At 71.3% G+C, this 57,671-nt stretch carries 48 protein-coding genes (1 of these 48 running past the window's edge); 14 read left to right on the top strand and 34 right to left on the bottom strand.

The annotated features are described in order from the left end of the window. Positions 1 to 220 precede the first annotated feature (220 nt). The 4 genes from ACFT32_RS05200 (at position 221) to ACFT32_RS05215 (ending at position 3,540) form a co-directional block, all read left to right on the top strand. Complete coding sequence (locus ACFT32_RS05200) at positions 221 to 766, top strand: sigma-70 family RNA polymerase sigma factor (RefSeq protein ID WP_382485996.1); 546 nt, start codon at positions 221 to 223, stop codon at positions 764 to 766. Between the two features lie 153 nt (positions 767 to 919). Then, on the top strand, positions 920 to 1,432 hold the full coding sequence (locus ACFT32_RS05205) for a hypothetical protein (RefSeq protein WP_382485998.1): 513 nt from the start codon (positions 920 to 922) through the stop codon (positions 1,430 to 1,432). A gap of 150 nt (positions 1,433 to 1,582) precedes the next feature. Continuing rightward, positions 1,583 to 2,242 carry a zf-HC2 domain-containing protein gene (locus tag ACFT32_RS05210; protein WP_382485999.1) on the top strand — a complete coding sequence of 220 codons (660 nt, stop codon included), beginning with the start codon at positions 1,583 to 1,585 and terminating at the stop codon, positions 2,240 to 2,242. A gap of 116 nt (positions 2,243 to 2,358) precedes the next feature. Next, positions 2,359 to 3,540, top strand: a complete 1,182-nt coding sequence (locus tag ACFT32_RS05215) for a PP2C family protein-serine/threonine phosphatase (protein ID WP_382486001.1) — start codon at positions 2,359 to 2,361, stop codon at positions 3,538 to 3,540. 7 nt (positions 3,541 to 3,547) lie between these two features. Here ACFT32_RS05215 and ACFT32_RS05220 read toward each other — a convergent pair whose 3' ends face one another. The 3 genes from ACFT32_RS05220 to ACFT32_RS05230 form a co-directional block, all read right to left on the bottom strand. Beyond that, a complete protein-coding gene (locus ACFT32_RS05220; RefSeq protein ID WP_382486003.1) occupies positions 3,548 to 4,411 on the bottom strand; it encodes an Fpg/Nei family DNA glycosylase in 864 nt (287 codons plus the stop codon). A 22-nt stretch (positions 4,412 to 4,433) separates the two neighbouring features. Next, positions 4,434 to 6,524, bottom strand: coding sequence for a SpoIIE family protein phosphatase (locus tag ACFT32_RS05225; protein WP_382486005.1), 2,091 nt, complete (start codon positions 6,522 to 6,524; stop codon positions 4,434 to 4,436). A 76-nt stretch (positions 6,525 to 6,600) separates the two neighbouring features. Beyond that, positions 6,601 to 7,722, bottom strand: a complete 1,122-nt coding sequence (locus tag ACFT32_RS05230; RefSeq protein ID WP_382486007.1) for a DUF6777 domain-containing protein — start codon at positions 7,720 to 7,722, stop codon at positions 6,601 to 6,603. 132 nt (positions 7,723 to 7,854) lie between these two features. Between ACFT32_RS05230 and ACFT32_RS05235 the strand changes: the two genes are divergently transcribed. Continuing rightward, complete coding sequence (locus tag ACFT32_RS05235) at positions 7,855 to 9,276, top strand: lipase maturation factor family protein (RefSeq protein ID WP_382486009.1); 1,422 nt, start codon at positions 7,855 to 7,857, stop codon at positions 9,274 to 9,276. Here the strand turns inward: ACFT32_RS05235 and ACFT32_RS05240 are convergent. The 8 genes from ACFT32_RS05240 to ACFT32_RS05275 are packed head-to-tail and all read right to left on the bottom strand — an operon-like array spanning position 9,264 to position 17,133. Continuing rightward, positions 9,264 to 10,097, bottom strand: coding sequence for an amidohydrolase family protein (locus tag ACFT32_RS05240; protein WP_382486011.1), 834 nt, complete (start codon positions 10,095 to 10,097; stop codon positions 9,264 to 9,266). The two genes, ACFT32_RS05235 and ACFT32_RS05240, sit on opposite strands and share 13 nt — an antisense overlap. Continuing rightward, positions 10,094 to 10,408, bottom strand: a complete 315-nt coding sequence (locus tag ACFT32_RS05245) for an L-rhamnose mutarotase (protein WP_382486013.1) — start codon at positions 10,406 to 10,408, stop codon at positions 10,094 to 10,096. The genes ACFT32_RS05240 and ACFT32_RS05245 overlap by 4 nt, the downstream gene beginning before the upstream one ends. Next, positions 10,405 to 11,427: an aldo/keto reductase gene (locus tag ACFT32_RS05250; protein WP_382486014.1), complete on the bottom strand. Its 1,023-nt coding sequence runs from the start codon at positions 11,425 to 11,427 to the stop codon at positions 10,405 to 10,407. The genes ACFT32_RS05245 and ACFT32_RS05250 overlap by 4 nt, the downstream gene beginning before the upstream one ends. Then, a complete protein-coding gene (locus tag ACFT32_RS05255) occupies positions 11,424 to 12,179 on the bottom strand; it encodes an SDR family NAD(P)-dependent oxidoreductase (RefSeq protein WP_382486016.1) in 756 nt (251 codons plus the stop codon). The genes ACFT32_RS05250 and ACFT32_RS05255 overlap by 4 nt, the downstream gene beginning before the upstream one ends. Continuing rightward, positions 12,176 to 13,519: an L-fuconate dehydratase gene (locus ACFT32_RS05260; protein ID WP_382486018.1), complete on the bottom strand. Its 1,344-nt coding sequence runs from the start codon at positions 13,517 to 13,519 to the stop codon at positions 12,176 to 12,178. The genes ACFT32_RS05255 and ACFT32_RS05260 overlap by 4 nt, the downstream gene beginning before the upstream one ends. A gap of 32 nt (positions 13,520 to 13,551) precedes the next feature. After that, on the bottom strand, positions 13,552 to 14,580 hold the full coding sequence (locus tag ACFT32_RS05265) for an ABC transporter permease (protein WP_382486020.1): 1,029 nt from the start codon (positions 14,578 to 14,580) through the stop codon (positions 13,552 to 13,554). Beyond that, positions 14,573 to 16,063, bottom strand: coding sequence for a sugar ABC transporter ATP-binding protein (locus ACFT32_RS05270; protein WP_382486022.1), 1,491 nt, complete (start codon positions 16,061 to 16,063; stop codon positions 14,573 to 14,575). Before ACFT32_RS05270 ends, ACFT32_RS05265 begins: the two co-directional genes overlap by 8 nt. Continuing rightward, positions 16,060 to 17,133: a sugar ABC transporter substrate-binding protein gene (locus tag ACFT32_RS05275; protein ID WP_382486026.1), complete on the bottom strand. Its 1,074-nt coding sequence runs from the start codon at positions 17,131 to 17,133 to the stop codon at positions 16,060 to 16,062. Before ACFT32_RS05275 ends, ACFT32_RS05270 begins: the two co-directional genes overlap by 4 nt. A 166-nt stretch (positions 17,134 to 17,299) precedes the next feature. On the opposite strand from ACFT32_RS05275, the gene ACFT32_RS05280 reads away from it, so the two are divergent. Beyond that, positions 17,300 to 18,004, top strand: a complete 705-nt coding sequence (locus ACFT32_RS05280) for a FadR/GntR family transcriptional regulator (RefSeq protein ID WP_382486028.1) — start codon at positions 17,300 to 17,302, stop codon at positions 18,002 to 18,004. 44 nt (positions 18,005 to 18,048) lie between these two features. Here ACFT32_RS05280 and ACFT32_RS05285 read toward each other — a convergent pair whose 3' ends face one another. From ACFT32_RS05285 to ACFT32_RS05315, 7 genes are all read right to left on the bottom strand, one after another. Then, entirely contained in the window at positions 18,049 to 18,522 is a 474-nt protein-coding gene (locus ACFT32_RS05285; RefSeq protein ID WP_382486030.1) for a carboxymuconolactone decarboxylase family protein, read from the bottom strand. A 92-nt stretch (positions 18,523 to 18,614) separates the two neighbouring features. Beyond that, entirely contained in the window at positions 18,615 to 21,629 is a 3,015-nt protein-coding gene (locus ACFT32_RS05290) for an alpha-mannosidase (RefSeq protein WP_382486032.1), read from the bottom strand. 24 nt (positions 21,630 to 21,653) lie between these two features. Next, a complete protein-coding gene (locus ACFT32_RS05295; protein ID WP_382486034.1) occupies positions 21,654 to 23,666 on the bottom strand; it encodes an endo-beta-N-acetylglucosaminidase in 2,013 nt (670 codons plus the stop codon). After that, on the bottom strand, positions 23,663 to 24,907 hold the full coding sequence (locus ACFT32_RS05300) for a glycosyl hydrolase (protein WP_382487046.1): 1,245 nt from the start codon (positions 24,905 to 24,907) through the stop codon (positions 23,663 to 23,665). The genes ACFT32_RS05295 and ACFT32_RS05300 overlap by 4 nt, the downstream gene beginning before the upstream one ends. A gap of 38 nt (positions 24,908 to 24,945) precedes the next feature. Then, positions 24,946 to 25,851 carry a carbohydrate ABC transporter permease gene (locus ACFT32_RS05305; protein WP_382486036.1) on the bottom strand — a complete coding sequence of 302 codons (906 nt, stop codon included), beginning with the start codon at positions 25,849 to 25,851 and terminating at the stop codon, positions 24,946 to 24,948. Further along, positions 25,848 to 26,741, bottom strand: a complete 894-nt coding sequence (locus tag ACFT32_RS05310; protein ID WP_382486038.1) for a carbohydrate ABC transporter permease — start codon at positions 26,739 to 26,741, stop codon at positions 25,848 to 25,850. Before ACFT32_RS05310 ends, ACFT32_RS05305 begins: the two co-directional genes overlap by 4 nt. 5 nt (positions 26,742 to 26,746) lie before the next feature. Continuing rightward, on the bottom strand, positions 26,747 to 28,036 hold the full coding sequence (locus tag ACFT32_RS05315) for an ABC transporter substrate-binding protein (RefSeq protein ID WP_382486040.1): 1,290 nt from the start codon (positions 28,034 to 28,036) through the stop codon (positions 26,747 to 26,749). A gap of 274 nt (positions 28,037 to 28,310) precedes the next feature. On the opposite strand from ACFT32_RS05315, the gene ACFT32_RS05320 reads away from it, so the two are divergent. Both ACFT32_RS05320 and ACFT32_RS05325 read left to right on the top strand, forming a co-directional pair. After that, positions 28,311 to 29,321 carry a LacI family DNA-binding transcriptional regulator gene (locus ACFT32_RS05320; protein WP_382487048.1) on the top strand — a complete coding sequence of 337 codons (1,011 nt, stop codon included), beginning with the start codon at positions 28,311 to 28,313 and terminating at the stop codon, positions 29,319 to 29,321. 528 nt (positions 29,322 to 29,849) lie between these two features. Beyond that, positions 29,850 to 30,881, top strand: a complete 1,032-nt coding sequence (locus tag ACFT32_RS05325) for an alpha/beta hydrolase family protein (protein WP_382486042.1) — start codon at positions 29,850 to 29,852, stop codon at positions 30,879 to 30,881. A 6-nt stretch (positions 30,882 to 30,887) separates the two neighbouring features. Here ACFT32_RS05325 and ACFT32_RS05330 read toward each other — a convergent pair whose 3' ends face one another. Continuing rightward, positions 30,888 to 32,426: an alpha-L-fucosidase gene (locus ACFT32_RS05330; RefSeq protein WP_382486044.1), complete on the bottom strand. Its 1,539-nt coding sequence runs from the start codon at positions 32,424 to 32,426 to the stop codon at positions 30,888 to 30,890. A 12-nt stretch (positions 32,427 to 32,438) separates the two neighbouring features. Continuing rightward, positions 32,439 to 34,292, bottom strand: a complete 1,854-nt coding sequence (locus tag ACFT32_RS05335) for a family 20 glycosylhydrolase (protein ID WP_382486046.1) — start codon at positions 34,290 to 34,292, stop codon at positions 32,439 to 32,441. A gap of 226 nt (positions 34,293 to 34,518) precedes the next feature. Here ACFT32_RS05335 and ACFT32_RS05340 point away from each other — a divergent pair, with 226 nt between their 5' ends. Next, entirely contained in the window at positions 34,519 to 35,862 is a 1,344-nt protein-coding gene (locus tag ACFT32_RS05340; RefSeq protein ID WP_382486048.1) for an amidase, read from the top strand. 206 nt (positions 35,863 to 36,068) lie between these two features. Beyond that, a complete protein-coding gene (locus tag ACFT32_RS05345; protein ID WP_382486050.1) occupies positions 36,069 to 36,491 on the top strand; it encodes a VOC family protein in 423 nt (140 codons plus the stop codon). A 35-nt stretch (positions 36,492 to 36,526) separates the two neighbouring features. Here ACFT32_RS05345 and ACFT32_RS05350 read toward each other — a convergent pair whose 3' ends face one another. Both ACFT32_RS05350 and ACFT32_RS05355 read right to left on the bottom strand, forming a co-directional pair. Continuing rightward, the gene (locus ACFT32_RS05350; protein WP_382486052.1) at positions 36,527 to 37,009 is read right to left on the bottom strand and encodes a GNAT family N-acetyltransferase; all 483 of its coding nucleotides are present in this window, start codon (positions 37,007 to 37,009) and stop codon (positions 36,527 to 36,529) included. A gap of 57 nt (positions 37,010 to 37,066) precedes the next feature. Beyond that, entirely contained in the window at positions 37,067 to 37,240 is a 174-nt protein-coding gene (locus ACFT32_RS05355; protein ID WP_184587767.1) for a hypothetical protein, read from the bottom strand. A 454-nt stretch (positions 37,241 to 37,694) separates the two neighbouring features. Here ACFT32_RS05355 and ACFT32_RS05360 point away from each other — a divergent pair, with 454 nt between their 5' ends. Next, positions 37,695 to 38,144 carry a hypothetical protein gene (locus tag ACFT32_RS05360; RefSeq protein WP_382486054.1) on the top strand — a complete coding sequence of 150 codons (450 nt, stop codon included), beginning with the start codon at positions 37,695 to 37,697 and terminating at the stop codon, positions 38,142 to 38,144. Positions 38,145 to 38,169: 25 nt separating this feature from the next. Further along, positions 38,170 to 38,994 carry an SDR family oxidoreductase gene (locus ACFT32_RS05365; RefSeq protein ID WP_382486056.1) on the top strand — a complete coding sequence of 275 codons (825 nt, stop codon included), beginning with the start codon at positions 38,170 to 38,172 and terminating at the stop codon, positions 38,992 to 38,994. On the opposite strand, the gene ACFT32_RS05370 is transcribed toward ACFT32_RS05365, so the two are convergent. From ACFT32_RS05370 to ACFT32_RS05395, 6 genes are all read right to left on the bottom strand, one after another. Then, positions 38,973 to 40,475 carry an SDR family NAD(P)-dependent oxidoreductase gene (locus ACFT32_RS05370; RefSeq protein WP_382486058.1) on the bottom strand — a complete coding sequence of 501 codons (1,503 nt, stop codon included), beginning with the start codon at positions 40,473 to 40,475 and terminating at the stop codon, positions 38,973 to 38,975. The genes ACFT32_RS05365 and ACFT32_RS05370 overlap by 22 nt on opposite strands. Before the next feature lie 105 nt (positions 40,476 to 40,580). Beyond that, entirely contained in the window at positions 40,581 to 41,924 is a 1,344-nt protein-coding gene (locus tag ACFT32_RS05375; protein WP_382486060.1) for a wax ester/triacylglycerol synthase family O-acyltransferase, read from the bottom strand. A gap of 144 nt (positions 41,925 to 42,068) precedes the next feature. Then, a complete protein-coding gene (locus ACFT32_RS05380) occupies positions 42,069 to 44,687 on the bottom strand; it encodes a PA14 domain-containing protein (protein WP_382486062.1) in 2,619 nt (872 codons plus the stop codon). Between the two features lie 102 nt (positions 44,688 to 44,789). Next, complete coding sequence (gene glgC, locus ACFT32_RS05385) at positions 44,790 to 46,010, bottom strand: glucose-1-phosphate adenylyltransferase (RefSeq protein ID WP_382486064.1); 1,221 nt, start codon at positions 46,008 to 46,010, stop codon at positions 44,790 to 44,792. Positions 46,011 to 46,061: 51 nt separating this feature from the next. After that, positions 46,062 to 47,213 carry a glycogen synthase gene (gene glgA, locus ACFT32_RS05390; RefSeq protein ID WP_382486066.1) on the bottom strand — a complete coding sequence of 384 codons (1,152 nt, stop codon included), beginning with the start codon at positions 47,211 to 47,213 and terminating at the stop codon, positions 46,062 to 46,064. A gap of 39 nt (positions 47,214 to 47,252) precedes the next feature. Beyond that, entirely contained in the window at positions 47,253 to 48,008 is a 756-nt protein-coding gene (locus ACFT32_RS05395; protein WP_382486068.1) for a (2Fe-2S)-binding protein, read from the bottom strand. A gap of 210 nt (positions 48,009 to 48,218) precedes the next feature. Between ACFT32_RS05395 and ACFT32_RS05400 the strand changes: the two genes are divergently transcribed. Further along, entirely contained in the window at positions 48,219 to 49,784 is a 1,566-nt protein-coding gene (locus ACFT32_RS05400; RefSeq protein WP_382486070.1) for a DMT family transporter, read from the top strand. On the opposite strand, the gene ACFT32_RS05405 is transcribed toward ACFT32_RS05400, so the two are convergent. Beyond that, positions 49,774 to 51,006: a transglycosylase family protein gene (locus ACFT32_RS05405; RefSeq protein WP_382486072.1), complete on the bottom strand. Its 1,233-nt coding sequence runs from the start codon at positions 51,004 to 51,006 to the stop codon at positions 49,774 to 49,776. The two genes, ACFT32_RS05400 and ACFT32_RS05405, sit on opposite strands and share 11 nt — an antisense overlap. A gap of 348 nt (positions 51,007 to 51,354) precedes the next feature. Between ACFT32_RS05405 and gndA the strand changes: the two genes are divergently transcribed. Then, positions 51,355 to 52,794, top strand: a complete 1,440-nt coding sequence (gene gndA / locus ACFT32_RS05410) for an NADP-dependent phosphogluconate dehydrogenase (RefSeq protein ID WP_382486074.1) — start codon at positions 51,355 to 51,357, stop codon at positions 52,792 to 52,794. Positions 52,795 to 53,247: 453 nt separating this feature from the next. On the opposite strand, the gene ACFT32_RS05415 is transcribed toward gndA, so the two are convergent. The 5 genes from ACFT32_RS05415 to ACFT32_RS05435 all read right to left on the bottom strand — a co-directional run. Further along, positions 53,248 to 53,592, bottom strand: a complete 345-nt coding sequence (locus ACFT32_RS05415) for a GNAT family N-acetyltransferase (protein WP_382486075.1) — start codon at positions 53,590 to 53,592, stop codon at positions 53,248 to 53,250. A 31-nt stretch (positions 53,593 to 53,623) separates the two neighbouring features. Then, positions 53,624 to 54,043: an aspartate 1-decarboxylase gene (panD, locus tag ACFT32_RS05420; RefSeq protein WP_382486077.1), complete on the bottom strand. Its 420-nt coding sequence runs from the start codon at positions 54,041 to 54,043 to the stop codon at positions 53,624 to 53,626. Positions 54,044 to 54,219: 176 nt separating this feature from the next. Beyond that, entirely contained in the window at positions 54,220 to 54,909 is a 690-nt protein-coding gene (locus tag ACFT32_RS05425; protein ID WP_382486079.1) for a hypothetical protein, read from the bottom strand. Next, on the bottom strand, positions 54,906 to 55,331 hold the full coding sequence (locus ACFT32_RS05430; RefSeq protein WP_382486081.1) for a hypothetical protein: 426 nt from the start codon (positions 55,329 to 55,331) through the stop codon (positions 54,906 to 54,908). Before ACFT32_RS05430 ends, ACFT32_RS05425 begins: the two co-directional genes overlap by 4 nt. Positions 55,332 to 55,337: 6 nt before the next feature. Next, positions 55,338 to 57,671, bottom strand: the 3' portion of a protein-coding gene (locus tag ACFT32_RS05435; RefSeq protein WP_382486083.1) for a glycoside hydrolase domain-containing protein. Its footprint extends 45 nt past the window's final position; only the last 2,334 of its 2,379 coding nucleotides appear in the window; the start codon falls outside the window, past its right edge — the gene reads right to left on this strand; it ends in the stop codon at positions 55,338 to 55,340.

The raw sequence follows: 57,671 nt of genomic DNA on the forward strand, positions 1-57,671 counted from the left end.
ATTCACCCCTTTGTGGGCGTTGTGGTCGTATTTACGCACCATCAGGAAAGAAGGCTCATGCCGTCCCACGCGGCTCCGACACGCTCATTAGCCCGTCCGGAACACACAGGTCCGGGCGCGGTGACCGTTCGTCGAACCGTTCGTCGACGCGATCGACCGTCCGCCGCACGGGCGGATACGTGCCCTGTCCCCCGGCTGCGCCCTGCTGTGGCATACGGCCATGACGGCCGGATCCACTCTCACGAACGGAACGACCGCCGAGCACGAGCTCGCCGCACTGCAGCGGGAGCACGGCCGGCCCCTCTTCGCGCTCCTGCTCCGGCTCTGCGACGGCGACCGGCAGCGCGCGGAAGACCTGGTGCAGGAGACGCTCGTACGCGCCTGGCAGCACCCCGAGGCCCTGCGCGCCGACGACTTCGAGTCCGTACGGCCCTGGCTGATGACCGTCGGGCGGCGGCTCGCGATCGACGCCCGGCGGGCCCGGCAGGCGCGTCCGGCCGAGGTCGGCGACGCGGTGCTGGAGCACGCGCGGGTCATCTCCGACCACGCCGAACGGGCTGCGGCGATGCTCGACGTCCGCCAGGCTGTGAAGACACTCACTCCGGAGCACCGTGAAGTCCTGGTGCTCGTGTACTTCCAGGGGGCGAGTGTGGCGGAAGCCGCGGCGACCCTCGGGATCCCGCCCGGTACGGTGAAGTCCCGCGCGTACTACGCGCTGCGCGCCCTGCGCCGGGTGCTTCCCGGATACGCCGCCGACCTGCGCTGAAACCAATGGGTGGGTCAAGCCTCCGTAAAGCGCCTTGCTGAACACCCCGGTTGAGTAATCGGCTGTTCTCATCCGTGTTCCGGAGAGGGCCGACAGCGCCCCCCGGGGCCCGGTGTCGGGCTACGCGCACGTACCGGAGGAAGGCAGGAAGGGATGCTGCACAGAGGTGAAGAGAGCACGGACGGCGCCGGCGGGGAACTGACCGTCCCCATGGCGTGGTTGTACGCCGAGTACATCGCCGACGAGCTGCTGCGGACCGGCGATCTGATGCCGCCGACGTCCTTCGAGTTCCGGGCGGGGCGGGACGCCCTGGCGCTGACCATCTTCCTCTCCGACACCGACGGGGAGCTGTCCGGCATCCGGGTCGTCACCCAGCTGGAGACGTGGCTGTCACTGACCGCGTACGACCAGCCGTGGCAGGAGTGGGTGCGCGAGCGGCTGGCCGAGCTGGCCCGCGCGGCCACGCGGGAGGGGCGGCCCGCCCCGGACCTGGACCTGGCGGACGAGGCCTGGCGCTGGCTGCAGGAGACGGAGCTGCTCGCGCCCGATCTGAACGCGGTGCCGGGCGGTGCGCCGGTGGTGGGGGAGGACGAGGGGCCGAAGGTCTGGACGCCCGCCTGGCAGCTGGGACTGCCGCTGGGACACCTCGCGATCCATCTTTTTTAGATTTCTGCGCCTGGGACCAATCCGCCGGACGGAGGGCTCCGAATCCATAGGTTGCGATTGTGTCACCGCCTTGAGTGATTCCGCTGCCTGGTCCGTACCGGTGGGAGCAAGGAGTAACCCCACCCGCACCCAACGGCACGAGGATTCGGCATGAGGTCCCTGGAACGGCATCGCGACGTCGGCGCCTACGCGCTCGGCGTGCTGGACGAGGCGGAGGCCTTCCGCTTCGAGGACCACCTCATGGAGTGCCCTCGGTGCGCTGCAGAGGTGACGGAATTCGGCGCCACGACACGGCAGTTGATGCTGTACCGGCGGGCGACACCACGGTTCGTGCACCCGATGGCGCAGCCGGGGCCGCGCATGCTGGACCGGCTGCTGGCCGAGGTGGCGACCAGGCGCCGGGCCGGTCGCAGACGCCTCCTGTTCGCCCTGGCCGCCTCGGTGGCGTTCGCGGTGTCCGTACCCGGCGTCGCGATGATGGCCCAGGGCAGCAGCGCGGACGAGGGGCCCCTGACGGTCGCGGCGACCGACGCGCGCTCCGGCGTCTGGGCCCAGGTCACCGTCGAGGACAAGGCCTCGGGCAGCCAGGTCGAGCTGAAGGTCAAGGACGCGGGCGGTCCGCGCTCCTGCCACCTGGTCATCGTCGGCCGCGACGGCACCGAGGAGACCGCGACCAGCTGGCACGGCCCCGGCCACGACACCCACCCCAACACGATGATGGCCAGCTCGTCCAAGCACCCGGACGAGACCGCCCGCTACGAGGTCCGCTCGGCGTCCGGGGAGGTCCTCGTGAAGCTTCAGCCGCGCTAGCGGGTGTCGTCCGTCCGCCCCTGCCGTCGGGCATCCCGCGTGCCCCGGTGTGAGACTGCTGGTTGGCGCACCCGGGAGACAGCCGGGTGTCCGCGGAGGCGACGAGGGGAGACGAGGTGGCGGCGTCACAGGACGGCGACGGCCGCTTGGAGGAGTACCTCGCCGATCCGGGGAACAGGGCGCTGGACCTGACCACCGCGGTGGCCCGCTGCACCGAGGCCCTGGGGCTCCAGGACTCCGCGGTGTACCTCGCCGACATCCAGCAGCGCAGGCTCGTGCCGCTCACCGACGTGGCCTCGCCCCTGCCCGTCGACGAATCACTCGCCGGCTGGACCTACCGCACCCAGTCCCTGCGCGTGGAGGAGTCCGAGTCGGGCGGCATGACGGCCTGGGTCCCCCTCGTGGACGGCGCGGAGCGCCTCGGGGTCCTCGCCGTGCACTCGGCCTCGCTGACCCCGGCCGTGCTGCGCCGCGGCAAGGCCCTCGCCACGCTCCTCGCCATGACGATCACGTCCACCCGGGCGTACCAGGACTCCTTCGTCCGGCGTACGCGCACCAGACCGATGCTGCTGCCCGCCGAGATGCTGCGGGCCTTCCTGCCGCCGCGCACGATCGGCACCGAGCACGTCGTGTCCACGGCCGTGCTGGAGCCGGCCTACGAGCTCGGCGGCGACGCCTTCGACCACTCCCTCACCGAGACGACGCTGCACGCCACGGTCCTCGACGCCATGGGACACAACCTGGCCTCCGGGCTCACCACGGCCGTGTGCCTCGCCGCGAGCCGCAATGCCCGGCGGAGCGGGGCGGACCTGCCCGACCTGGTGCAGAGCGTCGACGACGCGCTGGCGCAGTGGCTCCCCGACCAGTTCTGCACGGGGGTCCTGGCCCAGCTGGACCTGGCCACCGGGGTGCTGCGGTGGTGCAACTGCGGGCATCCCACCCCGCTGCTCATCCGTGACAGACGGCCGGACGTCGGCGCCATGCGGCGCGAGCCGGAACCGCCGATGGGTCTGCCGTCCCGGCTGGCCGGGCTGAAGCGGCGGACGCACGAGATCGCTCTGCGGCCCGGCGACCGGGTCCTGATGTACAGCGACGGGGTCACCGAGGCCAGGGCCGTCGACGGCGCGGAGTTCGGTCTCGAGCAGTTCGCCGACTACATCATCCGGGCGACGGCAGCGGGCGAGCTGGCGCCCGAGACGCTGCGGCGGCTCATCCACTCCATCCTCGACTCGTCCGGCAGCCGACTGCGGGACGACGCGACCATCCTCATGTTCGAGTGGTCGCCCCCGGCCCGGTGACGGCGCGTCACTTCAGCAGCCGGGACATCCTGCGGTCCGCCAGCGGCTTGCCGCCCGTCTGGCAGGTCGGGCAGTACTGCAGCGAGGAGTCGCTGAAGGACACATCCCGCACGGTGTCGCCGCACACCGGGCAGGGCTCGCCGGTACGGCCGTGGACACGCAGGCCGCTCTTCTTCTCGGCCTTCAGCCGCCCGGCCGCCACGCCCCGGGAGCGTTCGACGGCCTCGGTGAGCGTGTCGCGCAGGGCCTCGTACAGCCGATGGGTCTCCGCCGCGCTCAGCGACGCGGCCAGTTTGAAGGGCGACATCCTCGCCGCGTGCAGGATCTCGTCGCTGTAGGCGTTGCCCACGCCCGCGATCAGGCTCTGGTCGCGCAACGCGCCCTTGAGCTGCCGCCGTTCACCGGCCAGGAGTTCCGCGAAGCGTTGCTCGTCGAAGCCGTCGGCGAGGGGGTCCGGGCCGAGCCGGGCGACACCGGGGACCTCCTGCGGATCCCCCACGACGTACACGGCGAGCCGCTTCTGGGTGCCGGCCTCGGTCAGGTCGAAGCCGGAGCCGGTCTCCAGGGCCACACGCAGCGCGAGGGGCCCCTTGCCGGGGCGGGGCGGGCCGTCGGGCAGACGGTCCTTCCAGTGCAGCCAGCCCGCGCGGGCCAGGTGCGTCACGAAGTGCGGGCCGTCCGCGGTCGCGAGGTCGAGGAACTTGCCGTACCGGCGTACTGCGGCGACCTCGTGTCCCTCCAGCGCGGACAGGGGCGGGTCGTACGTCTTCAGGACGCTGATCGCGACGGGCAGCACCCGGACGATCTCATGGCCGACGAGGTTCTCGGTCAGGAAGTCCTTGAGCGCCTCGACCTCGGGGAGTTCCGGCATGAGTCCAGAGTGCCACGCGCGGTCAGTGCTGGTCGGGCAGCACCACGAACTCGCACCATACGGCCTTGCCGCCGCCGCGTGCCTCCACGCCCCATACGTCGGTGAGCAGCTCCACCAGCAGCAGGCCCCGTCCTGAGACGCCCGACTCGCCCGCCTCGCGGCGGCGCGGCAGGGCGCTGGAGGAGTCCTCGACCTCGACGCGCAGCCGGCGGCCGGAGCCGGTGAGGACCCGCAGGGTGACGATGGCGGAGCCCTCGGTGTGCATCAGGGCGTTGGTGATCAGCTCGTCGGCGACCAGTTCGATCTCGTCTGCGCGGTCCCGGGCTCCCCAGACACCGACCGCGGTGCGGATCATGTGCCGGGCCTCGGCCAGGGCCGCGGGGTCGCCGGGGGCCACGTGCCGCTGGAGCCGCCCGCCGGACTGCGGGCCGTCGGGGCCGCGCCGGCGCAGCAGGAGCAGCGCCACGTCGTCGTCACCGCTGCGCTCGGCGGCCACGTCGATCAGCCGGTCGGCGAGGTCGCGTACGTCGTCGGGGCCGGTGGCGACGAGCGCGGTGAGGGTGCGCATGCCGTCGTCGAGGTCGGCGCCGGGCTGCTCCACCAGGCCGTCGGTGCACAGCAGCAGGGTGTCGCCGGGGTCGAGCTCCACGGTGCCCACCGGGTATTCGAGGCGGCCGAACTCGGCGGACAGGCCGAGCGGCAGACCGCCCGGGACGGTGACGCGGCGGCAGGAGCCGTCGGGCCGGCGCACGAGCGGGTCGATGTGGCCGGCCCGGACCATCTGGAGCACGCCTGTCGACAGGTCGGCCTCGGCGTAGAGGCAGGTCGCGGAGCGGTCGGTGTCGAGTTCGTGCAGGAAGACGGAGGCGCGGGCCATCACGGTGGCCGGGGTGTGTCCCTCGGCGGCGTAGGCGCGCAGCACGATGCGCAGCTGGCCCATGACGGCGGCCGCGTGTGTGTCGTGGCCCTGGACGTCGCCGATGACGGCGCCGACCCGGCCGCCGGGCAGCGGGATCAGGTCGTACCAGTCGCCGCCGATGTCACGGCCGACGGAGCCCCCGATGGTGGCGGCGCGGTAGCGGACGGCGACGTCGGCCCCGGGCACGCTCGGGATGGTCCGGGGCAGCATGGCCTGCTGGAGGCCCTGGGCGAGGTCCATCTCCTGCTCGTAGAACATGGCCCGCTGCAGGCTCTGCGCGATGCTGCTGCCGAGGGCGACGAGGATGTTGCGCTCCTCGGGCGTGAAGCCGCGCCGGTCGCTGTAGAGCAGGCCCATCGCGCCGATGGGCTGGGCCTGGACGATGAGCGGCAGATAGGCGGCCGAGGTGATGTTCAGGCCGGTGATGTGCGGCCACAGGATCGGGTAGCGCTCGGCGAACTCCTCCGGCGATTCGATGAAGCGTGGGCCGAGGGTCCGCACGGCCTCGCTCATCGGGTAGGGCTCGTCGATCCGGGTGACGCGGGTGCCGGGCACGAAGCTGTCGGAGGGCCCCTCGGCGACCAGGCGGATGCGCCCGGCCTCGACCAGGCCCATGACCAGGCTGGTGGCGCCCAGGTGGGTGAGGCCGTGGGTGTCCTTCAGGACGTCGATGACGTCCTGGACGGTGCGGGCGTGGGCGAGGGCGGCGGTGGTGAGTTCGACGACGCTGGTCTGCTCCCGGCGGGCCTCGTCCCGGGCGGCCTGGTCGAGGCGGGCCTCGCTCTCGCCGAGTTCCTGGGTGGCGTCCCGGACGATGCCGATGATGCGGCGGGGCCGTCCGGTGTCGTCGCGCCGGATGTAGCCCTGGGTGTGGGTCCAGCGGAGGGTGCCGTCGCGGCGGCGCATGCGGAAGTAGGCGCCGTAGTTCTCGCTGCCGTCCTTCAGGGCCTGGGAGACCGCGGTGTCCAGGCGCCGGGCCTCGCCGGGCGGGACCCGTTTGGCGAGCGTCGCGGGGTGGCCGTCGTACTCGTCGAGGCGCACGTCGAAGACGTCGTGGGCCTGGGCGTCCATCTGCATCAGGCCGGTGTCCAGATCCCAGTCGAAACTGCCCATCCGGTTGAGCGCGAGGATCGGATCCGGGTGGGCGGGCCAGTCGTCCGGGAGTGACAGGGCGCTCCCTCCCCGATCAGCCATGGGCCCACCTTGCCAGGAATCATCCGATTCTTCGACCGTTGTGCCGAGCGTACGGGTCTTCCGGCCGGACCGTCCCTCAGTCGCCATCGGGGATGAGACCGGCTCCGTCGGGCAGGTCGGGGCTGTCCGGAACGGCGTCGGGGCCGACCTCGCCGGAGCCGCCGGGGTCCGCCGGAGCCGGTTCGTCGGGCAGCGGGTCGGTCTCGTCGGGCAGCGGGTCGGTCTCGTCGGGCGGTGCCACGGGCGGTGGAACCGCGTCCGCCGGGGAGCCCGTGTCCCGGGGAGCCGTACTGCCCACGCCCGGGGAGAGGACGGGCTCGGGCGGAGCGACCCGGGGCTCGCGCGGAGCGGCCTCGGGCTCGACCGGGGGGACGGACGAGGGCGCGCGGGACGCCGGGGGCTGCGCCCAGAGCGGTGGCGGCAGGGCCCGGTCGTGGCGTACGTCGTGGCCGGTCGGCCGTTCGATCCAGGTGCGGGCGGCGAGGTCGATGATCGTGAAGTCGGTGATCACCTGCGGGGCCGGGGTCACGACGATCGCCTCGCCGGGCCGGTAGCCGGGCCAGGGGCTGCCCTGGCCGCGCGGCGTGCCCCGCATCGCCAGCGGCGGGCGCAGCGGGTTGCCGCAGGCGCAGCGGACGCGCGGCATGCCCCGGTCGTCGACCAGGACGGCGGTGCCCGCCTGGAGGACGGACTGGTAGCCGCTCGCCCGTCCGGCCCGGAAGCCGTGGTTGGTGACGCGGGTGTCGGCGCGCAGCACCAGTGGGGTCAGCCGGCGCACGTAGTCCGGGACCGCCGCCGGGGAGACGCCCGCGACCCGGGCGAAGGCGCGGATCCTGGCCCGATCGCGGGTGAGGTGGCCGATCTGCCGCGCGATGTCGCAGCTGCCGGTCCGCTCGATGCCGCCGTACAGGCCGGGTGTCCCGCCGGAGAGCGAGCGCAGTCCGCCGAGGCCGGCGAAGGCCCGGGACGGCCCGTCCGGGCCTGCTCTGCCCGGCGTTCGCGGGGCGGGGGACGGGGTAGCCGTCGTGGTGGCCGTGGAGTCGGTGAAGGGGTCCGGTCCCCGGGCCGCGGCCGGCTGGAGGAAGAGCTCTCCACCGGCGTCCGCCTCGTCACCGTCACCGTCGGTGCCGCAGCCCGAGAGGAGGAGCGCCGTCGAGAGCACACAGGCCATGACGAGGGTCCCGGTGTGTGTCCGCACCCAGTCCTCCTGCCTCGTTTTTGGCCATTCGTCCCTATTGTTTGCTTCACTCACTTGGGTTACGCAACCGGAGCGGCGCCGTACGGAGCGTGACACTGGGGTCCGGCTCGGCATCGGGAGGAGCGCACGGCCGTGGACTGGTTCACCGCATCCGACTACTGGCTGAGCCGGCTGGTCTTCCAGCGGGCGCTGGCCGCCGTGTATCTGGTCGCGTTCCTGACGGCGGCTCTGCAGTTCCGGGCGCTGATCGGGCAGCGCGGCATGCTGCCGGTGCCGGGGTTCGTCGAGCGGGTGCCGTTCAAGCGGGCGCCGAGCCTGTTCCAGCTGTACTACTCGGACCGCTTCTTCGCGCTCTGCGCCTGGGCGGGCTGCGCGGTGTCGGCGGCGCTGCTGGCCGGGCTCGACTCGCTGCTGCCGCTGTGGGGCGGCATGCTGCTGTGGCTGGTGCCGTGGGTGCTGTACCTGTCGATCGTGAACGTCGGGCAGACCTGGTACTCGTTCGGCTGGGAGTCGCTGCTGCTGGAGGTCGGCTTCCTCGCCGTGTTCCTCGGCAACGACGAGGTGGCGCCGCCGGTCGTCGTGCTGTTCCTGCTGCGGTGGATCCTGTTCCGGGTGGAGTTCGGCGCGGGGCTCATCAAGATGCGCGGCGACGAGTGCTGGCGGAAGCTGACGTGCCTGGACCACCATCACGAGACCCAGCCCATGCCGGGCCCGCTGAGCTGGTTCTTCCACCATCTGCCCAAACCCGTGCACCGGGTCGAGGTGGCCGCGAACCATGTCACCCAACTCGTGGTGCCGTTCCTGCTGTTCACCCCGCAGCCGGTCGCGACGGCCGCCGCCGCGCTGATGATCGTCACCCAGCTGTGGCTGGTGCTGTCGGGCAACTTCTCCTGGCTGAACTGGATCACGATCGTGCTGGCCCTGTCGGCGGTACGGTTCCCGGCCGACCCGCCGGACGTGCCCGGTGCCCGGCTCTGGTACGTGGTCGTGGTGCTGGCGGTGGCGGCGCTGGTCGTGGGCCTCAGCTACCAGCCGGTCCGCAACATGCTCTCCCGCCGCCAGGTGATGAACCGGTCCTTCGACCCGGTCCATCTGGTCAACACCTATGGGGCGTTCGGCAGTGTGAGCCGGGTCCGCTACGAGGTGGTGGTCGAGGGCACCGCGGACGACGTGCCGCGCGAGGACTCGGACTGGCGGGAGTACGAGTTCAAGGGCAAGCCGGGCGATCCGCGGCGCTGGCCGCGCCAGTTCGCGCCGTACCATCTGCGGCTGGACTGGATGATGTGGTTCGCGGCACTCTCCCCCGCCTACGCCGGCTCCTGGTTCGGCACGCTGATGGAGCGGCTGCTGGAGAACGACCGGGCCACGCTGAAGCTGCTGCGCCGCTCGCCGTTCCCGCCGGACGAGCCCCCGCGGTACGTGCGGGCCCGCCTGTTCCGCTACCGCTACACGACATGGCGCGAGCTGCGGGAGACGGGCGCGTGCTGGGAGCGGACGTACGTACGGGAGTACCTGCCGCCGACGCGGCTGGCGGAGACGGCTCAGAGGCCGTAGACGCGGGTGGCGGTGGTCGCGAGGATCTGCTCGTGATCGTCCTCCGGGGTCAGGCGGCGTACGAGGTCGAGGGTGGTGCCGTACGAGGTGGCGAGCGTGCACACAGGCCAGTCCGAGCCGTACATCAGACGCTCCGGCCCGAAGGCCTCCAGGGCCACGTCGGCGTAGGGGCGCAGGTCCTCGACGGTCCAGGAGGCGAGATCGGCCTCGGTGACCAGGCCGGACAGCTTGGCGACCGTGTTGGGCCGGGCGGCGAGGGTGCGCAGGCCGGATGCCCAGGGTTCGAGGCCGCCGGAGGCGATGGGCGGTTTGCCCAGGTGGTCGAGGACGAGGGTGAGGCCGGGCAGGTCCGCGGCGGCCCGCGCGCAGGCCGGGAGCTGGTGGGGCAGGACCACGAGGTCGTAGACCAGCCCGGCGTCGGCGACGGCGGCCAGTCCCCGGCGTACGTCCGGGCGCAGCAGCCATTCCGGGTCGGGTTCGCCCTGGACCTGGTGGCGGATGCCCTTCAGGTGGCGGCCGCCGGGGAGTTCCCGCAGCCGGGACAGTTCCTCCGCGACGTCGGGGCGGGTGAGGTCGGTCCAGCCGACGACGCCCGCGATCAGGTCGTGCTCCTCGGCAAGGGCCAGGAACTCCGGGGTCTCCTCGGGCACGGTGATCGTCTGGACGAGGACCGTGCGCTCCACTCCGGCCGCTCTCGCCTCGGGTTCGAGGTCCTTCATGGTGAAGTCCCGGCGCAGTGGCGCGAGTTCGGGGCCGGTGATCCAGTCCTGGTCGCGTACGGACAGGTCCCACACATGGTGGTGGGCGTCGACGACAGTCACGGCAGCTCCCAGACGACCGGCAGGCCGGCGTCGGCGCCGTCGCCGGAGTAGTCGTGCACCACGTCCAGCAGCTCGGCCATGCGGGCCTGCCAGGCGACGTTGACCGGGAGCTTCTCCAGCTCGGCGAGGAGACGGGCGTAGTCCTCGCACTCCAGGACGTGGAACAGGTCGGTGCCGCTGCGCCAGATCGTCCAGGAGGTGGCGCCGGCGGCCCGGATGGCGTCGGTGAGTTCCTCCGGGACCTCGCGGTGGGCTGCCTCGTACGCGGCGACGCGGTCGGCGCGGACCTTGGTGTGCAGGGCGACTCTCATGACGGCTCCTCGGGCGAGGCCCCGGACGTCTTCCCGGACGGCTCCTCGGCCGGGACGGGGGCGTCGGCGGGCAGCAGGCCTCCCGCGCGCAGGTCCTGCCAGAACCCGGCGGGCACGCCCGCAGCGAACTGGTGGGCGCAGTCGCGGACCTCGTGTGCCGAGCGGGCCCCGACGAGGACGCTGGCGACGGCCGGGTGGGCGGCGCAGAAGGCCAGGGCGGCGGCGCGCAGCGTGGTGCCGTGGCGGTCGGCGACGGACTTCAGCCGCAGGGCACGCTCGACCAGCTCGGAGGGGGCGACGGTGTAGTTGTACGTGGCGCCCGGCCGCGGGTTCGCCAGCAGGCCGGAGTTGAAGGCGCCGCCGATGACGACGGATGTGCCGCGTTCGTGGGCCGCGGGCAGCAGGCCGGTGAGGGCGCTCTGGTCGAGCAGGGTGTAGCGGCCGGCGCAGAGCACCACGTCGACGTCGGTGTTGCGGACGAAGCGGGTGAGCATCTCGGCCTGGTTCATGCCGGCGCCGATCGCGCCGACCACGCCCTCGCCGCGGAGCTTCTCCAGGGCGGGGTAGCCCTCCCGGAAGGCCTCTTCGGCGTGCTCGTCGGGGTCGTGGAGGTAGACGACGTCGACGCGGTCGAGGCCGAGCCGTTCCAGGCTGGCCTCCAGGGTGCGCCGTACGCCGTCGGCGCTGAAGTCCCATACGCGGCGGTGGGTGGCGGGCACGGCGAACCCGTGGGCCAGGTCGTCGCCGGTGCCGTCGGAGGGCTCCAGGCGGCGGCCCACTTTGGTGGAGATCGTGTACTGGTCTCGGGGGCGGTCCCGCAGGGCGGCGCCGAGGCGGCGTTCGGAGAGGCCGAGGCCGTAGTGCGGGGCGGTGTCGAAGTAGCGGATGCCCCGCTGCCAGGCGGCCTCCACGGCGTCGTGTGCCTGTGCCTCGCCGACTTCGGAGTAGAGGTTGGCGATCGCGGCGGCGCCGAAGGACAGGGCGCTGACCTGGACGCCGCTGCCGCCGAGCCGGTTCACCGGGCCGCCGGGCGCAGCCGCAGGCCCTGCATGCCGCCGTCGACGGCGAGGGCGGTGCCCGTGGTGGCGCCGGAGAGGGGGCCGGCCAGGTAGGCGATGGCGCCCGCGACCTCGGCCGCGGAGACCAGGCGGCCGGTGGGCTGGCGGGCCTCCAAGGCGGCGCGTTCGGCGGCCGGTTCGGGCGCGGCGTCGAGGAGGCGGCCGACCCAGGGTGTGTCGACGGTGCCCGGGTTGACGCAGTTGACGCGGATGCCCTCGCGGACGTGGTCGGCGGCCATGGCGAGGGTGAGGGAGTACACGGCGCCCTTGGTGGCGCTGTACAGAGCGCGCTGCGGCAGGCCCGCGGTGGCGGCGATGGAGCAGGTGTTGACGATCGCGGCGTGCGCGGAGGCGCGCAGATGGGGCAGACAGGCGCGGGCGGTGCGGACCATGCCGACGACGTTGACGTCCAGGACGCGGTGCCATTCGTCGTCGGGGTTGTCCTCGACGGTGCCCTGGGCGCCGATGCCCGCGTTGTTGACCAGGACGTCCAGCCCGCCGAGGTCGGCGACCGCGGCCGCCACGGCCCGGCGCACGGACGCGTCGTCGGTGACGTCCGCGCGGTAGGCGAGCAGCGGCTTGTCGACCGGCGACGGGTCCAGGTCGAGGACGGCGACCCGGGCGCCGCGCTCGGCCAGGAGGTCGGCGGTGGCCCGGCCGATGCCGGAGGCGCCGCCCGTCACCAGGGCTGTGATGCCCTCGAAGTCGCTCATACGGCCTGACCCTTCTTCCGCTCGTCGAGGTCGGCGGCCCAGAACTCGCCGCCGGGGTAGGTGAATCGCGCCAGTGACTCGGGCCGCATGGCGGCCGAGAAGCCCGGCGCGGTGGGTGCCGTGTAGTGAGCCTGGCGGATCACCACCGGGTCGAGGAAGTGGTCGTGCAGATGGTCGACGTATTCGATGACGCGGTCCTCGGTGGTGCCGGACAGGGCCACGTAGTCGAACATCGACAGGTGCTGGACCAGTTCGCACAGGCCGACACCGCCCGCGTGCGGGCAGACCGGCACGCCGAACTTTGCCGCGAGCAGCAGGATCGCGAGGTTCTCGGGGACGCCGCCGACGCGGGCCGCGTCGATCTGGACGACGTCGAGCGCACCGGCCTGGAGGAGCTGCTTGAAGACGATCCGGTTGTGCACGTGCTCGCCGGTGGCGACCTTCACGGGGGCGACGGCCCGGCGGACCGCCGCGTGGCCGAGGATGTCGTCCGGGCTGGTGGGCTCCTCGATCCAGTACGGGTCGAACTCGGCGAGGGCCTTCGTCCAGCGGATCGCCTCGTCGACGTCCCAGCGCTGGTTGGCGTCGACGGCCATGCGGATGTCCGGGCCGATGACGGAACGGGCGACGCGGCAGCGGCGGATGTCGTCCTCGAGGTCGGCGCCGACCTTCAGCTTGATCTGCCGGAAGCCGTCGGCGACGGCCCGGGCCGCGAGCCGGGTGAGCTTCTCGTCGTCGTAGCCGAGCCAGCCGGGTGAGGTGGTGTAGGCGGGGTAGCCGCGCTCCAGCAGGCGGGCCGTGCGCTCCTCGGCACCCTGCCGGCCCCGGCTCAGCAGGGTCAGGGCCTCCTCGGGGGTGAGGGCGTCGGTGAGGTAGCGGAAGTCGATCTGGCGCACCAGCCACGCGGGCTCGGCCTCGGCGAGCAGCCGCCACAGCGGAAGGCCGGCGCGCTTGGCGGCCAGGTCCCACACGGCGTTGACGACCGCGCCGATCGCCATGTGCATCACGCCCTTCTCGGGCCCGAGCCAGCGCAGCTGGCTGTCGCCGATCAGGTCGCGGTTCAGGGTGGACGGGTCGGCGCACAGGTCGTCGGCCGAGCGGCCGATCAGGTGTCCGCGCAGCGCGTCGATCGCGGCGACCTGCACCTCGTTGCCCCGCCCGATGGTGAAGGCGAACCCGTGCCCCTCGTGCCCGTCGGCCGCGTCCGTGCGCAGGACGACGTAGGCCGCCGAGTAGTCGGGGTCCGGGTTCATCGCGTCGGAGCCGTCGAGCTCGCGCGAGGTGGGGAAGCGGATGTCGTGGGTGTCGACCGCGATGATGCGGGCGGGCGTCGGGGACACGGAGGGCCTTTCGGTTGCAGGGGGCGGGGGCGTCAGTCCTGGGCCCGGCCGGTGGTGACCCGGGCGATCATGAGGGCGACCAGGATGATCCCGCCGTAGATGGCCTGGATCCAGAACGACGGCACCTGCGCGAGGGTGAGCAGGTTCTGGACGACACCCAGAAGGAGTACGCCGGTCAGGGCGCCGAACATGGTGCCCTTGCCGCCGTCGAGGGCGATGCCGCCGATCACCGCGGCCGCGAACACCGTGAAGATCATGTTCTGGCCCTGGTTGGCGCTGATCGCGCCGACGTAGCCGGTCTGCATGATGCCGCCGACCGCGGCGAGGACGCCCGCGACGACGAACACGCCGAGCATGACGCGCTCCACCCGGATGCCCGCCGCCCGGGCCGCGTCCGCGTTGCCGCCGATGGCGTACAGGGCGCGCCCGACCCGGTGGTACTTCAGCACAAGGCCGGCGGCCGCGAAGGCGATCGCGGCGAGCCACACGGACAGCGGGACGCTGAGGAAGGTGGTGGTCGCCAGCGAGTAGAAGCTGTCGGGCATCCCGAACAGGGTCTTGCCCTTGGTCGCGCCGACCAGCAGTCCGCGCAGCACGATCAGCATCGCCAGTGTCACGATGAACGCGTTGAGCTTGAACTTCACGACCAGGATGCCGTTGAAGGCGCCGACCGCCGCACCCGCGACGAGGATCGCCAACAGGGCGATCGCGGCGGGGAGTTCGGTGCCCCAGCCGGACTGGGCCGCGGGCAGCACGAGCAGCGCGCCCACGGCGGGCGCGATACCGACGACCGATTCCAGGGACAGGTCGAACTTGCCGGTGATCAGGACGAGCGACTCGGCGAGCACGACCATCGCGAGGGCGGCGGAGGCGCCGAGGATCGAGACGATGTTGCGCTCGGTGAGGAACGAGTCGTTGACGACGGTGCCGAGCACCAGGAGCAGCAACAGGGCGGGGGCGAGGGCGAGTTCGCGGGCCCGGCGGAGCAGGACTGCCTTGGCGGCGCGCGGGTCGGTGGCTCGCGCGGGCGCGAGCGGCGGGGCCGCCTTGGTGTCAGCCATGGTCCACTCCTTCGATGGAGGCGATGAGCTCGTGGTCGCGCCAGCCCGCCGGGTGCTCGGCGACGACACGGCCGTGGAAGAGGACGAGGACCCGGTCGCAGCGCCTGAGGTCGTCGAGTTCGTCGGAGACGACGAGTACGGCGGTGCCGTCCTCGCGGGCGGTGTCGACCCGGGCGAGCAGGGACTCCTTGGACTTCACATCGACGCCCGCGGTCGGGTTGACGAGCACCAGGAGCCGCGGGTCGGAGGCGAGGGCCCGGGCCATGACGACCTTTTGCGCGTTGCCGCCGGACAGATCGGAGACGGGCTGCTCGGGACCCGCCGCGTGGATGTCGAGGCGTTCGATCAGCGCGGTGGCGACATCGCGTCTGCGGTCGGTGCCGACGAAGCCGAAGCGGCCGAGCCGGTCCAGGACGCTGAGGGTGGTGTTGTCGCCGATGGACATGCCGAAGACCAGACCCTGCTCGTGCCGGTCGCGGGGCACGAAGCCGACACCGGCCTCCAGGGCCTTGCGGACATCGCCGAACGGCAGCGGCTGGCCGTCCAGCCGGACCGTCCCGCTCGTGGGGGTGTGCAGGCCCGTGAACGACTCGGCGAGCTCGATCTTGCCGCTGGCGCTCGATCCGGCGAGTCCGACGACCTCGCCGCGCCGGACGGTGAGGTCGACGTTCTCGTACGCGTTCGAGGTGAGGCCGTTGACGTCGAGCAGGACGGGGCCACTGGCCCCGAGGGTCCGTTGCCGCTCGGCCTGGTCGGCGATCGTCTCCCCCGCCATGGCCTCCACCAGGGCATGGCGGGGCAGGTCGGCGACCGGCGCCGTGGTGATCCAGCTGGCGTCGCGCAGGACCGTGACGGTCTGGCAGACCTCGTACACCTCCTGGAGGTGGTGCGAGATGAACAGGAAGGTGACGCCGGAGTCCTGGAGGGCCCGCATACGGCTGAACAGCCGCTCGATCTCCCGGTTGTCGAGCTGTGCGGTGGGTTCGTCGAGGATGATGAAGCGGGCGCCGAAGCTCAGCGCCCGGGCGATCTCCACCATCTGCCGGTCCTCGACCTTGAGGTCGGCGGTGCGGGCCTCCGGGTCGACGCGCACGTCCCAGGTGTCGAGGAGCCGGGCCGCCTCGGACTTCAGACGGCGCCAGCTGATGAACCCGCGCCGGAGCGGCTGCCGGTTGATGAACAGGTTCTCGGCGACGGTCAGTTCGGGGACGACCGTCGGGTGCTGGTAGACGCAGGCGACCTTGCGGCGCCAGGCGTCCCGGTCGGTGAGCGGGGGCGCGGGGTCGCCGTCGAAGCGGACGGTGCCCTCGTCGGGGGCCTCCAGGCCGGTGAGGATCCTGACCAGCGTCGACTTGCCGGCGCCGTTGCGGCCGACGAGGGCGTGGGACTCACCCGGCAGGACGGAGAGCCGGCCGTCGGCGAGGGCGGTGGTGGGGCCGTACCGTTTGACGATGCCCCGCGCTTCAACCAGTGGGCTGCTCATTCGACCGTGTTGCCCCAGAGCTTGGGGTCGTCGACGTTGTCCTTGGTCACCAGCGGGGCGGGCAGCTGGTCCTCCAGGATGCCGCTGGGCAGCTTCACGATCGTCGAGTCGTGGTCGGTCGGGCCGGGCTTGAACTTCTTCCCCTGCATCGCCGCCTTGATGTAGTACATGCCGTACTTGGCGTAGGCGTCGGCGGGCTGGGAGACGGTCGCGTCGATCTCGCCCTTGCGGATCGCGTCGAACTCCTGCGGGATGCCGTCGTTGGAGACGATGGCGATATGGCCCGACTGCCCGGCCTTCTTGAGCATTCCCTTCGACTTGAGGGTCTGGAGGGTGGGCGCGAGATAGACGCCGCCCGCCTGCATGTAGATGCCCTTGATGTCGGGGTTGGCGTTGAGGAGGGTGTCGAGTTTGGAGGCCGCCGTGTCGGACTCCCACTTGGCGGGGATCTCCAGGACCTTGAGCTCGGGGAAGTTCTTCTTCACGCAGGCGCGGAACGCCTCGGAGCGGTCGCGGCCGTTGACCGAGGCGAGGTCTCCCATGATCTGCACGACCTTGCCGGAGGTGATGTGCTCGCCGAGGTACTGGCAGGCCTTCTCGCCGTACGCCACGTTGTTCGCGCGGACCACCATCGCGACCTTGCCCTTGTCGGGCGCCACGTCCACGGCGACGACCGGTACGCCCTTGCGCTCGGCCTGGTCGAGGCCCGCTTCGATCGCGGCGCTGTCCAGCGGGGCGACGACCAGGCCCTCGACGCCCTGGGTGAGCTGGTTGTTGATGTCGGTGATCTGCTGCGAGGGGTCGCTGTTGGAGTTGACGGTCTTCATCGCGTCCACGCCCTCGGACTTCGCCATCCTGGGCACGTAGTCGTTGTACGACTGCCAGAACGGCGAGGTCAGCAGGGGCAGGACGACCCCGACCTTGCCGCTGCCGTCACCGCCGCCGGTACCGGAGGCGCCGGTGTCCTTGGTACTGCCGCACGCGGCGAGCACCAGGGAGGCACCGGCGGCCAGCGCCACCGCGCCGACGGTCCGGGACCTGTTCCGCTTCCGCACTGTGCTTCCGGGCATCTGAGGGGGCTCCCATCGACCGGGGTTCGAGCAGATGCCCGCATACTTATCAGACCACTCCCTCGCCAGAACACCCTGCGACGGCATATTTTCCCGCTCCGGGCTCATAGTGGTCCGACCACCTCGCTGGTTAGACTGCGCCGGAGCCTGTGATCGGAGGAACGGCGTGGACGACGAGACGGCCCCGCAGAAGGGCACCGTGACGCAGCGCGCCATCGAGCGGATCAAGGCGATGATCGGCGAGGGCCGGCTGGAGCCGGGCCAGCGGCTGCCGACCGAGCGTGATCTGGCCGCCCAGCTCGGCATGTCCCGCAGCTCGATGCGGGAGGCGATCCGCGCGCTCACGGTGCTGGGCGTGCTGGAGGCCCGGCACGGCTCGGGCATCTACGTCACCCAGCTGGAGGCCGGCGACCTGCTGGAGACCTTCGGCGTCGTGGCGGACCTGTCGCGCGGTCCGCGTCTGGTGGAGCTGCTGGAGATCCGGCGGATCCTGGAGTCGACGGCGACCGCACTGGCCGCCGCGCGGATCACCGACGAGGGGCTGGCCGAGGTCGAGAAGCACCTGGCGGCGATGAACGCCACGGACGATCCGGAGGAGATCCTCGCCCACGACCTGGCCTTCCACCGGGAGATCGCGGCGGCGGCGGGCAACGAGACCATGGCCGCGATCCTGGAGGGCCTGTCCTCGCGGACGTTCCGGGCCCGCGTCTGGCGCGGCTACCAGGAGGAGGGCGCCTTCGAACGCACCCGCCGCGAACACGCCGCGATCCACCGCGCCCTGGCCGCCCACGACCCGGAGGCGGCCCGCGCGGCGGCGGCCGCGCATGTGGGCGAGGTGGAGGAGTGGCTGCGGGCACAGCTCGGGCCCTAGGCGGTGTCCCGTTCGGGACCGGCCCAGGGCCCGGGGCGGTGCCGCTACTTGAACTGGCCGGGCTGGTAGTCGCCCGCCGGCTGCTCGAGCATGACGTTCAGCCGGTTCGCGGTGTTCATGAAGGCGATCAGGGTGACGAGGGCGGCGAGCTGGTCCTCGTCGTAGTGCTTGGCGGCCCGCTCCCAGACCGCGTCAGGAACACCGCCCGCCCCGTCCGCGACGCGGGTCCCCTGCTCCGCCAGCTCCAGCGCGGCCCGCTCGGCCTCGGTGAACACCGTGGCCTCCCGCCAGGCCGCGACCAGGTGGAGTCGTACGGAGGTCTCGCCGGCCGTGGCGGCCTCCTTGGTGTGCATGTCGATGCAGACCGCGCACCCGTTGATCTGGCTGACGCGCAGCGAGACCAGCTCCCGTGTCGCGGCCGGCAGCGGTGATGCCACGATCGTCTGCCCCAAGGAGTAGAACTGCTTGACGGCCTTGCTCGCGCTCGGGATGGCGAAGACGTCCAGACGTGCACTCATGGCGGGCTCCTCTGTCGTTGTCGTTGCGTACACCCCTATGAGTCAGCGGCTCACCGCGATGTGACATCGACAGTTGTGACCCGCGTCACCGACTATCCGCGTCGCAGCCGAAGCGTCATCAGCTCGAACGGGCGCAGCCGCACCGCGATCCGCCCGTCCCGGACCTCCGGGGCCGTCGCATCGGCCAGCGTCCGTTCCAGCAGGTCCGTGACCGAGACGTCCGCGACCTCGAACCCGGCCGTGAGCGTGGCGCGTGTCCGGCCGCCGAAGGCCTCGTGGAACCGGACGACGACGTCCCCGCTGCCGTCGTCGGCGAGCTTCACCGCCGTGACGACCACCGCGTCCCGGTCGGCCGTCACCAGCGGCGCCACCTCCCCGGCACCGGTGAGCCGCCGCTCCGGCACGTTGATCCGCCAGCCCTCGCGCACCGCGTCGGCGATGCCCGCGCCCGGCACGAGCGCGTGCCGGAAGCGGTGGACGCCCTGGTCGGTCTCGGGGTCGGGGAATCGCGGGGCACGCAGCAGGGAGACGCGGACGGTGGTGGTCGTGCCGTGGTCGCCGTCGGTACGGACCGTACGGGTCACATCGTGGCCGTACGTCGAGTCGTTGACGAGCGCGACACCCCAGCCGGGTTCCTCCAGGTGGACGAAGCGGTGGTTGCACGCCTCGAACTTGGCGGCCTCCCAAGAGGTGTTGGTGTGGGTGGGCCGGTGGAAGTGCCCGAACTGGGTCTCGGACGCGTACCGTTCGGCATGCACGTCGAGCGGGAAGGCGAGCTTGAGGAACTTCTCCGTCTCGTGCCAGTCGACCTCCGTGTCCACCGTCAGCCGCCGCTCCCCCGGCGCCAGTGACAGCAGTTGGGTGACACGGGAGGCGCCGAAGGTCCGTACGATCCGCACACCGTCCCCGTCCGGGACGACCTCGTCCGCGTCGGTGAGGTCGGTGACAGTGTTGCGGTAGAACTCGTCGACGTCCCAGGCGTCCCACATGTTCGGGAAGTCGGGGTGGAGCTGGAGGAGATTGGCGGCCCGGCCCGGGGCGACGGTCTCGCGATCGGCCTCGATGTCGTACACGGACACAACGAGCCCCCGGGCGTCGATCTCGACCCGGAGCAGGCCGTTCCCCAGGACGAACCCACCCTCGGCCCGTGGGGACAGCTCCGCAGGGCTGGGCAGAAGCTCGGCACCGGCACCACCGGCAGGGATCCCGGCGCGGCTGTGGGGTGCCGAGTTGAACACGAGGTTCCGCGTCCCCTCCCCCGCGAGTGCCCGCTGCGCCGAGTCGATGATCCCGGTCAGCTCCTCGGCCACCCTCTCGTACGTCCGCCGGGCCTCCCGGTGCACCCAGGCGATGGACGAGCCGGGCAGGATGTCGTGGAACTGGTGCAGCAGCACCGTCTTCCAGATGCGGTCCAGGTCCTCGTAGGGGTAGGGGAACCCGGTGCGTACGGCCGCCGTGGCCGCCCACAGTTCGGCCTCCCTCAGCAGGTGCTCGCTGCGGCGGTTGCCCTGCTTGGTCTTGGCCTGGCTGGTGAGGGTGGCGCGGTGGAGTTCGAGATAGAGCTCGCCGACCCACACCGGCGGTTCGGGACACTCGGCGGCGGCCTTCTCGAAGAAGGCCTGCGGGGTCTCCCAGGTCACCGTCGCCGAGCCTTCGAGGTCGCGCAGGCGGGCCGCCTTGGCGACCATCTCGCGGGTGGTGCCGCCGCCTCCGTCGCCCCAGCCGGTGGGGGCGAGGGAGTGGCGGGCGACGCCCTTGTCCTTGAAGTTGCGGGCCGCGTGGGCGATCTCGCCGCCCTTCATGGAGCAGTTGTAGGTGTCGACGGGCGGGAAGTGCGTGAAGATCCGCGTGCCGTCGATGCCCTCCCACCGGAACGTGTGGTGCGGGAACTTGTTCGTCTGTGACCAGCTGATCTTCTGTGTCAGCAGGTACTTGGAGCCCGCCGCCTTGATGATCTGCGGCAGTCCGGCGGCGAAGCCGAAGGTGTCGGGCAGCCAGGCCTCGTCGTTCTCGATGCCGAACTCGTCGAGGAAGAACCGCTTGCCGTGCACGAACTGCCGGGCCATCGCCTCCGAGCCCGGCATGTTGGTGTCCGACTCCACCCACATGCCGCCGGCCGGCACGAACCGCCCGTCGGCCACGGCCTTCTTCACCCGGGCCCACACCTCGGGCCGGTGGTCACGCACCCACGCCCACTGCTGTGCCTGCGACATGGCGAAGACGAACTCCGGCTCGTCGTCGAGCAGCGCGGTCATGTTGGAGGTCGTCCGGGCCACCTTGCGCACGGTCTCGCGCAGCGGCCACAGCCACGCCGAGTCGATGTGGGCGTGACCGACGGCGCTGATGCGGTGGGCGGAGGGAGCGGCGGGCGTGGCGAGCACCTCTGTGAGCCGGGACCGGGCCCGTTCCGCCGTGCCGCCGATGTCCTGGAGGTCGAGGGCGTCGAGTGCCGTGTCGACCGCCCGGAGGATCTCCCAGCGACGGGCCGACTCCACCGGCAGCTCGGCCATCAGCTCGCCGAGCACCTCCAGGTCGATCACGAGCTGCCATACGGTCTCGTCGAGGACGGCGAGGTCCATGCGGGTCAGGGTGTACTGCGGCTCGGTTCCGGCGGTCTCCTTGTCGCCGAGCCGCGTCGGCAGGAAGGGGTGATAGTCGAGGATGACGGGGTTGGAGGCGGCCTCGATGTGCAGACGCACCTGCTCACCGCCCTCGACGGGGGCGCCGACGCGCACCCACTGGTTGCGCGGGTTGAGGCCCTTCACCGGGGTGCCGTCGGGCCGGTAGACCAGGCCCTCGCACTGGAAACCGGGCATGTTCTCGTCGAAGCCCAGGTCGAGGATCGCCTCGACGGTCTTCCCGGCCCACGCCTCGGGGACGGTTCCGGTGACGCGGAACCAGCTGGTGCCCCAGGGAGCACCCCACCGGGCGCCCGCCTCGATGGCCTCGGGCTCGGCCGCGAGTCCCTCGGCGACCGGAACGGGTTCGCCGGGCGCGTGCCACACCGCCACCTCCAGCGGCACGGACTCGGGGTACACGGCGGGGCGGACGCGCTCGTCGAGTACGCGCTTGAGGCGGGCTTCGACCAGGCTGCGGTCGTCATGCATGCGGAGTGCTCCCTAGAGGGGTGGTTACCAGGGGTGGGTCAGGGGCGAGGGTGCCGACGAGGTGTAGAGCTCCCCCACGGCACGCGCTTCGAACCGTGCGGCCCGCTCGCCCTGTTCGGGCTTCAGGCCGGCGACGAAGAACGCGCGCTGGCAGGTGCCGCCGAGAAAGCGGCGGGTGCCGTCGGGGAGGAGGCGGTGCAGGGTGTAGTGGCGTACGTCGGTGGAATCCGGTTCCGGGTTCCAGGCGAAGCGCAGGTCTCCACCGGACGCGGCGCTCACGCGCAGCCCCGTGGGAGCGGCCGGGGTGGCCTGGGACGCGGTGCGGACGGCGATTCCACCGATCCGCCATCGGACCGGGCCGCCACCGTCCGCCGGTGTGATCCGCACACCGATCGCGTGCGCGGTGCCGGTCAGGCCGGTGAGGCGTACGGCCGAGGTCTGCCAGGTGCCGGCCGATTCGACGGGGAAGTAGGTGTACGGCGGTGTCGCCCCCGGCGTGTCCGGATCGGCGGTGGCGACCGCCAGTTCGACGTTCACGCGCCCGGAGTCGGTCCGGTGGGTCAGTTCGACGACCGTGTCGGCGGTGAGCGGCAGCCGGGTGGCGTACAGATCCAGGACGGCGGGTTCGTCGAGTTCGCCGTCGACCAGCACACTGCTTCCGCCCCGCCAGGCGTCCTCGAAGTCGAAGGTCACGGCCGGGCGGCGGCCGTCTGTGTGCACGACCCAGCGTCGGGACGGCAGCCGGTCCTGGAGGCCGAGGTGGTTCCAGGGCGCGTCCGATGTCACCTCGCCGTCCTCGTACCACCGCAGCCCGTGCCCGGTGTTGAACACGCTCGCGAACGGAACGGACATGACCGTGGAGCGGTCGGCGACGGACACGGCGGGCGCACGCCATCCGTCCGTGCCGTCGGGCCGGGACGGGTCGAGGGAGCGGCCGGTCCAGAACCGGTCGTCGGCGGCGTGGAAGGCGGCCGGGCCCCGCTGGTCGGAGGGCAGGTGGTTGCGCGTCCACTCGGGCCGGTAGAGGCCGACCGACGCGATGTGCGTCTGGTTCGCCGGCACGATCGCGTCCCACCGCACGGAGGAGTTCCAGCCGTTCGCCTCGACGTCGACGCCCGCCCACAACTCGTAGCGGCTGCGGCCGAGTTGCTCCGCTCGCTGCCCCGAGGAGACCAGAGTGCCCGCCGACCAGCGGAAGTCGACGAACATGTCGTCGGAGGTCCGGAAGAACGCCTCGTTCCGCGCGTTCAGCGCGCCCTGCCAGCTCACCGTGCCGTTCACGGTCATCGCGTCGTACCAGGTGACCCGCTGCCCCTTGGCCTCCGCGAGTGACTTCAGCTCCCGTACGAAGCTCAGCATGTCCCGGCCGAGCGCGGCGTCCCCTCCCCCGGTCTCGGAGTTGACGAACCATCCGTCGAAGCCGTACGCCTCGGCGACCGCGACCAGCCGCGCGGCGAGCGGATGGCGCCGGGCGGCGTCCTTCTGCACCAGATCGCGGGTCCAGCGCAGTTGTCCGCCGTAGGCGACGGGCGGCAGGAAGACGTTGCCGAGGACGGGCACGCCGTGCCGGTGGGCGGCGTCGACGATCGGCGCGTTCGGGGCGAGGATCAGCCCCTCGCCCGAAGAGCCGCCCCAGAACACCAGCTCGTCGATGTAGGCCCAGTGGGTGAGGGCGTAGTAGTCGGCGGTGGCCGAGCCCTGGGAGGGATTGCTCGCCGTCGGCCCGAAGGAGACCAGGGACTGGATACGGGCCTGGCCGGCGCGGGCGGTCGGGTTGGCGGGGGCCGGGGTGAAGCGGGCGGCCAAGGGCACGGACGCGGCGTTGCAGGCGAGGTCCGGGTCGGTCTCGGCACGCCAGGACTTCAGGCCCCGCCAGGTGATACCGGGGCCCGGGGTGCCCGAGGGGAGGGAGTCCGGATACCAGTAGGACGCGTAGGGCTGGGTCGCGGCGGCTTTCGGGGCTGCCGCGGCCGGTACCGAGGGGAAGAGGGCGGCCGCGGCGCCGGCGAGCAGGACGGTGCGTCTGGTGGGTGTCACGAGCGGGTGCCTCCTGGTGGGTGGGGAAGTACCTGGTCGGGAGTGACGACCTCGGTGATGCCGCGCGCGCCCAGGTGTTCCTGGTCGGCGGCGCGCACATCGAGGACGGTGGTGGGGCGGGCGCCGTCGGCGACCAGCCGGAAGAAGGCGTCAAAGACGGGACCGCCGGGGGCGCAGAGCGAGCGGACGGCAGGGTCGGCGGGGACGACCAGCGCCGTCGTACGGGCCGGGGGCGCCTGCGACGGTTCCCGCGCCGCCCGTTCCAATACCCGGGCCATGTCCTTGGGCTTGCGGTCGTTGGTCAGCAGGCCGAGTCCGTACTCCAGTTCCGGGAAGTCGGCGAGGTCGCGGGACACGTCGTGGGAGCACCACCAGGTGATGCCCCACAGGCCGGGACAGTCCAGGGCGTTCGCCACGGTGGCCTCGGTGAAGGCGGCGGCGTGCTCGGCCGGGACCAGGGGCGCGGGCGCGCCGACCTCCTGGAGCCAGACCGGCCGGTGGGGGTCGTCGGCCCAGGCCTTGCTCAGCTCCACGAGGTAGGCGGCATGGTGCTCGGCGGGGACGGAGGTAGGGCCGTGGCGCTGGGCGGTGCCGTTGAAGACCCAGGAGTGCACGGCCGTGACGGCGCCGTGCCGGGCGGCCTGGCCCGGGGTGAAGGGCTGGTCGTCCTGGTACCAGGTGGCGTCGTACTCGGCGTGCAGGTGCAGCCGGCCCGGGGCGCCCTCCTCGCAGGCGGCTAGCATGCGCGCGAGCCAGGTGCCGATCTCGTCGGAGGTGGCCCGGTCGGGGTCCGGATGGGGCCCGGACGAGAACTGGTTGACCTCGTTGCCGAGGGTCATTCCGATGAAGTTGGGCCGGTCGGCGAGGGCGGCGGCGAGGGTGCGCAGGAGGTTCTCCTGGCCGTCGAGGACGTCCGGGTCGGTGAAGAGGTTGCGCCGGTGCCAGGTCCGGGTCCAGGCGGGCAGGAAGTCGAAGCTGCTCAGGTGGCCCTGGAGGCCGTCCACGTTGACGTCGAGGCCGCGTTCGCCGGCGGCGTCGGCCAGCGCGACGAGCTGTTCTACGGCCCGGGGCCGGATCAGCGTGCGGTTGGGCTGGAAGTACGGCCACAGCGGGAAGACCCGGATGTGGTCCAGGCCCAGCGCGGCGATCGAGTCCAGGTCTGCGCGGACGGAGTCGAGGTCGAAGTCGAGCCAGTGGTGGAACCACCCCTCGCTGGGGGTGTAGTTGACGCCGAAGCGCACGGCAGGAGGCATGGGGGTCCTTGCGTTCGGTGGGAGGTTCAGCCCTTCACCGCGCCCTCGCCCACGCCGCGGAAGAAGTACCGCTGGAGACAGGCGAAGAGGGCGATCAGCGGCGCGACGGCGATGATCGTGCCCGCGGCGACGAGGCGCTCGTCGTTGGCGAAGGTGCCGTGCAGATAGTTGAGGCCGATGGTCAGCGTGAACTTGGACGGGTCGCTCAGCACGATGAGCGGCCACAGGAAGTCGTCCCAGGCCCCCATGAAGGCGAAGATCGCGACGACCGCGAGGGTGCCCTTCACCGACGGCAGGGCGATGCGCAGGAACCGCTGCCAGACGTTGGCGCCGTCGACGAAGGCCGCCTCCTCGATCTCATAGGGCAGGTTGAGGAAGGCGTTGCGCATCAGCAGGACGTTCATCGCGCCGACGCAGCCCGGCAGGACCACGCCGATCAGGGTGTTGTTGAGGCCGAGCTCCCGCATGGTGGTGAACTGGGCGATGATGATGCCCTCGACGGGCACGAGCATCGCCAGGATGAAGGCCAGGGTGGCGACCCGGCGGCCCCGGTAGCGCAGCCGGGCCAGGGCGTAGCCGGCGAGGGCCGCGCCGACGCAGTTGGTGACGACGTTGGCGGTGGCGACCTTCAGGGAGTTGAGGGCGTAGTCCCAGACGGGGATGGTGTCGGCGACCCGCTCGTAGTTGTGCAGGGTCGGATCGCCCGGCAGGAACGTCGGCGGGGAGCTGTAGATGTCCTCGGTGGGGCCCTTGAGCGAGGTGGACAGCTGCCACAGGAACGGGCCGATGGTCAGCGCCAGCACGGCGAGCAGCAGGACGTAGCGCAGGGCGAGTTCCCACACCCGGACGCGGCGGCCGTGCTCGTCGGTGATCCGGGGCTCGCGGGCCGCAGCCGGCTTCTCGGGAGCCCGCGTCTTCTCGAGGACACTCATGAGTCCTCCTTCCGGTCGGCGCGCAGCACCAGCAGCATCAGGGCGACGGTGACGGCGAAGACGACGACGGAGATCGCGGAGGCGTAGCCGACGCGGCCGGTCAGTCCGGTGCCGGTGCGCTGGACGAGCATGACGAGGGTGGTGTCCTCGCCCGCCGGTCCGCCGCTCGGGCCCGCCAGCAGGTACACCTCGGAGAACACCTTGAACGCGGCGACCGAGGAGAGCGCTCCGACCAGCACCATGGTGGAGCGGACGGCGGGCACGGTGACGGTCATGAAACGGCGCACCGCGCCCGCCCCGTCGACGGCTGCGGCCTCGTGCAGCTCGCGCGGCACGTTCCCGAGCGCCGCCAGATAGATGATCATGTAGTAGCCGAGGCCCTTCCACACCGTGACGGCCATGGCGCTCAGCAGGAGCAGCCACTGGTCACTGAGGAAGCCGACCCGGCCGGCGCCGACCGTCTCCAGCAGCGCGTTGACCAGTCCGCGGTCGTCCAGCAGCCACACCCAGATGAGCCCGACCACGACGATCGACGCGACGACCGGGGTGTAGAAGGCGGACCGGAAGAAGGTGATGCCGGGGATGTTCTTCTGCACAAGCAGGGCGAGCAGCAGCGGCAGGACGACGAGCGGGGGCACGACCCCGAGGACGTAGAGCGTGCTGTTGCGCAGGCCGGTCCAGAACATGTCGTCCTGGAGCAGTTCCCGGAAGTTGGCGAGCCCCACGAACCGCCCGGGGATCAGTGTGCGGCGGTCGGTGAAGGCGTTGACCAGCGTGGAGACGAACGGGTACAGGACGAATACGCCGGTGATGAGCAGCCCGGGTGCGGCGAACAGCCAGGGGCTGGTGGGCAGTTGGCGCCGCACCCGGGAGATGCCGGAGAGAGCCATCCGGGTCAGCCCTGCTGCTGCAGGAGCCGGTCGCACTCCTTGACAGCGTTGTCGAGAGCTTCCTTGGGGCTCTGCTTGCCCTGCAGCGCCTTGGCGACCTCGTTGCGCAGCGCGATCTTCATCTGCTCGCTGAACAGCACCGGCGTGTAGTTGACCGCCGTCTTCAGGGACTTGGCGGCGGCGACCCGGACACGCGTCTCGTCGGTCCCGTCCTCCTTGGTGAAGTACGGGTCGTCCAGCGAGCCTGCGGTGCTCGGGAAGATGGCGACCTTCTTGGCGAACGACATCTGGTGCGCCGCGTCGGTGACGAAGTGCGCGAAGGCGACGGCCGCGGGCTTCCGCTTCGACTGGGAGTTGACCATCACGCCCATCACATACATGTTGACGTGCCCGGTGCTGGTGATCTGGTCGGTGATGCCGATGTTCTTGTACAGGCTCGGCGCCTGCTTCTTGAAGTTGCCGAGGTCCAGGGCGCTGCCGGGGTTCATGGCGACGGCGCCGGTGAGGAACTTCTTGCCGGACGACTCCGGGGTGGCGGTCAGCGCCTGCGGGTCGAGGGCCTTCGCGTCGTACAACTCCTTGTACTTGGCGAGGAGTCGCACACCCTTGCCGTCGTTGAAGGAGAAGGCGGTGCCCTCCTTGTTCATCAGCTGCACGCCGTAGCGGCCGAAGTCCTCGATGGTGGGCACGTTGGCGAGGGTGGCGACCTTGCCGCCGCTCTTCTCCGCCATCTTCAGGCCGGCGGAGAAGACTTCGTCGTACGTCTTCGGCGGCTGGTCCGGGTCGAGCCCGGCCTCCTTGAACAGGGTCTTGTTGTAGAAGAGCGGGCCGGTGTTGAGGTACCAGGGGAAGGCGTACGTACCGGTCATGCCCGGTATCCGATGGCCCGCCCAGGCGCCCGGCAGATACTCCTTCTCGTACTGCGGGGCGGCTTTGTCCAGGTCGAGGGCGAGTCCGGCCTTGGCGAGCGGGGCGACGAGGTCCGGGGAGACGTTGACGACGTCGGGCAGGGTGCCGCCGGCCGCGTCGGCGCTGATCTTGTCGGCGTAGCCCTCGGCGGGCTGGTCGACCCACTTCACCTCGGTGCCGGGATGCTTCTTCTCGAAGTCGGCGATCAGGCCCTCGAAGTACGGCTTGAAGTTGGCGCGCAGATTCCACGTCTGGAACGTGATGTCGCCCTCGACCTTGCCCGAGGCGTCGCTCGAACCGCCTCCGTCGCCCCCGGAACCGCAGGCGCTCAGGGGCAGCAGGACAGCGACGGCAGCGGCGGCGAAGGCTCTGCGGGAGATGCGCACGGTGACCGGCTCCTTCGAAGGCAGGGCGGGAGAGGGCGGCGGAAATGGCGCCGGGCCAGACCTTGCATCGTTCTCTTGGGGGAAGTCAATGGATTCTGCTCAGCTAAAGTCTTTAGTTGGACATAACCGCAGGTCATCGCCGAGTCAGGCGACTTCTTGTGTTCGATCACTAATGCGCTTTAGGGTAAGGAAGCTCAAGCGCATTAGTGCACAGCGCAAGTCGAATGGAGAAGCAAGCGTGACGGGAAAGCGCTCACCGGCGCGCCGGCCGACGATGAAGGACATCGCCCGGCGGGCCGGGGTCTCCGAGAGCGCGGTCTCCTTCGCGCTCAACGGCAGGCCCGGGGTCTCCGAGGTGACCCGGGACCGGGTGCGCCGGGTCGCCGAGCAACTTGGCTGGCGGCCCAGCACGGCGGCGCGCGCCCTGTCCGGGGAGGGCGCGGCGACGGTCGGCTTCGTGCTGGCCCGGCCGGCGGGCACGCTGGGCGTGGACTCGTTCTTCCTGCAACTGGTCTCCGGCATCCAGGAGGTGCTGGCCGAGCGTCATCTCGGTCTGCTGTTCCAGATCGCCGAGGACATCGACGACGAGTGCGCGGTGTACCGGCGGTGGTGGGCCGAGCACCGGGTGGACGGCGTGCTGGTCGTCGACCCGCGCACCGACGACCCCCGGCCCGGCCTCCTCGACGAGCTCGGGCTGCCCGCCGTGGTGATCGGCGGTGCCCCGGACGAACGGCACCCGGGTCTCTCGACGGTGTGGGCGGACGACGCGGGCGCCATGGCCGCGGTGGTGGACGAGCTGTACGCGCTCGGCCATCGGCGGATCGCGCACATCGCCGGACTGCCCGGGCTGGCCCACACCGAGCGCCGCATCCGTACGCTGCGCGCCGAGGCCGAGCGCCTGGGCCTGTCGGAGGTGCAGTCGGTGCCGACCGACTACTCGGACGAGGCGGGCGCGGCCGTCACCCGCCGGGTCCTGGACGGTCCGGCCGCCCCGACGGCCCTGATCTACGACAACGACGTGATGGCCGTCGCCGGGGTCGCCGCCGCGACCGAGCTCGGCTACGCGGTGCCGGCCGACGTGTCGGTGGTGGCCTGGGAGGACTCCGCCCTGTGCCGTCTGGTCAAACCGTGGCTGTCCGCGCTGTCCCGGGACAGCGTCGAGTTCGGCCGCACGGCCGCCGGGGAACTGACCGCCCTCCTCGACGGCGGCCCGGCCCGGGCGGTACGGGTGCCGGTACCGCGGCTGATCGAGCGGGACAGTACGGGGGCGGCCCGGGGGGTGTGAACACCGGGCTGCGGCAGGCCACGTGCAGGGCGAGGACTCCCCGGGACCGATGCCGGCACGCACCCCGTGCGGGGCTCCCGGCGCGGAACGGCCCGGCCGGGGGCACACGCACCACGGAGTCCCGTGCCGGCACTCGCCCTGCGCGGGGCTCCCAGCCCGGCGCGGAGCGGCCCGGCCGGACGACACACGCACCACGGAACCCCAGGCTGAGGCGCCCGGCCAGGCCCCACCAAGCCCCGTGCCGGCACGCACCCTGCGCGCGGACCCCGGCCCGGCACGGAGCAACCCGGCCGGACGACACACGCACCACGGAACCCCAGGCTGTGCCGCCCGGCCAGGCCCCACCGAACCCGTGCCGGCACGCACCCCGTGCGGGGACCCCGGTGCGGCGCGGAGCGACCCGGGCAGAACGCGCACCGCGGGCCCGTCGCACCATCGGTACGCACCCCCGCGCCCCGTCGCGCCGCCCGCGGAACGCCCCCTGTGCGGGCCTGCCGCTCCCGGACCGGGAGGGCCACAATGGGCGGTATGCGTGTGCGGCGCACCGCCTGGGCCGCCGCCGGGCTGCTGCTGACCCTCGCGATCGGCTGCACCGGCGGTGGGGGCGAAGGCACCCCCGAGACCCCTCCGGCCTCGGCCCCCGCCACGAGCGAACGACCTCGCGGCACGCCCTCCCCCACCCCCTCACCGGCCGACCCCGTCTCCCTCCCCGCCCTGATGCGGAGCGAGCACACCGGCTCCGGGCTGCGTCTCGGGGACGTGCTCGACCGGAACTCCGCCTACACCCGGTACGCCGTCACCTACGAGGCGAACGGCCTGACGATCTCGGGGATCATGAACATCCCCGAGGGCGAGGGCCCCTTCCCGGCACTGGTGCTGGCGCACGGATACATCGACCCGGACGACTACTTCAGCGGCCAGGGCATGCCACGCGAACAGGACCGCCTGGCCCGCAACGGCTATGTCGTGCTGCACACCGACTACCGCAACCACGCCCGCTCCGACGAGGACCCCGGCAACGACGTGAATCTGCGGCTCGGCTACACCGAGGACGTCATCGGCGCCGCCCTGGCCCTGCGCGAGTCGGGGCGCCCGGAGATCGACGGCGACCGCCTCGGTCTCTTCGGCCGGTCGATGGGCGGCGGGGTCGTGTACAACACGCTGGTCGTGGCGCCCGGTCTGTTCGACGCGGCCGTGGCGTACGCGCCGGTGAGCGCCCGCCCGCAGGAGAACATCGACCAGTTCCAGCGGCCCGACGGCGACCCCCTCGTGGCCGAGATCGAGGAGAAGCACGGCACACCCGAGGAGGACCCGGACTTCTGGCGCGGCGTCTCGCCGCTCACCTACGCCGACCGCGTGAGCGAACCCCTGCTGATCCAGCACGGCACCGCGGACGACACCTGCCCCCTCGCCTGGTCACGGGAGGTGTCCGCCACGTTCGAGAAGGCCGGCAAGGACGTCGAGCTCCGCACCGTCGCCGGCGAGGGGCACACATTCGGGCCGCGGTGGGCCTCGGAGATGGACGTCACCGAGGCCTTCTTCGCACGCCACCTGCGCTGAGCCCGGTCACACCCGGGACCGGTACAGCCCGAACTCCGCGATCCGTACGGCCCCTCGCGCCCCGGTCACCCGCACCCGCCACCGCCGGGCCCGCACGGCGCCCGGCAGCAGCAGGATCCGGCTCGCTCCGACGACCCCCGCCCGGCCCACCTCCCTCCAGCCGCCGTCGCGATACGCCTCCACCACGAAGCTCTCCACCTGCTGGCCGTACCGGATGTCCTCCGCCAGCCGGACCCGGTCCACGTCCCGCTCCCGGCCGAGGTCGACGGTGACCCGCCCCGGCGAGCTGCTGGTCGGGGCACCGTGCGCCAGGTCCTCGGGCAGTTCGCCGTCGACCCGCTCGCGGAACTCCCGCAGGCGTGTGACGTCGGCGGCGGGCAGCAACCCCTCGGTGTCCGGTGGGATGTTGAGGAGCAGTACCGAGTTCCGGCCGACGGACCGGAAGTAGATGTCCGTCAACTGCTCGACGCTCTTGGGCTGCTGGTCGGGGTGGTAGAACCAGCCGTCCCGGATCGACACATCGCACTCGGCGGGCCACCACTGGAGGTAGTCGGCGACAGGCCGGGCCGCGACCAGCGCGTCCCGGCTGCCCATGTCCGGGGCGTCGTAGGAGAGGGCGTAGTCGGTCCGTCCGTAGTCCTTCTCCTGGACGGGGACGACGCTCCATTCGTCCTCCCGGGCCAGCCCGCCCTCGTTGCCGACCCAGCGGACGTCCGGCCCGGTCACGGCGACGACGGCGTCCGGGGCGAGGGACCGTACGAGGGTGTACCAGCTGTCCCAGTCGTACTTCTCGACCTTCTCCGGCGGGATGTGCCCCTGGGCCCCGTCGAACCACACCTCGTCGACCGGGCCGTACTCGGTGAGCACCTCGTAGAGCTGGTTGAGCATATGGGCGCCGTAGTCGGTGGCGGGGAGCGTGTACGAGCGGGGCGGGGTGCGGTCGTCGCCGTCGACGAGGGTGGGGATCGTGCGGTCGGCGCGGGCGCTGCCGTTGGCGTACACGCCGTGCAGATACTGGTTCTCGTCGGCCGGCGAGATGTAGACGCCGACCTTGATGCCGTGCCGCCGCATGGAGTCGGCGAAGTCGCGCAGGACGTCACCCCGGCCGTCGCGCCAGCTGCTGGACGCCACCGTGTGGCCGGTGTAGCGGGAGGGGTGGAGGACGAAGCCGTCGTGGTGCTTGACGGTGAGGATGGCCAGCTTGAAGCCGCCGTCGCGCAGGGCACGGGCCCACTGGTCGGTGTCGAGGCCGGCCGGCTGGAAGACGTCCGGGTCCTCGTCGCCGGTGCCCCATTCCAGGCCGGTGAAGGTGTTCACGCCGAAGTGCAGGAAGGCGGTGCGCTCCAGGCGCTGCCAGGCGATCTGCCCTGCGGTGGGGCGCACTTGGGAGGCCTTGCGGACCAGGTCCTCCGGAGTGTCGTCGGGGCCGACGGGGATGCGGCTGCGACGGGGGTCCGGCGGGGCCGCGAGTGCGGGTGCCGTCATGCCGGCGGTCGCGGCGAGGACGGCGGCTGATGCGATGAACACGCGTCGGGACACGGCCATGGCGACGACTCCTCAGGTCAGATGCCAGACGGCGGGGGTGCGCTGGTCGGGCGGGTACTGCGCGATCCGGCCGTCGTCCGTCACGCTCACCGTCATCCGGGTGATGGCGTTGACGAGCCGGTGGCCGCCTTCGCCGGCCGGCTCCAGCGCCCAGCGCTGGAGGGTGCCGGCGGGGTCGCAGGTCTGCGGTGTCACCTCGACGCCCGGCTGGAGGGGCACGTTGAGCGTGAGCTTCCCGCCCCGCACCTCCAGACAGCCGTCCTGGGTCCGCAGGGTGACGTAGCCGTCGGCCGTGCGCCGGACGGCGGCGGTGAACGACTTGCCGGACGCCCGGAACGTGTATGTCCCGTCCGCGACCGGCACCCGGGTCAGGTCACGGAAGCCGGGCGCGTGGCCCACGGCCGTACCGCGCGCGGTGAACCCGTCGTACGTGGCGTCGGGATGCGGGTCGCCCCAGGTGGCCTGCGCGATGTGCCGCAGGGCGGGCCACAGTGCGACGGCCACCTCGTTCTCGGTCTCCCCGCGGCCGTTGTCGGGCCAGAGGCTGATCTTCGCGCCGGTGATGCCTTGGCTGGAGGTGAGCTTCTCGCCCTCGAAGCCGCGCGGGTCCCAGCTCTGGTCGTAGAGAGCCCCGGTGTCGGTGTGGAAGCCTCCGCGGACGAGGTAGAGCGCGTACGCCGCGTTCATCAAGGGGTAGCCCTCGGCGATGAGCCGGCTGGGCTTGACCGCCACGTTCAGCCAGTGCTCGACCGTCGTACCGGCCGCGACCGGCACGGTGTTGGCGCCCGTGAGCCCGTCGTTCCAGATGCGCAGCCGCTTGCCCTTGGACGTCGCGTAGGCGTGGACGCGGTTGACGAAGTCGACGAACGCGTCCTGGGGTCTGGCGTGCGGGCCGTATCTCTCCCGTGCGTACTCCAGGACCTGCGGGTACTTGGCGAAGTCGGAGCCGAGCATGTATTCGTCGGCGCCCATGTGCCAGTCCCGCCCGGGGAAGACCTCGGCGTACTCGTCCATCAGGCTCGTGTAGTAGGCGAAGGCCTCGGGCCGGGTGATGTCCAGCCGGGAGGGCTGCTTGTTTCCGTCCGTGTCGGTGAGCTGGAGGTCGGGGCGGTTCTCGATCCACGGGTCCATGTGGCCCGGGGAGTTGATCTCGGGAATGATCTCGACGTGGTACTTCTCGCCGAGCGCGACCAGCCGGCGGATCTCGTCCTTGGTGTAGTAGCCCCAGGTGTTGGCCTCGGGGTGGGCGTCGCTCTTCACCTTCAGTTCGAGGAGCAGCTGGTTGAGCTTGTGATACGCCATCTCGCGCACCAGGTTCTCCAGCCAGGGCAGCGAGACATGGACGTAGCAGGCGCAGACGCCGACGCCCCGTTCCTTGTAGCGGGGTACGTCGACGGTGCGTCCGGCGGGGACACGGTCGCCCCGGGCGAGGAGCTGGAGGAGGGTCCGGGTGCCGTAGAAGGCGCCGGCCTCGGTCGCGCCCGTCACCGACAGCCGTCGGCCCACGTGGAGTTCGTAGCCCTCCGGGCCGAGCGAGGATCTGCCGGGCTCGATGTCGATAACGATGTCACCGGCCCGGGCTCCGCCCCCTACGACGGGGACCGTGCCGTGACCGGCCGCCCGGAGGTCGGCGGCGAGGGTGCCGGCGACCCGGCGCTCGGCCCCGGTACCGGCCACCAGCCGGGTGCCCCGGCCGTAGGCGTAACTCCCGGCTTCCGGGGACCAGTCGGTGAGTGCGGGCACGGTGACCGGTGTCCGCTGCTCCTCGCCCGCGACCGCGGATGTCCCCGGTGCCGCCGTGACGAGCAGCGCCAGTACCGCCAGGACTCCGGGCCACCACGTTCGCCGTCTTCTGCGCTCAGTCATACGGCTCCCCATTCATCGGACGTCTGATCATTGAGCTGGCGTCGATGCCTGTCAATGGGGCGTGCAAGCACGAAAGTTGAGACATTGATCGGATGTCCGAGGGCGTGAGGGGCGCACCGAGGGGCGTTGTCCGGCCGGTGACCTCGACGTGCGCCCCCTGCCGGTGCACAGTTCTCCCTACGTACTCGCCAGTAATCCCGTGCCTCTCCCCTCCGAGGAGTTCTCCGTGACCACTTGGGCCGGCCGCACCGCCGCCGAGATATCCGCCGCCGTCCGTGAGAAGCGGGTCACCCCTCGCGAGGTGGTCGCCGAGCACCTCGACCGGATCGAGCGGCTCGACGGCCGGGTCGGGGCCTTCCGCACGGTGCGTGCCGAGGCGGCGCTGGCCGAGGCCGAGGAGATGGCCGCGCGCGGCGACTTCGCCGATCTGCCCCTGGCCGGGGTGCCCGTGGCGGTCAAGGACAACCTCACGGTGCGCGGCGAGTCCCGGCGCGTCGGCTCGGCCGCCACACCCGGCACAGCGGCGGCCGAGGACCATGTGACGGTGGCCCGGCTGCGGGCGGCGGGCGCGGTGGTGGTGGGGCTGACGAACGTCCCGGAACTGTGTGTCTTCGGCACGACGGACGGCGTGCTGGGCATCTCCCGCAATCCCTGGGACCCGACGCGCTCGGCGGGCGGTTCGTCGGGCGGCAGCGCCGCCGCGGTCGCCGCCGGGATGGTGCCGATCGCCCTCGGCAACGACGGCATGGGCTCGCTGCGCATACCGGCCGCCAACTGCGGCCTCGTCACCATCAAGCCGGGCCACGGGGTGGTCCCGACGGGCGTCGGGGACAGCGACTGGTTCGGCATGTCGGAGAACGGGCCCCTCGCCACGACGGTCGAGGACGCCCGACTGATGCTCTCGGTCCTCGCGGGCACCGAGCCCGGGCCCCGGTCCGAGCCGAGCGGCCTCCGGGTCGCCGTGTCGCTGCGCAGCCCCCTGGCCGGGGTCACGATCAGCCGGCCGTACACGACCGCCGCCCGGGAGGCGGCCGAGGTGCTGATGAAGGCGGGCCATCAGGTCCGGCGCGCCGACCCGCCCTACCCGATGTCGCTCCCCCTGACCTCGCTGATCCACTGGACGGCGGGCACGGCAGCGGACGCGCGGCACCTCGACCGAGGTCTGCTCACGCGCCGCACCCGCGTCCACTCCGCACTCGGCCGGCCCTTCGTGGCCACGGCACGCGCCGGGGCGAGCCGGGATCAACTGCGCCGACGGCTGGAGCCCTTCTTCGCCGAGTACGACGTGCTGCTCACCCCCGCACTCGCCCGCCGCTCCCCGAAGGCCGCGCCCTGGCACGAGCGGGGCTGGCTGCGCAATGTGCTGGCGAACACGAATTACTCGCCGCTGACGCCCCCGTGGAACCTGACCGGCTGGCCCGCCATGTCCGTCCCCTGCGGAACCCTCCCCTCCGGCGCCCCCTGTGCCGTGCAGCTGGTGGGACGCCCGGGCACGGAGTCCCGACTCCTTTCCCTGGCCGAGCAGTTGGAGGCAAGAATCCCGTGGCAGCGTACGGCGCCGGTGAACTAGAGTCGGCCGGGTGACTACCGGGTCGGCCGTAGGCCATGCACGAGTGAGGCGCCCGGCCTCGACGTGAGCGCGGCGGGGGTGACCCCGCCCGGGCCCGTCCGAGAGCCGGCAAGGGCACGGGCCCCGCCTCTCGTCTCCGTTTCCCCGTCCCCCGCGCCACCACGGCGCCTCACCACGGATCCCGGAACCCGGAGACGAACCCACTCATGTCCCACGCACAGCACACGCCGCCCGCGCTGCCGACCACCGTCGCCCACCTCGACCACACCGTCGTGTTCGCCTCGGACCGCCAGTTGTCGGCGGAATTCCTGGCGGCCGTCCTCGGCCTGGAGGTCGGTGCCCCCTTCGGACCGTTCCTCCCCGTCGACCTGGGCAACGGCGTGACCCTCGACTACTACGAGAAGCGCGACGAGCCGATCCAGTCCCAGCACTACGCGTTCCTCGTGCCCGAGGAGCGGTTCGACGCCATGATCGGCCGCCTGGAGGTGCTCGGGGTCACCTACTACGCCGACCCCGGCCACAGCGAACCCGGCCGCGTCAACGACCTCTTCGGCGGACACGGCGCCTACTTCGACGACCCGGACGGGCACAACATGGAGATCATGACCCGGCCGTACGTCCGTCCCTGACGACCGCCCCGGGTGCCGATGCCTGCCGGAGATCTCTAGAGCGCCCGGTACATGATGTGCAGCCCCACCCGGCCGTCCCGGGGATGGTCGAACGCTTCCGGCACCGTGCCGAGGACCGTGAAGCCGAGGGACATCCACAGCTTCACGGCCGGGTTGGTCTCGACGACGGCGTTGAACACCATGCCCCGGTAGCCGGCGGCCCTGGCTGCGGTCAGGAGGTGTTCGGCGAGGGCACGGCCGTAGCCACGGCCGCCCTGGCCGGGGTCGACCATGAAGCCGGCGTTGGCGATACGGGCGGCGGGGCCACCGTAGTTGGGGGTGAGATAGGCGGAGGCGACGACACCGCCGCTGTCGTCCTCGACGACATAGACCTGTTTCGCCGGGTTCATCCACAGGACCCGGGCCTCCTCCTCGGAGGTACCCGGGTCCCATGCGTAGGTCTCGCCAGCGGCGACGATGTGGTGCCAGAACGGCCAGATACGCGGCCAGTCGTCAGCCGTTGCTTCCCTGATCAGCATGGGCGTGAGTCTGGCACGCCCATGCCCTCGGCGAACGTGGAGGGGGTGCGCCCGCGGTCAGTCGACGCTGGGCAGGATGTGGGGCTCTGCGAGGTCCTCCTCGTAGCCCGCGAGGCGGATCGGGGCCGACCGGGCCCACACGTCAAGGCTGCCGAGCTCGTCGGCCCGCCGGCCGGCGCGCTCGCTGCGTTCCTTGGGGCGCTGATCTCGATTCGTCTTCTCCGGTGTCACCGCGCACTCCTTATGTGTCGGTCACCCTCGGGACGCACGCGCCGCTCCTGCTGCGCCTGACGCCCCGTATGGGTCTGATGTCAAAAGCAGTTCGGACGCGGTGGCGCCGGTCGACTCACGGGAGAGGCCGTGGTGAACCGGCTTGCCCCATGACGGACCGTGGGTGTGGGTAGGACCCCGTACTGCTGTCCGTCCGGACCAGATTAACCAAATGAGCGGGCCCCCGCTCGATGGGGCTGAAAACGACCGGTAACAATCGCGCGTCATCTGGTGTTCAACTCGGGTTTAGACGACGATTTGTTCACTCACAGGCGTTTTGAGTACCACCCGAACGGCGTACAAGGGCGTAGGCGCTTTCGACACGGTTGCGCAGTTCAGGTGCCGTTGGCTGAGTCGAAAGCTCGCCATGATCTGCTGCCGCACGGCAACGGCTGTCTCGCAGGAGGACTGACGCATGGAGCTGCGCAGCGTCGAGGAGCTGATGGATCTGCTGTACACCTGCCGGGGCACCAGGGACGCCCCGGACCGCGACCGCCCGCCGGTCGACCTCCACGACCACGCGCTGCGGACCGCCGCGCTGCTGCGCCGTGGCCGCCCGGCCGACAAGGAGCTCCAAGTGGCGGGTCTGGTGCAGCCCGTCGGCGGGCTGCTGTGGCCCGGCGATCCGGCCGCGCGCGCCGACCACGCGGCCCACGCGGTGCGCGCCCTGCTGGGCGAGCGGGTCTCCCGCCTCGTCCACCGGTGCCCCCGCCGGGACGCCGTCGCCGACGACGACCTCCTCACCCTGCGCCAGGCGACCGAGGAGGGCCGCACGGCCGGGTTCGACGCCGGGGTCCTGGAGGACTGGCGCACGGTGCTGGACCTCTTGGCTGCGCGCAACTCCCGTCTCGGGGCTGTCGACTGACGGAGCGTCATGAGACGGTACGTCGATGAGGTCCTCGTCGTACGGGCTGGAGGGCAGAGCCGCCGTGGTCACGGGGGCGACGCGCGGGATCGGGCTGGCCGTCGCCCGGCACCTGGTGAACGCCGGAGCATCGGTGTGCGTGACCGCGCGGGACGCCGACGAGGTACGGCGCACCGCCGAGGACCTGGGCGGCGTCGGACTCGCGGGCAGTGTCGCCGACCCCGGCCATCCGCGGCGCCTGACCGAGCTGGCCCTGCGCGAGTTCGGCCGCCTCGACATCCTGGTCAACAACGCGGCGACCAACCAGCCGTACGGGCCGCTCATGGACGCCGTCCCCGAGGCCTGGAGCGAGGCCTTCTCCGTCAACGTCGAGGCACCGCTGCGGCTCGTCCAGTGCGCGTGGCGGTCCTGGATGTCGGAACACGGCGGGACGGTGGTCAACGTGTGCACGGAGGGCGCCGGACACGTCGGCCCGGGCGTGGGCGCGTACGGCACGAGCAAGGCCGCGCTGCTGCACCTCACCCAGCAGCTGGCAGGCGAGCTGGGCCCCCGGGTCCGGGTGAACTCCGTCTCCCCCGGCCTGGTTCGCACCGAGATGGCCCGGTTCGTATGGGAACCGGGCGAGCACGAGGTGGCCGCTGGGCTCCCGCTGGGGCGGATCGGGGAGCCGGAGGACGTCGCCCGGGCGGTGCTGTGGCTGGCGTCGGACGCTGCGGAGTGGGTGACCGGGGCGGATCTGGTGGTGGACGGGGGGACGCGGGTACGTGCCGCCCTGAAGGGGCGCGGGGAACTGCGCGACCAGCCCCACTCAACCCGCAGCCAAAGCCCCTACCACTTCCCCGGCGCGTAGTCCTTCAAGAAGACCCCGTACAGATCCTCCCCCGCCTCACCCCGCACGATCGGGTCATAGACCCGAGCCGCACCATCCACCAGATCCAGCGGCGCATGGAACCCCGCCTCCGCAAGCCGCAACTTGTCGTAGTGCGGCCGCTCATCCGTGATCCACCCCGTGTCGACCGAGGTCATCAGAATCCCGTCACCCTGGAACATCTCCTGCGCACTGGTCCGCGTGACCATGTTCATCGCGGCCTTCGCGGCATTCGTGTTCGGATGCCCCGCCCCCTTGTACCCGCGCCCGAAGACCCCCTCCATCGCCGAGACGTTCACGACGTACGCCCGCCCGCTCGCCGCGTTCCTCGCGGCCTCGGCCATCGCCGGCCGCAGCTTGCTGATCAGGATGAACGGCGCCGTGTAGTTGCAGAGCTGGGTCTCCAGGAGCTCCACCGGGGAGATCTGCTCGATGGTCTGCACCCAGGTGTTGGAGTCGACCACGTCGGGCACCAGCCCGCCCGCGTCGATCGCGGTGCCGTCGAGGTGCCGCTCGACGCTGGCGTTGCCCGCGACCAGGGCGAGGTCGGCGACCTTCTGCGCGTCGAGGCCGCTGGTGCCCAGCGGCAGCGCGGCCAGGCCGTCGACCGCGCCGGAGTTGAAGGCGCCGATGACGTGGTGGGCGGGGAGTTCACCGGCGGGCAGCGGGGCGCTCTCGCCGTCGACCAGGGCGGCGTAGGCGGCGGGCAGCCGGCGCACGGTCTGCGTCGCGTTGTTGACGAGGATGTCGAGGGGGCCGGCGTCGGCGACCTGGTCGGCGAGGGCGACGGCCTGCGCGGGGTCGCGCAGGTCGATACCGACGACCTCGAGGCGGTGCATCCAGTCCGCCGAGTCGTCCATCGCCTTGAAGCGGCGGATGGCGTCCTTCGGGAAGCGCGTGGTGATCGTCGTGTGCGCGCCGTCGCGCAGCAGCCGTAGCGCGATGTACATGCCGATCTTGGCGCGGCCGCCGGTGAGCAGGGCGCGCTTGCCGGTGAGGTCGGCGCGGACGTCGCGCTTCTCGCGGTTCACGCGGGCGCAGTCGGGACAGAGCTGGTGGTAGAAGTAGTCGACTTCCACGTAGCGGGCCTTGCAGGTGTAGCAGGAGCGGGGGCGCTGGAGTATCCCCGCGATCCTGCCCGCCTCGGTGGCCGACGACGGCAGGATGCCCTCGGTCTCGTCGTCGATGCGCTGGGCGGAGCCGGTCGCCGTGGCCTCCGTGACCGACTTGTCGTGGGCGGTCTTGGCTGCCCGGCGCTCCTGGCGGCGGCGCTGCTTGACCGTGCGGTAGACACCCGCGGTGGCCCGGCGCACGGCGATGGCGTCCGGGTGGTCGACCTCCAGCTTGTCGAGTTCCTCGAGCACGCTGAGGCAGACGGCCAGACGCTCCGGGTCGATGCCGGGTCCGTACGAGAGCCCGCTCGCCTCGTCCATGGCCCGCGGGCCGTCCTCTGTCACCGTCATCGCCGCTGTCGTTCCCTGCTCTGCCGTCGCGGCGCGCCGGTCGCGCCCGCATTCGAAGGGCGAATTTTACGGAGCGCGGGGCCGGACCGCCAAACCCGCTCCTGATCACGACTCGCAGGCCGTGATCAGTGTCCGCACCTCCTCGGAGAGGGCGGTCGCGAATCGGTCGAGGTCGGGGACGGCCTCGGCGTCGGCGACGAGGCCGTAGTGGACGCTGCCCCGGTACGTCGAGACGGCCACCGCCAGGGAGTGGCCGGGGGCCAGCGGGGCGAAGGGGAACACTGCGGTGAGCGGATGGCCGCCGAGCCTCAGGCCGAGGCTGGGCAGGGGCACGCTGGTCACCAGGATGTCGAACCAGAGCCGGGCCGCCTGGCCGACCAGGGGCCCGCCGAGCCGGTGGGCCAGGGCGGGGACGTGGTCGGCGAGCAGGGCGACGGCGCCCGCGCCCCGGTTGGGGCCGGCGTCCTTGTTGCGGTCCATCGCGTTGCGGACCGAGGCGAGGCGCGCCAGCGGGTCCGGATCGTCCGCCGGAAGCCTTATCAGGTAACCGGAGAGCCGGTTGCCCTGTGGATACGCGGTGCGCGGTCGGCGCTTGGAGACGGGGATCAGGGCGCGGGGCGTGACGCCCTCGCTGCCGTCGCCGCGCTCGTCGAGCCAGTGGCGCAGGGCGCCCGCGACGACGGCGATCAGCACGTCGTTGACGGTGCCGCCGACGGTCTTGCGGACGCGGTGCACGTCGTCGAGGTCGAGAACCACTCCGGCGGTGCGGCGGGTGCCGCTCGGCTCACAGGTGAGCGCGGGGGTGGAGCGCACGTCCAGGGAGGAGCGGGCGACGGAGGCGCCGATGTCCAGGGCCCGGCTCACGTCGGACAGGGCGCCGCGCACCATCCCGGGCAGGTCGCGCACCTCCGGGAGCAGGCCGCGCGGGGGTTCGACGGTGCGGGGCCGGGGCGCGGGCAGGTCCATCGGGTCCATGACGCCCGCGGCGAGGGTCAGGGCCCGCAGCCCGTCGGCGAGCGCGTGGTGGAACTTGAACAGCACCGCGAAGGAGTTCCCGTCCTCCCCCGGCAGCACATGGGCCTCCCAGGGCGGCCGGCCGCGCTCCAGCGGACGCCCCATGAGCCGGCTCGCCGCCGCGTGGAAGTCCGCGGCCGGGGCGTGCAGCCGCACATGGTGCTGGGAGTCGAAGTCCGGGTCGGGTTCCCGGGCCGCGCCGCCGAAGGCGAACGGCCGGCGCAGCGCCGAGGGCCACGGCTGCCACACGTCGCGGATGCGCATCCGCAGTCCGGGCACGCCGGCGGCGCGGGCCGCAAGGAGGTCCGCCGCATGGGCGCCCGCGGCCGGCGAGTGGGCCGGGAAGACCCCGAGCGCCCCGAGGTGCATCGGGTGCTCGGCGGACTCGAGGTTCCAGAACGCCAGGTCGAGAGGAGCGAGCAGATCAGCAGTCAAGGGCTTGCCTCGCGTCGACGACGGGTGGGTCAGCAGTCAACCGCCCCCAGCCGATTACGGTCAAGTACGATCAGGCTACGTACAGTTAACAGCAGATTAAGTCCCGCCCCGGCGAGAGGGGCGGGACTTATGGTGCATGTGCCGTCAGTCCAGCACAGGTTGCGGCGCCGGGCATCCCGTGGGAGTCACCCGGGAGGCGTCACGGATCAGCGCCTCGTGTGCCGCCTTGAGACGAGCCGTGTCCGGTTTCAGGACCGCTCGGTCGTAGGTGAGGAAGCCGTTCAGCTCACCCTCGACGTCCGCGATCTGGGTGTACACGGCACCGTTGCTGCCCTTGCAGACCAGGGCCCGGACCTCGTCGAGCTTGGTCAGGTAGTCCTCGGTGTAGGTGGCCGGGTCGACGTCGACGTACGACTGCTGCACCGACCAGGCATGGCCGGGCACCGCAAGGCCGAGGCCGCCGTACTCGCCGCTGACCAGGGCACGCTCGCCGTCCGGGCGCGGCGGCAGGGCCGGGCTCGGATAGCCGTGCTCGTCCATGAGGTCGCCGGTGCCGCCGTCGGCGCCGAGGTTCAGCCCGGACTGGCCGTTGACCAGCCGGGTGGGGTCCCACGCCTTGGCCTGCTCGGCGACCCGGCCCACGTCGTACTGACCCCAGCCCTCGTTGAAGGTCACCCACATGACGACCGACGGGCTGCTGATGTGCTCGTCGATCATCTCCTTCATCTCGCGCTCGTACCGCGCGCGGGAGGACTCGCTCGGGTTCACCCCGGCCGTCATCGCGGGCATGTCCTGCCACACCAGCAGCCCGAGCCGGTCGGCCCAGTAGAACCAGCGGTCCGGCTCGACCTTGATGTGCTTGCGGACCGAGTTGAAGCCGAGCCGCTTGTGCGCCTTGAGGTCGTAGGCCAGGGCCTCGTCGGTGGGCGCGGTGTGCAGGCCGTCCGGCCAGAAGCCCTGGTCGAGGGTGGCCATCATGAAGACCGGCTCGCCGTTGAGGACCGTACGCGGGACGCCGTTCACCTTCTCGACGGCGATGGAGCGCATCCCGAAGTAGCTCCCGACCCGGTCGACGCCGACCTTCACCTTGAGCTTGTAGAGGAACGGGTCGTCGGGCGACCAAAGGCGCGGGTCGCGGACGGTCAGCGTCAGCGGGCCGCCGGTGCGGCCGCTGGCCGTGGCCACCTCGCGCTTTCCGTCGTACGCCGTCGCCGTGATCGGTACGCCGTCCCGGACGCCGCGGGCCTGAACGGTCAGCTTCTCGCCGGCCACGTCCGGGGTGAGCTTGAGGGAGTCCGTGTGGTCGCGGGCCACCGGCTCCATCCAGACCGTCTGCCAGATGCCGGAGGACGGGGTGTACCAGATGCCGCTGGGGTCCAGGCGCTGCTTGCCGAGCGGCGGGTTCTCGCCGGATGCCGCGTCCGTCGGGTCGTAGACACCGACGATGAGCTCCTGGGTGCGGCCGGGCTTCAGCGCATCGGTGATGTCGGCGCTGAACTTGTCGTAGCCGCCCTCGTGCTCGGCGACCTTCCTGCCGTTGACGTACACCTCGGACCGCCAGTCGACGCCGCCGAAGTTGAGCTTGAGCCGCTTGCCGGAGCCGATGTCCCAGTCGCGCGGGACCGTGAAGGTGCGGCGGTACCACATGCGGTCCTCGTGCCGTTCGATGCCGGAGAGCTGGGACTCCACCGGGTACGGGACGAGGATGCGCTCCTTCAGGTTCTTGCCGACGGGCGGCTGCTCGCCGGGCTCGGCGGCGGCGAACTGCCAGCGCCCGTTGAGGCCCTGCCAGGCGTCCCGGGTCAGTTGCGGGCGCGGGTACTCGGGGTGGGCGTTGCCGGGCCCGACCTCGTCGGCCCAGCGGGTGCTCAGCTGGTGCGTCGAGCGGTTGGGGCCGCTGCTCCAGAACTCCTTGACAACGTTGCCGTCGGTGTCGGAGAGGCCGCCCTGACCGTCGTAGCGGATGTCGGCGGTGCCCCGGGCCGTGCCGGTCTTGTTGCCGACGACCGGCTCGTCGAGGGCGACCAGGAGGGACGTGGGGTCGGACGGGTCCGGTCGCGCCGCGCCCAGGGGCCACTCGGCGCCGCCGATCACCGCCTTGAGGTGGTCGGTGAAGCCCGCCGGGGGTGCGGCCAGGGGCTGGGCGAAGTCCAGCTTGAGCGTGCGGCCGGTGGACTGGACGGTGGCCGCGAGGGCTCCGTCGTAGTCGAAGCCGTCGGGGAGGCGGAACGCCGACTGCGGGACCGGCTCCTTGCCGGCGCCCGGCCGGGTCCAGCGGAGGTGGAGGTTGGATCCGCCGTAGTGCTCGAAGTACTCGACCTTGATGTCGTAGGCCTTGCCCGCGGTCAGGTCGACGGGCTGTGCGGTCTGTTCGCGGTCCCAGTCGTCCACCCAGTGGTCGATGAGGGGCTTTCCGTCGATCCAGAGGCGGAAGCCGTTGTCGCCGATGACCGAGAAGGTGTGGGGGCCGGTCTTCTCCGGAACGATCTTTCCGGTCCAGCGGACGCTGACGTCGTCCGACCGTCCGGTGGTGAAGTTCAGGCGCGGCTCCAGGTTGTCGAAGTCGAGGTCCTGGTCGAAGGTCGTCGCCTTGAGGGTGTGGAAGTCGAAGGCGCCGGGGGCGGAGTGGGTGTAGTACTCGCCCTTGAGGCCGTGGATCTCTGCGGGGTCGTCCGCCAGGGCGGGGGCCGCGGTCAGGCCGGTGAGGCCGAGGAGCGCGGCGAGCAGTAACGCGAGCCGGTTTCTGAGGGGTCCGGTACGCACGGAACCTCCGTTTACAACGATGTCATATCCGGGCGCAGGCATGACAACACGGATTCCGCTCTTCGTCCAGAGGCAGGACAAAGTCCCCGGGCGGGGACCGCGTCAGGTGACCAACTGGCCCTTCCCCAGGGCGATGACGCCGCCCTTGGACACCGTGTACAGCTCGGCGTCCCGCTCCGGGTTGACGCCGATCGTCGCGCCCGGCGGCACCTCGACGTTCTTGTCGAGGACGGCGCCCCGCACCACCGCACCCCGGCCGATGTGCACGTTGTCGTGCAGCACGGAGCCCTGCACCACCGCCCCCGGGTCCACCACGACCCCCGGCGAGAGCACGGACCGCGTGACCTGGCCGCGCACCAGGCAGCCCGCGCTGATGATGGACTCGCTGGCGATGCCGCCGGCGTTGAAGCGGGCCGGCGAGAGCTGGTACGAGTGCGTGTAGATCGGCCAGCTGCGGTTGTACAGATTGAAGGCCGGGCGCTCGGCGATCAGGTCCATGTGGGCCTCGTAGTAGGCGTCCAGCGTGCCGACGTCCCGCCAGTAGCCCTGGTCGCGGGTGGTCTCGCCGGGCACGTGGTTGGCGCTGAAGTCGTACAGCGCCGCCTCGCCCCGGTCGGTGAGCTGCGGCAGGATCGAGCCGCCCATGTCGTGCACGGAGGCCTCGTCCTCCGCGTCCCGCCGGAGCGCCTCGATGAGGGACTTGGTGGTGAAGATGTAGTTGCCCATGGAGGCGAAGACCATGTCGGGGTCGTCCGGCAGACCGGGCGGATCCGTCGGCTTCTCCAGGAAGCGCTCCACCGTCTGGCCGTCCGAGCCCGGTGTGATCACGCCGAACGACGAGGACTCGGTGCGCGGCACCCGGATCCCGGCCACCGTCACGCCCGCGCCGCTGTCGATGTGCTGGGCGAGCATCTGGCGGGGGTCCATGCGGTAGACGTGGTCGGCGCCGAAGACGGCGACGTACTCGGGGCGCTCGTCGTAGATCAGGTTCAGCGACTGCAGGATCGCGTCGGCGCTGCCCAGGTACCAGCGCGGGCCGAGGCGCTGCTGGGCGGGCACGGGCGTGACGTAGTTGCCGAGCAGGTTGGACATCCGCCAGGTGGTGGTGATGTGCCGGTCCAGCGAGTGCGACTTGTACTGCGTCAGGACGCAGATACGCAGGATGTCGCCGTTGACGAGGTTGGACAGCACGAAGTCGACCAGGCGGTAGGTGCCGCCGAAGGTGACCGCGGGTTTGGCGCGGTCCGCGGTCAGGGGCATCAGGCGTTTGCCCTCGCCGCCGGCCAGCACGATTCCCAGGACCGAAGGACCACCACGACGCATGGCCGCTCCCCTCACGCCGATTGACCGATGCCTGCCCCTGAGCGGGACGCGCTAAGCCTGTTTCAGGATCTCCTCGTAGAGCCGGACCGTGCGGCGGGCCACCGCGTCCCAGCCGAACTCGCCGACCGCCCGCTCCCGCCCGGCCACGCCCATCCGCCCGGCGTTCTCCGGGTCGCCCAGGACGGTGTCCATGGCCCGGGCGAGACCCGCCTCGAAGTCGTCGCCCGCCGGGACGAGCAGACCGGTCCTGCCGTCGTCGACGACCTCGGGGATGCCGCCGACCGCCGAGGCCACCACGGGCGTGCCGCAGGCCATCGCCTCCAGGTTCACGATGCCGAGCGGCTCGTACACCGAGGGGCAGACGAACAGCGCGGCATGTGTGAGGAGCTGGATCACCTCCGGGCGCGGCAGCATCCGCGGAATCCAGAACACACCGTCGCGGACCCCGCTCAGCTCCCCGAACAGCTCACGGAACTCCTGGTCGATCTCCGGCGTGTCCGGTGCTCCCGCGCACAGCACGACCTGGGCGGCCGGGTCGATGTCCCGCACCGCGCGCAGCAGGTGGGGCACGCCCTTCTGCCGGGTGATCCGGCCGACGAACAGCACATACGGACGGGAGCGGTCGAGTCCGATCCGGTCCAGGGCGTCCGTGCCGTGGTCGGGCCGGTAGAGGGCGGTGTCGATGCCGTTGTGCACGACGTGGACCCGCTCCGGGTCCAGTGCGGGGTAGCAGCCGAGGATGTCCTCGCGCATGGCCCCGGACACGGCGATCACCGCGTCCGCCGCCTCGATCGCGGTGCGTTCAGCCCAGCTGGACAGCTCGTAGCCGCCGCCGAGCTGCTCGGCCTTCCAGGGGCGCAGCGGCTCCAGGGAGTGGGCGGTGATCACGTGCGGGATGCCGTACAGCAGCTTGGCGAGGTGTCCGCCGAGGTTGGCGTACCAGGTGTGGGAGTGGACCAGCTCGCGGCCCTCCAGGGCGGCGGCCATGGCGAGGTCCACGGAGAAGGTACGCAGCGCGTCATTGGCGCCGTCGAGCGTGGACCAGGGCCGGTGGCGCCGCACGCCGTCGGCGCGGCCCTCGCCCCAGCAGTGCACGTCCAGGTCGACCAGGGCTCTGAGCTCCCGGGCGAGGAACTCCACATGGACGCCCGCTCCGCCGTACACATCCGGCGGGTACTCCCGGGTCAGCAGTCCCACTCGCACCCGCAACTCCCTGCTCTCAGCGGCCGTTCCCTTTCATGGTCACCCAGATGGGGCGTGTGGGGAAGAGCGGGGCGGTGTCGTGAAGCAACAGTCGCCGCAGACGCCCCCGCCGGGCACCCGGTAGTACAGGCAGCAGCTGCGGCGCCGGAAGGCCGTGCCGGTGAGGGTTCCGGTGCCCGCGAGCAGGGGATGCGCGAGCAGTTCCGCCGTCAGGGAGCGGGCCCGGGCGGCGGTGTCCGTACGGTCGTGCCGCCGGGCCCAGCGGTCGAGTTCGCGGGCGGCGCCCGCCAGCGCGGAGGCGGCGTTGCCGCGCAGCAGGCCGGGGGCGAGGCGGTAGTGGGCGCGCAGGGCCGCCGCCAGGGGTTCGAGATGGCCGAGCAGGACCGTGTCCGCGACGGTCGCCGCGTCCCCGGGGAGCGGTCGTACGTCCGTGAGCCACAGGTCGTCGGGGGCGCTGCCGTCGGAGTCCCAGCGCAGCAGCCGGGCGTCGAGGTCGGGGACGCTGCCGTGGAGGACGGCGCAGCCCAGCGCGACGGACCAGAGCCGGGCCGCGAGCCCTTGGTGGGTGATGGACGCCGCGACGCGCAACTCCGGGGCGTGCAGGGCACGAGCCACCTTGTGGACGCGAAAAATCAGGGGATTTCCGTACACGTCCGGTGACGTTTCGCGGTAGGCCTGTGCGAGAGTGGGAAGAGGCCTGGCCGCCGCTCCTTCCGTGCGCAGCGCGAAGAAGCCGCCGAGCGGGCGGAGCGCGGCGAGGTCGGGGTCGAGGTCCACGAAGACCAGTAGTACCAAGGCCCCTAGGGGATGCGACCCGGTGGCCCCCGACCGTGGCCGCCCACCCTGGGGATGACGGTGCTCCCCTCGTACTCCATCGGCAGTAGGACCCAATGAGTGCTCAGGGACGACGACGGGAAGACCTGGACACGGCAGGGTGTTGGACATGAAAGCCGACCTTTCGCCGCGCCGGGCCTCTAGCCCCCGCCTGACGCAGAGGAGCAGCCGATGAGCGCCCTCGCGTTGTCCGTCCTGCTGTCCCTCGTGTCCGCCGTCGCGTACGCGGGCGGGGCGATCGTGCAGGAGCGGGTGGCGGAGTCCTCGCCGGGCGAGGAGTACGCGCCGCTGCGCCGGCCGGGCTGGTGGGCGGCGGTCGGGCTCAACGGCCTCGGCGGTCTGCTGCACGTGGTGGCGCTGGCGTACGGTCCGCTGAGCCTGGTGCAGCCGCTGGGCGCGCTGACCATCGTGGTGGCCCTGCCGATGGCGGCGCTGTTCGTCGGCCGCAAGGCGGGTGCCACGGCCTGGCGGGGCGCGATCATGGCGACGGTGGGTCTCGCCGGTCTGCTGTCCCTGGTCGCCGCGTCCGACGCGCGGTCGCTGGACACGGCCCAGCGGGTGGCCGTGGCCGTCGTCACGGCGGGTGCGGTCGTGGCGCTGATGATCGCCGCCCGGGCCGCGCACCGGCACCCGGCGGTCCGCAGCATGCTGCTGGCGACGGCCTCCGGTATCGCGTTTGGCATGTCCTCGGTGTTCACCAAGACCGTCGCGGTCGACTGGACCGGAGGTGTGTCGGCGGCCGACGTGCCCTCGCTGGCCGTGATCGGCGTCCTCGCCACGGCGGGCATGCTGCTGTCGCAGGCCGCGTACCGGGGCGGCGGTCTCACGGCCCCGCTGGCCACGCTGACGGTCGTGAACCCGGTGGTGGCGGCCGCGGTCGGCATCACGATGTTCGGAGAAACCTTCCGCTACGGCACGACGGGCACGGCGCTCGCCCTGAGCTGTGGCGTGGTGGCGGCGGGCGGCCTGATCCTCCTGACGACGGAACGGCTCGCACAGGCCCAGCCGGAGCGCCCGGGGACGGGCCTGGAGGTCGCGGGCACGGGCCTGGTCCCCGTGGACACGGGCCTCGGGACGTCCGGGACGCTGCCCCAGCCTGCGGGGAGCGGACAGGGCCGGCCGGAGCCGGTGGGTGTCGCGTCCGCGAGCACGAGCGGTCCGGCAGGGGCGGTGGGCAGTGTGCCCGGAAGCAGGGGCTCGCTGCCCGAGACCGCGAAGGCGTCGCCCGTCGAAGTGGGCGGCCTGGCCGGTGCGGTGAACGGTTTGCCGGAGCCCCTGAGCGCGCCGCCCGGGACTGTCTGGGCCGCGCCCGTCGGCGTGGGCGCCCTGGGCGAGGCGGTGGACGGCTCGTCCGGGCCCGGGAGCGCACCGTCCGAGACTGTGCGGGCGTCGCCCGTCGGCGTGGGCGGCCTGGCCGAAGCGGTGAACGGTTCGGAGGAGCCTCTGGGCGCACTGACCGGGACCGTGGGGGCGCCGCCCGTGGCCGTGGACGTGCTGCCCAAGGCGCGTGCCGGGGCAGGGGACCGTGGCGCGGTCGGGCGTGGCCGGCCCGGGGACGAAGCGATGCCCCTGGCCGCCGAGTCCGAGGCCGCGCCGGACATGGCGTACGAGAGCGGGGAACCGTCGGTGGCCTCAGGCCCCGGCGATCGCCGCCCGCTCTCCTACGTGCCCTTCTACGGCATCCCGTACGTCCCGCTCCCCACGGACGACCGGCACCGCACGCGCGTCAGATCGTGACGCCGCCGGCCCTGAGATAGGCCACCGGGTCGACGTCCGAACCGAAACCGGGCCCCGTCCGCACCTCGAAGTGCAGATGCGGGCCCGAGCTGTTGCCGGTGGAGCCGGAGCGGCCGATGCGCTGGCCTGCGGTCACCGTCTGCCCGTCCCGTACGGAGATCGCCGACAGGTGGGCGTACTGGCTGTAGCGGCCGTCGCCGTGCCGGACCACGACCTGGTAGCCGAACGAGCCGCCCCAGCCCGCGCTGACGACGCTGCCCGCCGCGACCGACCTGATGGACGTGCCCGTGGGCACGGGGAAGTCGACGCCGGTGTGGTAGCCCTTCGACCAGGACGAGCCCGCCTTGCGGTAGGGCGTTCCCAGGGAGCCGCTGACGGGAGCGACAAGGCCCTGCCGGGCGGACGTGGACCTTCCGGCGCGCTCCTTGCTCTCGTCCTTGGAGCGGTCCTTGGTGTGTTCGCTCACCCGTTCCTTCGCGCGGTCCGGCTTCTTGGGCGACGGCTTGGCCGCCGGGGCCGGCTTGTGCGCGGGACGTGTCTTCGTGGCGCCCTCGCCGCTCAGCGCGAGCCGCTGACCGGGCACGATCAGGTCGGGGTCGGCTCCTATGGCCGAGCGGTTCGCTGCGTACAGTCCCCGCCAGCCGCCTCTGACCTCCTGGTCGGACGCGATTGCGGAGAGGGTGTCGCCGCGGACCACGGTGTACATCTCGGCGCTGCCCGCCCGGGACTGCGGCGTGGACTGCGGCCGAACGTCCTCGATGGACGTCTTCGCCCTTTTCCTCGTGTCCTTCTTCGTGTCCTTCTTCGTGCTCTCGGCGGCCGGCCGGATGTCGGGCTCGCCTCCGCCCCGGGTCAGTCCGGCCCGTTCCGAGCAGACCGGCCAGGCGCCCGGGCCCTGCCCGTCGAGCACCTTCTCGGCGACGGCGATCTGCTGGTCCTTGGTGGCCAGGTCCGCGCGTACCGCGTAGGTCCGGCCGCCGTACGCCTCCCAGGTGGACTGGGTGAACTGCAGACCGCCGTAGAACCCGTTTCCGGTGTTGATGCTCCAGTTGCTGGTGGACTCGCAGGCGGCGACCTTGTTCCAGGTGTCCACGTCCGCCGCCTGGGCGGCGCCGGTGCCCATGAACGGCAGTGCCATGCCCGCGCCACCCGCCGTGACGGTGAGTGAGGCGCGGTTGATCCTGTTCGGCTGATACCGGCGGTGCCGGCCGCGTACGGCCATCGATTGCCCCCCTAGACATGCGTCAGGAGGGGCAAAAGTAAGCGCTGCGAACCGGCCAGAACAAGACGCCTATCAGCCGCCCGGGTGCCCAAATGGCCGGTATGAGGCCCCTGTTGCGCGACGTGCGCCACGGCGGTGCACCGTGTACGCCACCCGGTGCGCGTGTGCGACGTGCGCGGGGACGCGTACATCGGCTGAGCGCGAAGGGGCTTTCGTGCGTATCACGCTGCGCGACGTCGTACGACCCGCGCGTGCGGACGGAGTAGCGGCACGTCAGGATGGTCGACGGGGGCATGCTGGTGGACACCACCCGCAGCACCGATACCGAGGTCTTTAGGAGCCAACCGAATGAGCAGTACAGCGCAGATCGGCGTCACGGGTCTCGCGGTCATGGGCCGCAACCTCGCCCGCAACTTCGCCCGCAACGGCTACGCGGTGGCGGTGCACAACCGGACGCCCGCGCGCACGCGCACCCTGGTGGAGGAGTTCGGCGGCGAGGGGGAGTTCGTCGCGTGCGAGAGTGCGAAGGACTTCGTAGCGGCGCTGGAGCGGCCGCGGCGGCTGGTCGTGATGGTGAAGGCCGGTGACCCGACGGACGCGGTGATCCAGGAGTTCGCCCCGCTGCTGGAGCCCGGCGACATGATCATCGACGGCGGCAACGCGCACTTCGCGGACACCCGGCGCCGGGAGCGCGACCTGCGCGAGCAGGGCATCCACTTCGTCGGCATGGGCGTCTCCGGCGGCGAGGAGGGCGCGCTCAACGGGCCGAGCATCATGCCGGGCGGCCCGAAGGAGTCGTACGACTCGCTGGGCCCGATGCTCGAGAAGATCTCGGCGAAGGCGGCCGACGGTTCGCCCTGTGTCTCCCACGTCGGTCCGGACGGTGCCGGGCACTTCGTGAAGATGGTGCACAACGGCATCGAGTACGCGGACATGCAGCTCATCGGCGAGGCGTACCAGCTGCTGCGCGATGTCGCCGGCTACTCCCCCGCGCAGATCGCGGAGATCTTCCGCACCTGGAACCAGGGCCGTCTCGACTCCTACCTGATCGAGATCACGGCCGAGGTGCTGTCGCACGTCGACGCGGAGACGGGCAAGCCGTTCGTGGACGTGGTGGTGGACCAGGCCGAGCAGAAGGGCACCGGCCGCTGGACGGTCCAGATCGCCCTCGACCTTGGTGTTCCGGTGTCCGGTATCGCGGAGGCAGTCTTCGCCCGTTCGCTCTCCGGCCACGCGGCGCTGCGGGAGGCCTCGCGCGGGCTGGCCGGCCCGAAGGCCAAGGCGCTCAGCGAGTCCGAGGCGCAGGCCTTCGCCGACCGTGTGGAGCAGGCGCTGTACGCGTCGAAGATCGTGTCGTACACGCAGGGCTTCCACGAGATCGACGCGGCCCGCGACGAGTACGGCTGGGACATCGACCTCGGTGCGGTCTCCGCGCTGTGGCGTGGCGGCTGCATCATCCGCGCGGCCTTCCTGGACCGGATCCGCTCCGCCTACGACACCCGGCCGGACCTGCCCAGCCTGCTGTCGGACGCGACGTTCGCGCAGGAGATCGGGGACGCCCAGGACGACTGGCGCGAGGTGCTGATCGCCGCGACCCGCGAGGGCGTGCCGACCCCCGGCTTCGCCGCGGCCCTCGCCTACTACGACGCCCTGCGCGCGGAGCGGCTGCCTGCGGCGCTGACGCAGGGGCAGCGGGACTACTTCGGTGCGCACACGTACCGCAGGGTGGACCGGGACGGCTCGTTCCACACGCTGTGGGGCGGGGACCGGTCAGAGGTCGACGCGTAGGCGGTCGCCGCTGACGGAACAGTGAGGGGCCGGTGGACGGCCAGATTGGCCGTCCACCGGCCCCTTTCTCATGTTCTCGTGTGTTCTCTCGCCGTCGGTTCAGGACAGCGGCGGGCCCGGCTCGGGGTTCGGTACGGGTTCCGGGCCCGGGGGGATCGGTGACGGGTCGGGACCCGGCACGGGGTCCGGCCCCGGGGGCGGGGTCGGGGACGGGGGCGGCGGGGTCGGCTCCGGGCCCGGCGGCGGCTGCGGATCCGGCACCGGGTCCGGGCGCGGCTCCGGGTGCTGGGGATCCGGGCCCGGTGTCGGCCCCGGGTGCACGGGGTCGGGAAACGGATTCGTCATGAGGCCCTCCAGCCAGTCGATCGACTCCGGCTCTGGACTACTCCCCCGCCTACCCGGCACCCGCTTGCCCAGTCACTCCGGCGCGGGACGGGAAGGGGGCCAGGTGGGTCAGAAGCGGCCGGGGTGGGCGGACAGCCAGTCCTTTGCCGCCGTCAGCAGTTCTGGATCGGCCGGGCGGGCCTCGTCGGGGTGGCGTTCGGCCCATCGGGTGACGTAGGGGCACAGCGAGGCGACCGCGCTGTGCTCGCGGCCGGCGACGGCGTACAGCTCGCGTGCCAGCGACCCCGCGATGCCCTGGCCCTCGTGGGCCGGCTCGACGATCGTGTGCACGGGCACGAGCGCTCGCGCGGGGCTCTCGAGGACGAAGTACTCGACGCGGCCGACGACTTCACCGCCGGTCAGCGCCTCCAGGCGGCCGGCGGCCCGGTCGTCGCGGATCTCCAGGTCCTTCATACGGACGTGCTCCTGTCCCGTGTGTGTCCGGTCAGGCCCCGACGGCCTGCGGGCTGCGCTGCTGGTCCGAGCCCGGCACCGGCTCGGACGGGTCGGCGCCCAGGGCCGCGATCCGGTTGTCGCGGTCCACGTGCACGACCCTGGGGGTGAGTGCCCGCGCCTCGGCGTCCGTCACCTGTGCGTAGCTGATGATGATCACGAGATCGCCGGGGTGCACGAGATGCGCGGCGGCTCCGTTGATCCCGATCACCCCGGATCCGCGCTCGCCCTCGATGACATACGTCTCGAGCCGGGCGCCGTTGGTGATGTCGACGATGTGCACGAGCTCGCCGGGCAGCAGATCGGCGGCGTCGAGCAGGTCGGCGTCGATGGTCACCGATCCCACATAGTGCAGGTCGGCCTGGGTGACGGTGGCGCGGTGGATCTTGGACTTGAACATGGTTCGAAACACGTGGGAACTCCCGGTTTGTCTGCTCCCTGCCTGCTTTTGCGGGTCAAGGGCGATCTCCGGAGAGTACCTGGATCGGCGTGCTCGGTCAGCTGTCGGCAGGTGTTCGAGGGCTCACACCGCCGGACGGTTCGCAGGTGGCCGAGAAGGGCTCGGCCACCTGTGCCCGTGCCGTGTGATCAGGCCGCCTGCTTGCCGGCCAGCTTCTTCGCCGCCGAGATGCGCTTGGGGTCTTCGATGTTCTGGGTCCCGGCTCCCTTGCCGGGAGTGAGTCTCCATTGTCTGAGGGTCTCTGCGACCTGGGCGAGCTTCGTCGAGCCGGGCGAGACGTCGACGAAGAAGGTCGACTCCTTGGCCGGCTCCATGTCGCCGCCCCACTTGATGACGCCCTGCAGCTCGGCGAGGATGTCCCGGATCGCCGTGACCTGGTAAGGGAAGAGATTTCCCTTGACGCCGAGCGGATAACTCTCCGGGTACAGCGCCAGCGCGGTGCCTGACAGATGGTTGGATTCGAAGTCCGCCTTCACATGCAGAGCATCGCTGTAGCCGATGATCTGCCCGCGGCCCGCTTCGAGTTCGGCGACGTCGTAGTGGAAGCGTTGTGCCACATAGGACAGGACGGTCCCCACATCTCCTTCTCGCAGAGTGACATGGAGATTCGTTCCCGGGATGTCATAGGTGGCCGCGCCCGAGGAGGGCCCGGGGAGGACATCCCAGCCGTTCGCCGATCTGGACTTGTTCCACGAGTTGTCGGCGGCTTGGGCGGCGAGGGGAGTGAGAAGGCCTTCCCCGGTGGTGAGCAGTGCTGCTCCGGCCACGACACCGGTGAATCGTTTGAGCACGGTGCGGCGCGAGAACTGGGCGTTCATGAAGTAGCTCCAGGAGATTGTCCGACACGCTTGCGCAGGAATACGGAGGTGCCGGCCGAGACGAGAGCGGAACCCGCCAACAGGCACACGACCACGTTGATCGACATCGAGACGTACTCCACGGTGGATCCGTCGGAGTACAGGCAGGCACTGCGAAGGGGCCAGTACTGCTGCTTGATGGCTGCCAGTTCGGCTCCGGCGTCGTTCTTGCTCTGGCACAGTTCGGGAAAGGGTCCTCCCCAACCGACCGAGAACCAGCCGTAGCAGTACAGCGCCACCGCCAGGGAAGACAGGATCAGAGCGATGAGCGCGTAGATCTTCGGCAGAGGCAGCGGCGGATGGCTCAGCAGTATGAGGATCACTACGACGCCCACTGCCGCAGTGACCGCGCTCACCACAAGCAACGCGCCCATCAAGATCATGTGAGACTACCCCTTTTCCGCCTTCTGCGCGGCGAGGAACTTCGCTCGGCGGGCCACCTGCTGATCGATGAGGTTCTGTAGCGTTTCAGTGAAACCCGCATAGAACTCGCTCATGACGGAGTCGGACTCGTTCCATGGTTCCTTGCCCAGTGGGCAGTTCCTCTGGATGAGGAGCGCACGGGTGGAGGACAGCAGCGTGTCATCGATCTGGTCCTCCAGGAACGCCTTCGCCGTCGTTCCGATGTTGCTCGTGACACCGCCGAACCGGTAGAGCTTGAAGTCGCTGAAACGTGTCAGATGACCTGTTCCGATGAGGATTCTCTTCAGTTCGTCGACGATATTCGTGCTGCCATTGTTCTTCAGGCGCTCGGCGACCAGGAAGCCGTCGATGTCCTCGATGAGGTCGCCCAGCGCGAACGTCGACGCGATATCGGGCCGGCACAGCGTCTTACGGCAGAAGTCCAGCGGTGAAGCGTTGTCCGAGCGACTCCATTCGCCGTAGAAGGTGAGCAGGTCGCCGCCCCAGCTCGCCAGTTCGGCGCGGTTCGCCTTGCCCACTCCGGCGTTCCCCTTGAGGAAGTACCCACTGGCGCTCGCCACCAGGTGGTCCGGATTGACGACGACACCCATCGACGGGTCCGCGTACGCCATGTCCCTCGACCGGCCGATCCCCCGGCCGGAGGCGTAGGTGATGAACGCGTCGTCGACCTCACCGAACAGTGCTCTCCACCGGGAGTCGGTGTACTTGTCCCAGCGCATGAACTGCAAGGAGAGTTCGTTCGGATCGCCCGTACCGTAGGAGACCGCGGCGTCGTACACCTTCTGGACGTAGGCGATGAACTCTTCGACCGGTGAGGTGCCTGTGTCGTTGACGGACTTCTGCCCGAAGTCGGATCCGGGGCGGTGCGCCACCCGGTCCAGTCCGAAGGAGTCCGAACCGCTGGTGAAGTCGAACTCCTTGATCTGGTTGAACGTCCAGTTCTGGGGCAGCGGGAAGCCGAGGTTGCCGGAGAAGCCGTAGGACATACCGGAGACGTACGCGTAAGGCACGTAAGCGCCACCGGAAACGCTGGCGCACACGTTTCGTGAGCCGTAGACGCCGACGATGTACTTGCTGCCGTTGCTCTTGAACGCGTCGTTCACGCCGGAGAAGTAGTCGATGATCCGGTCCATGTCCGCCGCGGTGGCGTCGTAGTCGACCGCGAAGTAGATGACCGTGCTCCTGTTGAAGCCGTACCCCTCGGCCCGGCCGTGCGCCAGGCTGCCGTGCAGGTAGCCGTTGCTGTACTTGAAGTCCGCGAGACTGCTTGCGTCGTACTGCCAGATGGGTATGACGCTCAGCCCGGCGGAGAAGATGGCGTCCAACTCGCCCGGCTGGATCTCCTTGTTCAGGGTGCTTCCGGCCGGCTCGTCCAGGTAGCGGCCCACGGCGCGATATCCCGCGTCGTAGAGGGCCGCTGCCCGCTGGGCGGTGATCGTGAACCGGGTGTCGCAGGCATTGACCGGGCGATCGGGGTTCCCGTACGAGACGAGCAGCTGCGCCCAGGTGTCGAAGTCGGCCTTGCCGGTCTGGCTGATCGCGGAAAAGCTCTGGAACTTCTTGACCCAGTCCGTGAGGTCCGCGTCGAATGTGTTGCCGAAAGTGGCTATATCACCACTGGTGTTGGAGGGGCCGTTCGCCACGCACGCGCCGGTGAAGAGCTGCACCCACGTGCCGCTGTCGCCCTCCGAGAGGGTGTGGGCCTTCAATCCGGCGACGGTGCCGGGTCCGAAGACACCGGTGGCCTGGTCCTCAGGGATGCCCGACTCGTACTGGATGCCCTTCATCAGCGCCTGCTGGGCGTCCCGGGAGAAGTATCCGTCGCACGGGCCGATGAAGAAGGTGGACTTCTCGAAGTAGCGGCCGTTGAGCCACTGCTGCATGAAGCGAATCTGCTCCAGTCCGCCGGACAGGAATATGTAGGCGTCCATGGTCAGCAGGGCCTTGAACACCTTGGGGCGTACGGTGCCGTCGAGGTAGACCGCCGAAAGACCCATGTGCTGCATCATCGTGTTGATGCCGGTCTGGGTCGCCTGGGACATCTGCCCGTCGATGGCGCCCGCGCTGTAGCCCTTGCAGTACATCCCGCACTGGATGATCTTGACGATGTTCTCGTTGGACTCGCCGACCTTGATGGAGCCCTTGGCCTGTAGCTTCGACAACGTCGTCGGTCCGAACGCATTGGACAGCGCGGTGATGCCGAGTTCGTATTGCAGCGCGCGAGTCAGTGAATACATCGTGTTCCAGCCGGTCTTGCCGTCTTCCGTGACAAGGTTGTAGCCGGAAACGTTCTTGTAGGT

Origin of the sequence: Streptomyces sp. NPDC057002, assembly GCF_042673825.1 — a bacterium.
Taxonomy (GTDB): domain Bacteria; phylum Actinomycetota; class Actinomycetes; order Streptomycetales; family Streptomycetaceae; genus Streptomyces.

Coding starts and splice junctions, on each gene's coding strand:
- ACFT32_RS05320 (WP_382487048.1), top strand. CDS start 28,311: ATGAAGGACATCGCCCGGCGGGCCGGGGTCTCCGAGAGCGCGGTCTCC.
- glgC (WP_382486064.1), bottom strand. CDS start 46,010: ATGCGTCGTGGTGGTCCTTCGGTCCTGGGAATCGTGCTGGCCGGCGGC.
- ACFT32_RS05270 (WP_382486022.1), bottom strand. CDS start 16,063: ATGAGCAGCCCACTGGTTGAAGCGCGGGGCATCGTCAAACGGTACGGC.
- ACFT32_RS05200 (WP_382485996.1), top strand. CDS start 221: ATGACGGCCGGATCCACTCTCACGAACGGAACGACCGCCGAGCACGAG.
- ACFT32_RS05370 (WP_382486058.1), bottom strand. CDS start 40,475: ATGACGGTGACAGAGGACGGCCCGCGGGCCATGGACGAGGCGAGCGGG.
- gndA (WP_382486074.1), top strand. CDS start 51,355: ATGAGCAGTACAGCGCAGATCGGCGTCACGGGTCTCGCGGTCATGGGC.
- ACFT32_RS05210 (WP_382485999.1), top strand. CDS start 1,583: ATGAGGTCCCTGGAACGGCATCGCGACGTCGGCGCCTACGCGCTCGGC.
- ACFT32_RS05275 (WP_382486026.1), bottom strand. CDS start 17,133: ATGCCCGGAAGCACAGTGCGGAAGCGGAACAGGTCCCGGACCGTCGGC.
- ACFT32_RS05305 (WP_382486036.1), bottom strand. CDS start 25,851: ATGAGTGTCCTCGAGAAGACGCGGGCTCCCGAGAAGCCGGCTGCGGCC.
- ACFT32_RS05400 (WP_382486070.1), top strand. CDS start 48,219: ATGAGCGCCCTCGCGTTGTCCGTCCTGCTGTCCCTCGTGTCCGCCGTC.
- ACFT32_RS05310 (WP_382486038.1), bottom strand. CDS start 26,741: ATGGCTCTCTCCGGCATCTCCCGGGTGCGGCGCCAACTGCCCACCAGC.
- ACFT32_RS05245 (WP_382486013.1), bottom strand. CDS start 10,408: ATGAGAGTCGCCCTGCACACCAAGGTCCGCGCCGACCGCGTCGCCGCG.
- ACFT32_RS05255 (WP_382486016.1), bottom strand. CDS start 12,179: ATGAGCGACTTCGAGGGCATCACAGCCCTGGTGACGGGCGGCGCCTCC.
- ACFT32_RS05365 (WP_382486056.1), top strand. CDS start 38,170: ATGAGGTCCTCGTCGTACGGGCTGGAGGGCAGAGCCGCCGTGGTCACG.
- ACFT32_RS05345 (WP_382486050.1), top strand. CDS start 36,069: ATGTCCCACGCACAGCACACGCCGCCCGCGCTGCCGACCACCGTCGCC.
- ACFT32_RS05415 (WP_382486075.1), bottom strand. CDS start 53,592: ATGAAGGACCTGGAGATCCGCGACGACCGGGCCGCCGGCCGCCTGGAG.
- ACFT32_RS05225 (WP_382486005.1), bottom strand. CDS start 6,524: ATGGCTGATCGGGGAGGGAGCGCCCTGTCACTCCCGGACGACTGGCCC.
- ACFT32_RS05325 (WP_382486042.1), top strand. CDS start 29,850: ATGCGTGTGCGGCGCACCGCCTGGGCCGCCGCCGGGCTGCTGCTGACC.
- ACFT32_RS05430 (WP_382486081.1), bottom strand. CDS start 55,331: ATGATCTTGATGGGCGCGTTGCTTGTGGTGAGCGCGGTCACTGCGGCA.
- ACFT32_RS05330 (WP_382486044.1), bottom strand. CDS start 32,426: ATGGCCGTGTCCCGACGCGTGTTCATCGCATCAGCCGCCGTCCTCGCC.
- ACFT32_RS05265 (WP_382486020.1), bottom strand. CDS start 14,580: ATGGCTGACACCAAGGCGGCCCCGCCGCTCGCGCCCGCGCGAGCCACC.
- ACFT32_RS05350 (WP_382486052.1), bottom strand. CDS start 37,009: ATGCTGATCAGGGAAGCAACGGCTGACGACTGGCCGCGTATCTGGCCG.
- ACFT32_RS05290 (WP_382486032.1), bottom strand. CDS start 21,629: ATGCATGACGACCGCAGCCTGGTCGAAGCCCGCCTCAAGCGCGTACTC.
- ACFT32_RS05405 (WP_382486072.1), bottom strand. CDS start 51,006: ATGGCCGTACGCGGCCGGCACCGCCGGTATCAGCCGAACAGGATCAAC.
- ACFT32_RS05205 (WP_382485998.1), top strand. CDS start 920: ATGCTGCACAGAGGTGAAGAGAGCACGGACGGCGCCGGCGGGGAACTG.
- ACFT32_RS05425 (WP_382486079.1), bottom strand. CDS start 54,909: ATGAACGCCCAGTTCTCGCGCCGCACCGTGCTCAAACGATTCACCGGT.
- ACFT32_RS05220 (WP_382486003.1), bottom strand. CDS start 4,411: ATGCCGGAACTCCCCGAGGTCGAGGCGCTCAAGGACTTCCTGACCGAG.
- ACFT32_RS05285 (WP_382486030.1), bottom strand. CDS start 18,522: ATGAGTGCACGTCTGGACGTCTTCGCCATCCCGAGCGCGAGCAAGGCC.
- ACFT32_RS05360 (WP_382486054.1), top strand. CDS start 37,695: ATGGAGCTGCGCAGCGTCGAGGAGCTGATGGATCTGCTGTACACCTGC.
- ACFT32_RS05335 (WP_382486046.1), bottom strand. CDS start 34,292: ATGACTGAGCGCAGAAGACGGCGAACGTGGTGGCCCGGAGTCCTGGCG.